This window comes from Streptomyces sp. NBC_01549, assembly GCF_026339955.1.
In the GTDB taxonomy this organism is placed as follows: Bacteria; Actinomycetota; Actinomycetes; order Streptomycetales; family Streptomycetaceae; genus Streptomyces.
This window is the reverse complement of sequence record NZ_JAPEPW010000003.1, coordinates 743,777-801,447: the sequence shown is the minus strand read 5'-3', so window position 1 is coordinate 801,447 and position 57,671 is coordinate 743,777. Positions and strand designations below refer to the sequence as shown.

Sequence of the window (57,671 nt, the reverse complement as noted above, 5' to 3'; positions counted from 1 at the left end):
GCCGGGACCAGCAAGGTCGTCCAGACCGATGGGTTGATGCTGCGGGCGGTGGAGCGACCGCCGCCGGGGCCCGGTGAGGTCGCCGATCCCGGGCTGTGCACGCTCGCGCTGCTGTCCGCCACCACCAACGACCCCGCCGGGGCCGACGGTTCGGAGAGCAGCGGGTCGCAGGGGCCTCGGCTGCTGCCCGACGAGCGGGCCGTGGCGGCGGCCACCGGGCGCGGGACCGTCGTCCTGGAGACGGTGTCGTACGCCGCGTCCGCGCCGTCCGCCGGGCGCAGCGTCGTGCCCTTCGGCTCGCTGCTGTCGCGGCGGCTGCGCTGGTCGTTCGCCGGACTGGTGGGGTGTGTGGTGGGGCTGGCGGTCGCGTCGATGCTCGTCACCGGGGAGCCCCCGCTGCAGGCGACCTATCTGACGTTGCTCGATCTCTTCGCCATCAACAACCCCGCCATCGGTCAGCCCATCGGGCGGCAGATTCTTCAGTGCGTTGTGGCAAAGGGAGTCCCTGTTCGATGAGCAGGGACTATTCCGTGTGCGGAGCATGATTGCGGAGGGATAGGGGCAGGCAGCGGACGGCTTGTTGTGGATCGAGGAGGGTGCGATGCCGTCGGTGCTGGGGTTGATGGAACAGCGTGAGGCGCGGGCGAGGCGGGATCTGGAGTCTTGGACGGAGGTTCTGGAGCAGGCTCAGGCGGAGGTGGATGCCGCGCGGGAGCGGGTCGAGCGGGCCCGGGTGGGGCGTGAGGAGCTCGTGTCGGTGCTGGCCGAGGAGAGCGACGTTGATACGCCGGTTTCCGTGTCGTCTGGCGGTGAGACGGCTGCCGGTGTGGGATCGAGCGGCCCCGGCGCGGGGCAGGGCGAGCGGCCGCCGGTGTGGCGGTCGGGCATGGGCGAGGAAGCGCTCAGGGGCTTGTACCGGGAGGTGTTCGCCGCGGTGGTGGCTGCGTCGGGGCCGGTGAACGGAGTGGAGCTGACGCGGGCGGTGGGCCGGGAGGCGGAGATCAAGAACGAGGTGGAGAAGATCCGTCACCGTGCCTATGTGCTGGAGAAGCGGGGCTGGCTGGTGCGGGCGGGGGACGGACGGTTCATGCCCGCGCCCGCAGCAGTCGGCCGGGGCGCCTCTCCGGCCAGCGCGGAGCGTCCCCGGCCAGGCGCCTCGACAGCCTGATCACAGCGGCCCACCACACCATCTGGGTGTGGTGGTCGGGGCGGCGTTCGTGGTCGCGGTTGAGGCGGCGTGAGCGGGAGAGCCAGCTCAGCGTGCGCTCCACCACCCACCTGCGGGCCAGTACGACAAATCCGCGCCTGCCGTCGGAGCGGCGCACGACCTCGATCCGCACTCCGTGGCGGGCAAACGCCTTCGCCAGTGCCGGACCCTGGTAGGCGCTGTCGACCCACACCAACTTCAGCAGCCGGCCCGGCTGGTCCATGAACGTCTCCAGCAGCGCGGGGGCGGCCTTGGAGTCGTGCACGTCGGCCGTGGTCACGGTGACCTCCAGGAGCAGGCCCTCGGTATCGGTCAGGATGTGACGCTTGCGCCCGTCACGTGACTTCCCGCCGTCGTATCCGCGGCTGTCCTCGCCGACGGTCTCGGAGGCGTCCACCGACTGACTGTCGATGATTCCCGCGCTGGGCTCGGTGTTGCGGCCTGCGCGTTCCCTCGCCACGCAGCGCAGGCGTTCGTGCAGCTCACGCACGTAGTCGCAGGCCCGCCAGCGGCGGAAGAAGTCGTAAACCGCCCGCCAGTACGGGAAGTCGACCGGCAGGGCCATCCACTTCACGCCGTTGTCGACCAGGTAGCGCACAGCGTCGAGCATCTCGCGGTGGCAATACGCCTCCGGACGCCCGCCCTGCTTGAGGAGCCAGGCCGGTACCGGCATCGCCGCGCGGACCTCGGCCCACTCCGCGTCCGTCATGTCACTGGGATAGCAGCCTGCCCGCCGTCCCGGAGCGATCGAACCGAACCTGTGCGCGTAGCAGTCGCACTCCGGGGTGACCGCGGTGGACGCGGGTACAGCAGAGATGGTCAACTGGTCGGACAACGGGTCTCCTTGCTCGTGACCGGCCTCAACAACCACGTCACTACCAAGGGGCCCGTTTCTTCATGCCCGCGACCACACCGGCAACTCTGTCCGAACGATCACCCGCGCCGCAGGCTTCGAACGAGATCCGGTTTGCCACAACGCACTAAGAGTTGATATCCACCACACGATCAGTGCAGCGCGTCGCCGAGAGCCAAGGACCGGAGCGGCCCTTCCGGTGCTTCCGACAGTTGTGCCAGCACCTCGTAGTCGGCGACCGAGTCCGCTGCGTGCCCCGCAGTTGCCGTTCGATGTACTGGACAAGCTGACCTCATCGTCATCAGGCTGCGCCAGGCTCGCTGCTCTTGGTCGTGGAGCCATCGGGGGCACTCATGTGAAGCACCATTTCCGCGTGGTTGACGAGCGAAACATCCTCCATCTAGGGTATGGGTAACAAGTTAACTATCAGAGGTTGTGCCGTGAGAGGGCGGTACGTGAGGTGATGTCCGTTTCTCCCTTTCGGGAGGGGCAAGCGGGGTTGCCGGGCGGCTACGGCCGCGGCTGGGTGAACAAGCCCTGCTCGGTCTCGGCCAGGATTCCGTGCTCGGTCAGCCGTTTGAGTTTGAGGCGGGTGTTGTTGATGTTGTTGGGTGCGATCTTCAGGTCCATCGCCTCGCACACCTGCCGCGCCCGTAGCGGCGCGTCGGACGCGGCGAACACCGCCATGATCTGCTGGTAGGCCGGATGGTCGGGCAGTTTCGGTGCCGGCGGCGCGGGCGGCTGCGGATCGGGCAGTTCCAGCAGCGTCTTGCGGGTGATCCGGACCTCCTCGGCGGCTCTGTCGAGCTCGTCCAGCCGTGCGGTCAGCCGCGCGATCTGCTCTCCCGTCGTCTCGGCCTGCGCGGCGATCTCGCGTTCCCGCTCCTCCAGCCGGGCCAGCACCGCCCCGAGGGTCAGCTCCCCGCCGGTCATGCGATGCGCCAGGCCGCAGCGGTGGCCCCGGTCGGCCGGCGCAGTATCACCGCAGTCATCGCCCAGTACACCCTCGACTCCGAACTGCGCGGCAGGTGCTTGTAGTCACGCACCAGTCTGCGGTGCAGCATCAAGATCCCGTAGGCGCGCTCCACGATCCACCTCCTAATGATGTTGTCAAGCCGCAGCAGTGACGGGGAGGTTGCTTTGGTAGCACTGTCCGTCACGGATGAGAGCCCACAGGACGTTCACGCGTCGTCGGGCCAGGGCGAGGACGGCCTGGATGTGCCGCTTGCCTTCGGCGCGCTTGCGTTCGTAGAAACGACGCGACTGGTCGCAGCTGCGGATGCTGATCAGCGCGGAGGTGTAGAAGACGCGTTGCAGCCCGCGGTGATAGCGCCTGGGCCTGTGCAGGTTGCCACTGATGTTGCCCGAGTCCCGGGGGACCGGAGCGACTCCGGCAAGGCTGGCCAGGCGGTCAGCGGTGCCGTAGCGGCTCATGTCGCCGGCGGTGGCGGCGAGGAACTCCGCGCCCAGCAGTGGGCCGATGCCGGGCATGCTGGAGATTACTTCGGCGAGTTCGTGGTCGCGAAACCGGGCCGCAATGAGCTTGTCGATCTCGGTGATCTGCTCGTTGAGGCTCATCACCTCCTTGGCCAGGGTATGGATCACCTGCGCCGTGATCTTCTCCCCGGGGACGGCGGTGTGCTGGCGCTCAGCCGCTTCCAGGGCGACCTCGGCCAGGGCTTCGGGACTGCGGGTGTTACGGTTCCGCAGCCAGGTCTCCAGGCGCCTGCGGCCAGTTCGACGCAGAGCGGCCGGCGTCTGATAGCCGGTCAGCAGAATCAGCGGCCCGGCGTTGCCCAGGTCGAGGACTCGCTCCAAGGCCGGGAAGATGCTGGTGAGTTGGCCGCGCAGGCGGTTGATCCGGCGGGTGCGGTCGGCGTTCAGGTCGGCCCGACGGCTGGTGAGGATCCGCAGTTCGATGGCGTGCTCGTCGTCCGGCTTCAGGACGGTCAGGTCTCGGCGCATCCGGGCCTGGTCGGCGATGACGGTGGCGTCCTTCGCGTCGGTCTTGCCCATGCCCCGGTATCCGGCCGAAGCCCGGTTAACCGCCAGGCCGGGTATGTAGACGAGGTGCTGGCCGTGGTTGAGCAAGAGGCTGATCCACAGTGCGGCCATGCCGTCGGCAACGTCGACCGCCCAGACCACGTCCTCGTCGAGGGCCAGCACATCGGCGAGCAGGGCCAGCAGCTCCGGCTCGTCGTTCAAGACCCGTCGCGACAGCAACCGTACGCCCTCCGCGTTGAGGACCACGCAGTGGTGATGGGTCTTGCCGATGTCCGTACCCGCCCAGATCTGGGCCACCTGTTCCTCCGGTCGTTCGATGACGCTCTGTTCTCCCGGACGACCTCGCCGGCGTGGTCCTACTCAGCGATCCGCTCGAAGGCGTTCGCAGCTCCTAATCAGCGGCCGAGTCGTCGTGAGACACCGGGCGGCCAGGTGGATGGAACCATCGAGGGCAACCGCTTGGAAGCCATACCCGGTGTCTCTGGGTCTCTGGACCTTACGACGGCCCGTCCAACCCACGAACAAGGTAGGACGTCTCCTAATCCGTGGGTAGGACGGTCTGCCAGATCGGGAACACGGACGAGCCGTTCGAGAATGCCGGGACTGTGGCGTCTGGCTTCATTCAGGCTCCCGAAACCTTTCCGTGCATCGGTGGGGGCCCGGCTCTGATGGTGGTGGCGGTCGCTTGGGCGGCGGACGGACGCCTACACGTCTCCGGGCTTCGACGCCTAGCTGTAGACCGCGCGGCGTCCGGTGCCCTCGCGACCACCGCCACCGTCAACGCCGCCAGCTTGATCACTCGTTGGTGTTGGTGGTGCGAGCCCATCGCACGGTGACCTCTTGGTACCCCCGAGCCGATCTTGGAGCTCCCGCACAGACCGAGGCCCGTGGGGTGCGCTGGTGCCACGAACAGCTGCTGAGGTGGCGGACCGGCCCCGAGGGTCGAGTCCTGGGATTAGGTCGCTGCGTGGTTCCGCTCGAGCTCGTGACCCGTACAAACGCATAGGCACTACCGGGAGGGACCTTGATCTACTGCGGCATCGACTGGGCAGAGAAGACACACGACGTGGCGATGGTCGACCACACCGGAACGCTGGTCGCCAAACGGCATATCACCGACGACGCAGCGGGCTACAAGGTCCTTCTGGACCTGCTCGCCGAGCACGGCGACACCGAGGACAACCCCGTCCCGATCGCGATCGAGACCTCCCGCGGCCTGCTGGTCGCCGTCCTGCGCACCGGCCGGCGGAAGGTTTACGCGATCAACCCTATGGCCGCCGCCCGCTACCGCGATCGCCACTCTGTCTCGCGCAAAAAGTCCGACCCCGGTGACGCCCTCGTGCTGGCGAACATCCTGCGCACGGACATGCATGCCCACCGGCCTCTGCCCGACGACACCGATCTCGCCCGCGCCATCGCCGTCCTGGCCCGGGCACAGCAGGACGCCACCTGTAACCGTCAGACCATCGCCAACCAGCTCCGCTCGCTGCTGCGTGAGTACTACCCCGCCGCCCTGGCCGCGGTCGAGCCGTGGAAGAACGGCCTGTGCCGTCCCGAGGCCCACGCCCTGCTCAAGGGCCGCCCCCACCCCCAACCGCGCGGCTCGCCTGACCCGCACACAGCTCCAAGCCACCCTCAAGCGCGCCGGACGCCAGCGTGGCATCGAGGCGGAGGCCGACCGGTTGCACCTGGGGCCGGAGCGGCCGCACCCCGCAGGTGACGGCATGTGCGGTTACCGGAGTCCGATCGACTACGAACACGACCACCGAGCCAGCTCCGCCTTGGAGCTGGCCGCTTAGAAGATCTCCACAGTCCGAGGGGATTGACAGAATTTCTTGCGCACCGCGCCGCAGGACACCACGGACATGACATGACTCACCGCGGGGTCCATTCACTATACGTGACGGGATGGAAACCGTGGCATGCCCATGCGCTCAGGTGCGCGGCACAGGTTGCGCTGGGGTGACGGATGACCTCGGCGACCGGTTGGTTCGTACAATAGGGATATTCACGCAAGAATCAATATATGATGCGATTTACGCAATCTTGGGTTCCCCGAAGATTCAAGGGTGGGCCTACCTGGAGTTGGCATGAGCGTTCGTGGCAGCGCGAGTGGCACCGCAGGGCCTGGCTACGGTCGGCATGCCGGCGTTTGCGTTCGGTGCTGGTCCCGCGCAGTCTGGCTGGCCAGATGTTCATGCTGGTGGTGGCGGTTGTGATGCTGCTCGTCGCAGCTGGGGCAGCGGTGCTTGTACTGCAGGAGAGGAACGACAGTGAGGACAAGATCCGCGCCCAGGCGCTTTCCATTAAGTGGTGTGCATCGTGAAGTAGCAGGTCACGGGCCTGGTGTGCGTCGGCTCCGGGGTACTCATGCTGGTGACGGGCGGGTGACTTGGGTGGAGATCGTCGGTCAGCGGGCGACTTCCCCGTTTGTGAGGACGAGCAGGCGTGTGCGCCTTCCCTCATCGTCGCCCACTGCCGCGGCGCCGCCTAAATCCGCTGGCGGCCAACGCCTCGTCCTGTGACAGTGCGGGAATGGAGTGGAGAGCCGTTTCCGTGGCGGACGTCGACGCCCTCGCCGAACTGCTCGGCCGGGACGAGGAGGCGACTGTCGGTCGCCGCGAGTCCGGCCCCGCCGAGGCGCGCAGCATGCTGGCCGCCCCCGGCCTGGACCTGCCCTCCCGCACGTGGACCGCGTCGGGGCTCGACGGCGGCCTGCTCGGCTTCGCCGCCCTCCATCCCGCGCCTCAGCCGTGCGAGCTGCGTGCGCAGTTGGTCGTCGCGCCGTCCCCGGCTGCATCTGCCGTCACCGCGTCGCTCCTGGACCGCCTCGACGTCTGGGCCGCCCACGACCTGCCGACCCCTGACACGCCGGTGACGCTGTATCAGCTTCCTGGCTGCTTCCCCCACGACCAACTCCTCAGCCGCGGCTGGACGGTCGTGGACAGCAGCAGCCGCCTCACCGTCGACCTGGACGCCATCCGCCTCCCCGAGCACCCCGCGCCCGCGGTGCGTGCGGCCCGGAACGAGACCGACCTCCGCACCGTCCACTCCGTGCTGAACGAGGCCTTCACCGACGACCGGGAGCACCCCCACCCGGACTTCGACGCCTTCCACCACGCCCAGCGCCGACGCGAGGGCTACAACCCCGACTTGTGGCTCCTCGCCGAACTTGACAGCGTCCCCGCCGGCGCCCTTATCGCCCGCGACCCCGTCGACCGCGCCTGGATCGCCTGGTTCGGCGTTCACCCCGCCCACCGCCGCCACGGCCTCGGCGCCCAACTCCTCACCACCGCATTCAGCCTCCTCCGCGCCCGCGGCCACCGCACGGTCGGCGTCGACGTGGACACCCACAACACCGGTGCCATGCAGGCCTACACCTCCGCCGGCATGACCCTTCTCGGCGCGGCCGACCAGTGGCGCAGGACCTACGTCTGAACCCGGCGCCCGCCCTGCGTCGGGCAGGGCGCCGCCGCCGGTGGTAGGCCCAGGCGAGAGCCAGAACGATCGGTGGAGATCACCGGTCAGCGGGCGACTTCCCGGTTCGTCAGGACGAGCAGAGCCCGCACCAGCGCGGTCGCCCACCTCGGGTCGGTGCGGACCTTGCCGAGCACGCGCCAGTTCTTCAGATGCGCGAAGCCGTGCTCGACCGGGGCCCGGACCGCGGCCAGCGCCTTGTTGGACAGCTTCTGCCCCCTGGTCAGGGGCCGGTTGCGGGCCGCCTTGTAGCCGGTGATCACCGCCGGGTCCGCGTCCGGGCCGCCGTCGTCGAGACCGACGAAGCCCAGGTCCGCGATCGCGCCGAGGCCGGCCGCGCGCAGGTGGGCGGTGAGTTTGTCGTGGCGGCAGGCGGTGATCTCCGAGGCGCGTCCGGGCCGGACCGCGCTCACCCAGACCAGTCGGCCCTTGTCGTCGGTGAGCGCGATCACGAGCAGGCCGTGGCACTTGTGCTTGCCGGAGTAGTTCTTCCGGTTCTCGGTCCCGGTGCGGCGGTGGGTGCGGATCAGGGAGCCGTCCAGCAGGACCACCCCGCCACCCGATCGGGCGATCTTCTTCAGCGCGCGGTCCAGGCGCGGGGCGCGGGCGGCCAGCAGCCCGACGACTTCCCGCACCCACCGGGACACCGTGGTGCGGTGCACCCCGTTCCCGCCGGCCAGATCGCCGGGCCGCTGGTCACAGCGCAGCACAGCCAGCACGATCCCGGCGATCCTCCCCGCGGACAGGGCCCGCCACCGCGATCCGATCTTCCTCAGGTGGCCGCGTATCAGGCAGCTGAGCCCGTTCAAGGTGGCGCTCGACAGCGGCAGGCGAGCGGTGTAGACAAGACCGTCGGGACTCTCGGCGAGGCTGTTGTTTTTCTTCACACCAAACTCAACTGCCGCCGAGGGCCCTCCAGTTACGCCACTGCGGCTGCCGGGCAGGCACGGCTACAGGCGCGCGGTGAACTTCCCGTCGCCGCGCTTGTGCAGCCAGCCGCGGTCCGCGAGCTTGACCAGCTTTGCCCGCAGCGGCTCCAGCTTCCCGCGCACCTCGACCTGAAGGCCCAGCTCTTCGCCCACCGCCCGCACCTGCACCGGACCGCCGGCGGCCCGCACGATCGCCAGGATCCGGCGGTAGTCGCCGGGAAGCGCGGCCTCGTCAACACTGTCGCCGCGGTGCGGGACCAGCAGCACCGCCCGCCCGCCGACCTGCGCCCACGCTGGTGCGACGGCAGCCCGTTCCCCGGCGATCTGCTCGCTCATCCGCGCCAGAACCCGCTCAGCGACTGCGAGTTCGTCCCGCTCGGCCCGCACCTGGTCCAGTTGCTTGACCAGCGCTTCCTCCAGACTGTCCAGTTCCGCGCTGCGCGCTGCGATCCGTTCCAGTACCTCGGGGTCCACCATGCCCGGGAGCGTAGGAGCCCCCTGGCTGGAACGGACCAGAACCCGCGAAGTCCTCCCTGCCCGACGATCTACACGGCAGACTGCCGCGCGCGACCAGCACGAGCACCGGGGCACTGAATCACACCAGGCCCGTGACCTGCCACTTCACGATGCACACCACTCAGTGTCAGCAGGGCACGTTCATCGGTGCTCAAGGCCATGCGCTCAGGCTAGAGGTGGTCGCCGGGCAGATCAGCCCACCTGCGATGCCTCGCCGGTGGCGTGTCTTCCACTGCGCTGGACCATCCGTGTTGTGTGACCGCAACCAGCGATGTTCACTGGCGTTATCTCGGGTTTGTGTGGCGTCGTTGCAGCTCAGAGCTTCGCTGCTGTGTGAGGGACGTTAGCCACGGTCCCGCTTCAAATAGGGTGACGGGGTGTCTCAGAGTCCTGATCAGCCGCTTCTGCCGTCTCGTCATCAAGTTGGCAGCCTTCGTGACTTCCTCCATGGAAGGACGTACTCGGCTGCCTCAGTCACCATCCGGCTCGACGGTGCACCGTCTCATGCTGCGGGCTCGCCTCTGGATGACGTGAGCAAGGTCTCCGATGCCCTGTATGAGGTTGTCGACGGTCTCGCTAGGCAGGTGCTGGACGCGGTTTTCTCCGGGCAGCCGAACGCTGAGGCGCGTGGCGCTGGGTCGCGCTCTTGCTGATCGCCCAGAACTGGCGGGACTCACCTGATCTGCCGGCAGAGTTGAAGACCTTGGTTAATGAGGCCCTTCCACTCTGATGGGCGGCAACGCTGGATCGTCACCAGTCGAGCTCCGTCAGGTCATCGCTCCTGGTCTCCAGCTGCGCGGAGTCTGGCAGCGGCTTCAGCGGGTGTGTCGTAGTAGCCGGGGCGAGCCAGGAGGACCGAGCTGAAGTAGTAGCCCTGTTCTTCGTCGGGTTTGTCGTCCGCTTCGAAGGGGCGCCAAAAGCTGAGAAGAAGGTCTGGTGCGATGAAGGAGGCCGGGTCGTCCTCGGCCTCGGTGATCGTGGCGAGCCCTCGCAGCTGGGTGACCACCTCGGCAGCGGGCAGACCGAAGACATCGATGCCGCGGAACCGGACGATGTCTTGGCCGCTGGCGGGTCGGCCCAGCTCGATTGCTTCCAGCTTGCCGCGCGAGCAGTGAATGCTGACCATCAGGCCGCTTGGCCGGAAGACGAACCTGCCCAATTGGTCTGATTCCGAGATCGCTGAGGAATCGCGGAACGAGGCGAGCGCTTGGTCTGCCGCCTCGCGGGGCATGCCGATGACCAGGGCGCCGAGACCGGTGGGCGGCGTGAGTTCGAATTCCATGAGCGAATGATTCCAGAACCGATGATCGGCGGGATTCAGCGCTCTGGTGGCAACCGATTCTCGTTGCGGATCATGCGGCGGAGGCTTGTGCGGGCAGCTGCCAGGTCGTCCTCGAGCTCGGTGACTCGTTGCCGGAGCTGTGTGTTCTCTGTGGTCGCCTGCCGTTCCGCCGTGGAGAGTCGTAGGTTCTCCTCGGTGAGCTCGCTGATGCGGTTGACCAGGTCGTGGTTGCCTAGCTGTTCGACCTGTTGGCCCAGATGAATGCGGGCTTGTTGCCGTAGCTGTCCGTTCTCGGTTCGGAGCTGTTTGATCTCCTGTCGGGCGAGAAGCAGGTCGGTCTGCTCGCTGGCGGTGGAGACCTTCCGCCCGCTCCGCTGGTCCTGGTGGCCTTGGGCAGCCTGTCGGGCTCGTGCCTGATCGATGCGTTCGCGCAGGCCAGGAGCATAGACGAGCCAGCTGGAGACGCCGGCTTCGCGGGCGACCGCGGCGAAGGTGATCCGGCGGTTGTCGCGGAGCATGTCCTGGACGGCCTTGAGGACGCGTCCCCGTTTGTCGGCACTGTCCCGTTGACGTGCGGCCTTGAGGATGTCTGCGGGTGTCCTGGAGGGCTTCTCGGATGTCTCAGCAGGCATCCGGGGCGTCCTTGCGGATCACGGTCAGCGGCAGCAGCTTGTGGTCCCGGGTCGCGCGAACCTTCCGCAGGACCGCGCTGGCCTCCTCGATCTCCTCGCGCTCGTCCTGGGGGAGCTTGCTGAGCCGGTCACGCATGGTGTCGGCGACGGTCGTGAAGGCGGTGATCTGGTCGGCGAGGTTGCGGACGACGAAGTCGTCGGCGTCCATGGCCTTGGCAGTCTCGCGGTCGGCCCGCAGGTCGTTGACGTGCTCTTCGATCGCGGGCAGGTAGGACGGGTCGGGGCGATAGAAGCCGCAGCCGGCGCACTGAAAGCGAATCGCGCAGGCTTTGCCGCCCGCCTTGACGTTGCTGGGCTCGCGACAGTTGCCGAACGGGACGGCGACCGATTGCGCCTCGTAGTCGGCGGTGCTGGTGAACGGTGCCGGCCGTCCGGAACGGTCGATGGTGTGCTGCCGCATGGTCGTGATCGCTTCGCGTTTCCGCTTCAGGGACACCTGGTAGTACGACATCGTGGTGACGATCGACCGGTGGTCCATGAGCTCTTTGAGCACGTCAACGGGGACGCCGGCGTCGGCGTAACGCTGGGCATAGGCGTGCCGGAACGCGTAGAGGAAGATCAGCGAGCGGTCGAACGGCAGCCTGTTGCCGTGCTCGTCCAGTTCGTCGCTCAGCAGCACCGGGATGGCCGCGACCCAGTCCCGCATCGCGTTGGCCAGGTTGGACCCCATGTGCGCGATCCCGCTGCGGCCAGTGATCGACGGGAACAGGTACTTCCGGCTGCGGGAGGGAACCTCCAGCTGACGTCGACGGGACTGCCAGGTCCTGATCACCGCGGCGGTCTCGCGGGTGATCGGCAGCTTGCGGCCGTAGCGGCGCTTCTTGACGTTGTCCCAGATCAGGGTGTCTTCGACTCCGTGGGTCTCCACGCACTCGAGCCGCAGGCTGGCGATCTCGACGGGACGGCGGCCGGTATCACGTAGGACCAAGTAGGCCGTCTGCATCATCAGCTCGACGTCGGCCGGCTCCATCTCGCCGTAGCGGAAGCCGGCTCCCATCAGGGCAAGGTGGGCATCGAGCTGGGCGATGACGGGCTCAGGGACGGCCCGGCCGGCGGCGTCCTCGCTCGTCTCCTCGGGCGGCAGGACCAGTGTTTTGTCCCGGTCGAAGCTGCCGGGCATGCCGGTCAGCATGTCCGTCTTGCGGCCGAAGTCGACGATTTCCATGAAGTAGCCGAACGACTGCTGGCGATGGTTTCGGCTGGCGAGTTCGTCATCGGTGGTGCGTCGGATGCGGCTCATCGCGGTGAAGACCGCCTGCATGTCGGCGAACCGCAGCTTCGTGTAGTCCTGGCCCCCGCCGGGCCGTGCATGCAGTGCATCGGAAGCGACGACGCAAGCAGCGAACACCTGCTTGAACTTGCCACTGTCCAAGCTGACCGTGGTGGCCCATGTCTTGATCACCTCTCGGAGCCACGGCTGGCGGATGGCGGAAGCGTCGACCTGCCCCGGGCGGCTGCGGCGCCCGCCCAGCGCCGGGGACCGCAGATTCATCCAGCCCAGGTCCCACGTGTCGGCATCGGTGGGCGTCAGGCCGCGGAACGACAGAGAGGCTCGGCGCAGGCCTCGAACGGTCTCCCGGATCAAGGCCGCGAGGTTGTGGTGCTGGTAGATCCCCTCGATGAAGGCCGCGACGTCCACCGTCAGCAGGCTCGGGACGCCCTCCAGCCGGCGGGTCAGATGGCGGGTGGCCATCGGCTCGATGATGCCGCCGCGGGCATCCCGTTGCTGCAGTGCGTAGAGAAGCTCCCAGCGGACAGGGTCCTCCAGGTCCCGCAGGGTGAACTGGTGGGTGAGCAGACGTGTGGCCACTTGCCGGGCCCATTGCTCGGGGTCGCGGGTCGCGCCCGCCCTCTTGTCACGGTCCCACCGCTGGACGTGCGTGCCGCAGAGTCCCGCGACCACTCGCTGGTTGAAGCAGCCCCGGACGATGCAGGTCGGCCTTGCTTCCAGCGGCTCCGCAGTGGTGACAGCCAGCCATTCCTCGACTGTGGTTTCCGGATTCCGGCGCCGGCGCCAACGCGAGTAGTGGGTGCGGCAGATCTTGCCGCTGTAGGCCGGCCGTTCGCATCTGCCGGAGAGACCTTCCAGAGCGCATGGCTCGCGTTCGGACCCCCATTTCGTGCGGATCCGTCGGGGCCGCTGGTAGGTGGCGACGAACTCTTCCCGGCTCAGCGTGCTGATCCTGTGAGCATCCAGGCAGTGCCGGCAGAGCAGGTTGCGGGAGGGCATCACGGTCCAGCACGAGGTGGTGGCGCACTTCGAGGCCGAGGTGCGCGGGTTGTCCACGTCGCCGTCGAAGAACCATGCCTGCTGGGACCACTCGCCCGGCCGCCAGAGAGGATCGACCTGGTCCTGCAGCCAGCTCGTCCAGGCCGTCAGGTCGAGGGGAACGACGTCGGAGTGCGGCTCCGCTGTGATCGGGGCGGGACTGGTCACGAGCGCCTCCCTGCTGCCACCAGCTCGACTGCCGCCCGCTTGTCCGCGTCACTGGCGTGCAAGTAGGGAGTCAGCGAGGACCGGGAGACGTGCCCCATCAGGTCCTGGACCACGTCCTCGTCGACGCCGGCGCGGACCCAGGCCGTGGCCGCCCCGTGCCGCAGCATGTGCGGACGTGCGGTGAGCTGGGTCTTCTTCGCCAGCCGGTCGAAGAGCTCCTTCGCCGTGCCGTAGCGCATCGGTCGCCCGAGCGGGACGTGGAAGAGGTTCACGAAGACCATGTCGCAATCGGCCGCCTCGGGGACCTCGTCCCGTTCGAGCTGGTAGTCCGCATAGAGCCCGGCGAGGTCCTCGGTCACCGGGATAACCCGGGCGAAGCGGGACTTGGCCAGGGCTCCGTTGGCGTTGTTCGCCCGCCGCCGGACGTGAATGTGCGGGCCCTCGACCCGGCATCCGAGCATCCGTGAGTCGCTGAGCAGGTGCATGTCCTGACGGCGTAGTCCCAGTGCCTCGCTGATCCGCTCTCCAGTGCAGCCGAGCAGGGCGATCAGGAACCGGTCGCGGGCCCGCGTGGCGACCTGGAACAGCTGGTCAGCCTCCTCCGGAGGCAGATACTCCACGGCCTCTTCGGACGGCTCCGGCAGCTTGAGGATCTTCGTCCTCACGGTGCGGAACTGGCCGTCCTCGCCCGCATCCTTGCCCGGGGGAAGCCAGCTCAGGTACTTCGGTTCCGACAGCCGGCCCACAAGCTCCGCGTCCACCCACTCATTGCGCGAGCAGAACCGCAAGAACTCGCAGACCCCGGTCATCACCGCGTTCGCGGACTTCTCCATCCGGAAGCGCGGCGGGGACGACAACCGCGGGCTGCGTGGAGGTAGCGGCTCGTCCACCAGCCAACGCAGGAACCGGGCCAGGTCGAGCAGCGTGATCGACTTCCAATCGAGGCCACGTTCGGAGCACCAGGTCAGCAGCAGAGCGGAACGGATGCCGTACGCCTTCTCGGTGTTGAACGACCGACCCATGTCCCGCAACGAAGCCAGGAACAGGCAGGACTCATGGTGAAGCCGGTACGACTCATCGACCACGACCCACAGCGGGCCCCCGTCGACCGGGGACTCGGCGCATGCAGCACGGAACTTCATGACACCGATGACTGACCGTCAAGACGTGCCTCACAACCAACAGATATCTCACAGTCACACGGACTGATGAGCCCATGTGCCTCACACAACAAGGGCAAGATCAGGACCGCAGATAACAGGAAGTTACGCAGGACATGGCACGTAAACGACACGACCCCGCGCAACGGCGGGCCCGGGAGGCAGCCCGCCGAATTGCGGCCGCCGAGCGGATCGGTCCGCGTCCCAAGCGCACCCTGCGCCCGCGCAAGTCGGCGACGCTGTACGACCTCAACCCGCCCGGTACCTTCTACCGCGACTGGGCCCGGCCGACCGTGCCCCAGGGCATGAACGGCGCCGGCCCGCTCGACGTCGTTGTGGCCCACTTCGGTCCCGACTCCGGCGAGGCCGACACGATGAAGACTCTCCTCGCGTACGCAGAGATCTACGGCCAGCAGATCCCCGTGGATGCGGCCCGGCATCTGGAGACACTGGCGCGTCTGTCGGGCATGGCCGCCGAGGCGGCCGCTGCCCAGAACATCAGCGAGGACGAAGCCGTTGAATCGCTGCACTCCCTGCACGCCCAAGGCCTTTTGCTCGTTGACGATGACGGCTCGGTGTGGCTGACGGTGCCACCCGGCACGCCGTACTCAGCGCCCGACGGCGGGTGGGCTTTCGTGGAGAAGCGCATGAATGCGCCGAAGGAGCCGGTCGCCGCCCTGGACTCCCCCTGACGCTGACGTCACCGATTCGGTGCCCGGCTCGAACCCGTGCTGACCTCGTCACGACTGGGACGTGGCGGGCACCGCAACAGGTGGTCCCGGCATCGGGGCTCCCTCCCAGGAGGCTTTGGCCGCGTTCCACTCCATGAGGAAACGGGCGGGCAGCTCCCGCCGTTCAATGACGCAGGCCGCCAAGGAGTTGACGCGCACGCCCCTGTCACCGACCCGTTCGACGAAGCCCCGGGCGGCCAGCCGGTCGACAGCCTCCAGCACTTCAGCAGGCGCCAGGTAGTCGAGCGGCATGAGGAAGAACACCACCTGGAAGTTCTTGACGTCCAGCACGGTTGCCAGTTCCTGTCCGGCCAGTTCGAGCACGAGCCACAGCAGCGCCGCGGCCTCGTAATGAGAGCGGGCCAGCTCCGCGACCACGTCCTTGTGCAGCGACACCACCAGAGTGTCGGCGCAGTCGGGGTCCAGCGGCATGAAGTGACGGTCGGCGTCCGGCGGCAGGATGCGGTACACGGGCACCTGCATAGCCTCTTCGGCGTCCCGGATCCGGCCCCGGTGCAACTGGGAGCGCCCGGCCCGATCAGGCGCGCACTTCTCGCCCGGTGCTGCACGGCAGTCCGGACACGTACGGCTGCGGGCCTTCTCCCGGACGGCCGGCGCTACAGCTCTCGTCACGCCTGACTCACCTCCACGGCGGTTCCGTCGATGGTCCAGAACCCGTCAACGGCCCGGGCAAGAGATTCACCGCGTGCGGGAACTAGCCACCGCGGCTGGGGTCGGGTCCGTCGGGGCGGCCTTCCCCGGGCGCAGCGTCCACGGCACGGGCGCGGTGTTGGTCAGCCACTCGTTGGTGATCAGCCGCTGGACGATGAAACTGCGCAGTTCGCGCGACTCGATCTGCCAGCCCATGCCCTTGCACAGCTGCTTGAGGGACGGGCCGTGCTGGTGCTGGGCCCGGAACGCGGCGGCGAACTGCAGGGAACGCGGGCCCCGGTCAGGATGGGAGTCCTTCCACGCACCGTAGGCATTGCGGACGCGTAGCGGGATCTGCATCGGCACGGCCGGCCGCAGGAAGGCCGACGCCACCTGCTCCAGAGGCAGCGTGCACAGCGGGCAGTGCTCGACATTTTCGGCGTGTCGGCGCAGCGCCGGGCTCACGCCGTCCTTCCACACCTGCCACCGCAACCGCACGAGCGCCGTGCTGTCATGCGAGCGCGGGTGCATGCCAGAAAAGCGCCGCGCGTCCCCGTCCAGCAGGTACCGGCCGTCGGCCAGCTCCACGAGGAATCCTCTGTCCAGCAGCTCGGGCAGCACAGCGCAGCAGTGCTCGGGCATCTCTTGGGGGACCACGCCGTAGCGGTCGTTGGAGCTGTGGGCAGCCAGAAACAGCGCCGCCAGCCGCGCCGACGGCGAGGCCTTCTTGACCGTCTTGGAGGCGAGCGTACGGGTGGTCCATCCCGACACGCGGGAGCGTGCCGTCCTGCTGATCGGCAGCGCGCAAGCGAGCCCGGGCACGGTCACGGCCACCGGAGTCTCGCGGTCGCCGCCCAGCAGGTCACCGGCAAACTGCCAGCCCAACGATGCGAGCTCGGCAACAGCTGTCGACGCATCCCCCAGACGCAGGAAGTCCAGCTCCTGGCCGGTGATGTTCCCCGACCCGGCCCGGGCCGCACGGATAGCGATCACCGTCGCGAGCAGCTGCGCATCGGCGCCGGCGAGCCGCAAGGACGCCACATGGCTCAGGAGGCGGCGCGCGGCTTCTCCCTGCTGGATCGTCAGCAGCGGAGGCAGGACCGTGCTACTCACTGCTGGTGGAGGCGGTGCGGGCGATGCGCTGGAGGACTTCGGCACGGGCTCTACAACGCGACCGGCCAGCAGAGGTCACCACCCGTACCGCCGACAGGGTCTCAGCCAGGCGAGCCGCCCTTATGCCGTCGCCGCGGCCTGACGGCGCTTGGCTCGCTCGACCTGGCGCAGCAGCAAGTCGGCGAACTGAATGATCTCGGCCGCTTCGACTGGGTCGTCGAAGTCGACGGTGCGGTGACTGGCGGGATTCTTGTACGCGCCCATGGCGCCGGCGAACAGCGCGGAAGCGGCCTCCTGCTCACCTCCCTCGGCTCCGGCATCGGCGAGCGGCCCGCCGACTTTGCCGTTCTGATGCGGCTGGAACGCCGCACGCATCAGCTTCACGCCGACCAGGGAGTTGTCGAGTCCGGAGGCGTCCCGGACCGAGACCTCGACCGCCTTCATCGCGGCGAAGCACGCCGTCTCGTAGTCCCCCAAATCGAAATTGGTGCGCACCGTGTCTTCCAGGACCGGATGGAGCGGGCCCGACAGCCGCTCGCGGGCTTCGAACCGCGTGATGCCCTGCGGGTCCTTCGCCAAGTCCATGCCGTCGCGGGAGATCCGGCGAAAGGCGTCGGACTGACTGGGTTCCCGGGACAGCAGCGCGTGCGACTCCAGCCAGCACCAGGCATCGGACAGACAGTTCACGAGCGTGTCCGCGTCCGGCTCCTCCTGGAACGCCTGCCGAGCCGAACTCATCGTGCTCGCGTACTGCAGATATCCGGTGCCGCTGGCCAGGTGCCGCAGAAGAAGGAGCGCGACATCCCGCGTGGCCAGCTGCCGGATCTGCTCTGCCGGGACCGGCGGTATGTACTGGAAGTTCATAGGGCCACACGCTACGGCGCGGCACCGACACTGCCGCCTCCTTCCCAGGCGGACACCTCACGTCGTGAAGCCGCCGCACGCTCCTGGACCTCGCGGGTCCGGCCCGCTGGGCGCATCCGTGGCGACCAGAACCGTCGCATACGCGCTACCACGGGGTAGCGGGGAATCGTGTCCCTACCCGCGCACGTCACCGAACGCGGCAGAATGCCTGGACACGGACCTGAAGCAGGGAGGGATGTTGACGACTGCGCGTCACGGCTGGCCCACCGATGAACGCACCGACCGTACCGTCACGAGCGTGGACGTGGTCCCACCGTCGACGCTCAGCACACTCGACGCCAACGCATGGTCCGAGCACCTCAAGTCCGCGTGTGTGCACGGCCGGTTGTCGAAATCCGTACGGGCCGAAGTCGTGCGGCGTTCGACGGCGGGGCAGATGTCGCTGCGTGACCTGCGGATGGTCCTGCTCGTCGCCGACGACTACGAATCGTGGTCGCCGGTGCGGGAGATGGTGATGACGGCGGTGGCGGCGAACCCGGAGACGGTACGCCAGGTCCTTCAGCTGCACGTCCAGCTCGAGATGTGGCCGCCGCTCGCCTTCACCGACACCTCGGGCGCCGCGCAGGCCCGGGTCGGCCTGCCCGGTCATGAGGTCACCGGCCCCGAACGCCGGGGGCAGACCAAGCAGCAGGCCCGTGACGCGGCGATGACCAGCCTGCTGGCCTACTTGGCCGGCGCCACCGACCCGTTCGACGCCTCCTCGGTGCCGGCGCCGCGCCCGACGCGGTTGGGCCGCGGCGGCCTGGGCGTGGACACCTTCGAGGTCCTGCTCGCCGAAGACATCACCGCGCCCGCGCCCCGGCCCGTCCTCCTGGATGACCTCCTCGGGCGCGCTGAGCACGGGCAGTACCAGCACCGCCACATGTACGCCCTGCTCTTCACCGCGGCCGGCCCGGGCTGGCAGCAGGCCCGCCGCGCGATGCTCGACGTCGTCGCCCAGCGCTCCGGGTACGCGGCCGCGCTCCTGGCCATGCGCGCCAAGGACCTTCAGCTCGAGCTGTTCTCCTACGACGAGGCGCTCGACGAGGACGCCGAGCACCGGCATGTGATCACTGCGCTGTGCGATGGCGGCACCGGGGAAGTGCGCGGCGACGTGAAGCGGGCCCGGGGCCGCAGGGCCGGCAGGCACCGCGCGGCGGTCAGCCTGCTGGCAGCGTTGACCGGACTGCCCGAGCCGGAGGTCCGTCTTCCCGACGAGCCCGAGGCGGACAAGCCGTCCGCGCAGCCCGCCGGCGGCAAGGCAGCGGCCGACAAACGGCGTACGAACGCGCTGATGGACCTGAACCAGCTCAAGCTCGACGATGTGATCACCAAGCCCGAGTGGACGTACGAGTCCATCGGCACCCCGAAGAAGAGCCGCTTCCGTTGTACGGGGTCGTGCGAGGTCCGCGGCACGGCGGTCCAGGCCGAGGGCCGGGGCGGGAACAAGGCCGACGCCCGGATGGACGCGGCCGACGCCCTGCTCGCCCTGATCCGCCAGAGCCCCGCCGACCCCGCCGTGGCCCCGGCACCGGCCCCCACCGAGGCGGAAACCGCAACCGGCCCGGAGGCGGCGGGGGAGCGGGGACAGGCCCCCGCCCCGCCGGCGACGCCGGCAAAGCCCATCCAGCGCACCGGGGAGCCTTCGTACCTGAGTGCGGAGTCGGCGGTGGCCGAGGCCTTGGCGGCCGGCTGCGCGCTGACCCTGATCCGGCCCGCACTCGGCCGCGCGACCTGTTTTCTCCTCTACCGGGACGACGGTGCGCCGATGCCGCCCGCCGTCCTGGCGGCGCCGATGGCGCAAGCCGTACACGAACTCGCGCTCGCCTGCGGGGCCGAGGCCCGGCGAGCCCAGGTGGTCGGCTGGGCGCTGCCCGTCCCGCTTGCCGTCGACACGCTGCTCGCCACGAACCCTCCCGCCGTCGGCGTGCACGCGTCGGCGGCGGCGTGGGCGGGGGTGCTCCGCTTCGGCCTTCAGCTCCTCGCCGACGGCCTGGTCCACCCTGCAGTCGGCAACGACGGCACCGGCGTGTGGCGCCTGGGGCCAGTCGCCGGCAGGCACCGAACCGAGCTGGAGTGCCTCGTCGAGAGCCTGCCGCCCCACGCGCACTGCGAGGTCCTGGCCGCCGACGACCCGACGACGCTGCGCATCCCGTATGCGGACGACGCCGTGGACACGGTCCTGACCACCTTGGCCGACACGTTCGTGGCCACGCCGGGCGCGCATGCGCTTTTCGGCACGCACCCCTTCACCACGCCCGCCCAGCAGCTCCACCCGGAACTGCAGCAGTGGGCGGACGACCTGGAGGAGAACGCCGAGCCTGGCCCGGCGCCGCGCCTGCTCCTCGCCATCGAGGCGCCGAACGAGGCCGACGCCGACGCCCAGCAGCTGCGTGCCACGCTCCTGGTGCACCGCGACGACACCGGTACGCCGGTGCCGGCCGGCACGCTCTGGTCCGAGCCGGCCGCCGGGACGGTGGTACTGTGCCGCCGTGTCCAGCGCGCCCTGCGCCGGTGCGCCACCGTGTGGCCGGCCGCCGAACGCCTTGCCGCGCAGCCGGAACCCGCCGGGATGCGGCTGCACCTGGCCGAGGTGGCCCAGCTCGCCGAGCTCGGTGCCGACGGCATGCCCGGACTTCAGGTGCGCTGGCCGGCCGGGCTGATCGACGCCCTCACCACCCGCACGGTCGTCGGCGACCGCTCGGCGACCGGCGCCACCCGCCTCGGCCTGGCTCAACTGCTCGATTTCTCGTGGCAGATCGCCCTGAACGGGCAGCCGCTGACCGAGGCCGAGATGGACGCCCTGGCCGAGGCCGCCCGCCCGCTGCTGCGGCTGCGCGACACCTGGGTGCTGCTCGATCCGGGCACCGCCCGGCGCGCCGCCCACCGCCAACTCGACTCTCTCACCGGGATCGACGCCCTCGGTGCTGCGCTGTCCGGCACCATCACCGTCGACGGCCAGGCCTACGCGTGTGAGGCGGCCGGCGGCCTCGCCGACCTCATCACCGCGTTGCGCACCAGCACCTCCGACGCTCCTCTCGTCCCCGTCCCGAACGGCCTGCGCGCGCAGTTGCGCGGCTACCAGCACCGTGGCCTGACCTGGCTCGCTCGCCTGACAGACCTCGGTTTCGGCGCCGTCCTCGCCGACGACATGGGCCTGGGCAAGACCCTCAGTGCGATTTCCCTCATCCTCCACCGCCAGCAGACCGGGGCGCGCAAGCCCACCCTGGTCATCGCCCGCGCCAGCCTGGTCACCAACTGGATGCGCGAACTGGCCAAGTTCGCCCCCGAGTTGAAGACGGTTGCCTACCACGGGACGGGCCGCACGCTCGCCGAGGTCACCGACACCACGGTGGTGGTGACCACCTACGGCGTCCTGCAACGCGATGCCGAGCTCCTCGCGGCGACGCAGTGGGACATGGTCGTCGCCGACGAGGCGCAGAGCGTGAAGAACCCCGACAGCCTCGCCGCCCAGGCGCTGCGCACCCTGACCTGCGCCGTGCCGCTGGCCATGACCGGCACCCCGGTGGAGAACCGGCTCGAGGAACTCTGGGCGATCATGGACTGGGCCAACCCCGGCCTGCTCGGCACCCGCACCACGTTCCGTATCCGCTACGGCCGCGACGCCGAACGGGATACGACCGGCGGGAAGGCCCGACTGCTCGGCCGGCTCATCAGCCCCTTCCTGCTGCGCCGCCGCAAGAGCGATCCCGGCATCGCGCCGGAACTCCCCGACAAGATCCACGCCCAGCGGATCGTCCAGCTCACCCGCGAGCAGGCCGCCTTGTACGAGGCGGCGGTCCGCGAAACCCTCGACGCCGTCCGCCACTCCACGGGGATTGCCCGCCACGGCCTGGTGGTGAAGCTGATCACCGCGCTGCGTCAGGTCTGCAACCACCCGGCCCACTACTTGAAAGAGGCCTTCGACCCGGACGCGGGCCCGGACGCGTTCGCGGCCCGCTCGGCGAAACTCGCAGCCCTGGACGAACTCCTCGACCAGATCAGCACCGTCGGCGAGTCCGCTCTAATCTTCACCAGCTACGTAGAGATGGGCCGGCTCCTCCAGGCCCATCTGTCCGCGCGTGGGCGGCGACCGGAGTTTGTGCACGGCGGCACGCCCGTCCGTACGCGCCAGCGTCTCGTCGACGCGTTCCAGGCCGGCGACACCCCGGTGCTGATCCTGTCCGTCAAGGCCGCCGGCGTCGGGCTCAACCTCACCCGCGCCACCCACGTGATCCACTTCGACCAGCAGTGGAACCCGGCCGTCGAGGACCAGGCCACCGACCGCGCCCACCGGATCGGACAACACCGGCAAGTCCATGTGCATCAGCTCCTCAACGACGCCACGCTCGAGGACCGGATCGCCGCCCTGCTCGTCCACAAGCGCGGGCTGAGCGACGCCGTCCTGGCCGGCGGCGAGAAGGCGCTCGCCGACCTCGACGACCAGGAACTGGCCCAGCTCGTTTCCCTCGGGAGCCGCCCGTGACCACCGCTGACCAGGCCCCGGCCTCCGCCACCCACGGCTGGGTGGATGCCTGGCTCACCGTCTTCGAGGCAGCGGCCTCCGACCCGGTGATGCTCCTGACCGGCGAACGCCTGCTGACCAGAGCGGACATCGGCCAGGTCCACATCAACCATGGCACCGCCAAAACGACCCTGACCATGCCGAACGCCGCACGCCCCCACCACCCCTGCCTGACCGTCAGCCCGCTCCAGAGCCACGAGTGGGAGCGCATCTATCAGGCGATCGCCGCCTCGGACGAGCACGCCGACGTCATCGCCGCCGGCCGGCTGCCCGACACCATCACCGACAACGCCGACGTCACCCGCATCGCTCCCGCGCCCGGCGACATCACCTTCACCTGTAGCTGCCGCCCCGACCCCGGCATCTGCCCGCACAGCGCCGCCGTCGGCTACCGCGTCGCCCAGCACGTGCGCGCCAACCCCGGAGTCCTTCTCACCCTGCGAGGCGGCTCCACGAAGGAGCTGCGCGCCATGGTCCAGACACGCAAGCCCACGGATCCCGCTCCGCCCCCCGGACCGGAGCAGGCACGGACCGGGACCGACGCACACCACGCCTTCGGCCGGTTCAACGCCCGCCGCACCACCCGCCCAGCCCGTGCCCGCACCACCCAGACGGAGCCGACTCCGCTGCTGGACAGTCTGCGGTCCGACCCTCCGGCCCCGGGACCCACCGCCCAGGCCCTGCGCCTGCTGACCCGGGACGCTGCCGCACGGGCCTCGGCGCTCCTGGCCCGCCGCCCCCCGCTCCCGGCTGGCGACGACCCTGTCCAGGACGCCGCCCGTCTGCTGGCCGACCCCGCCCACCGGCGCTACCTCGAACACGCCGCCGAGCAGCTGGGCCTGTCCACCCTCCAGATGCGCGACCTCGCCCTCGCCCACGAGTACGGCGGAGCGGCAGGCGTCGAAGTCGCACTGTGGCCCCTGGCCGCGGACGCGGAGGTTCTCGCGCACGCCGAGGCCGCGATCCAGCCGCACCGGCCCGCACGGCTGGCCACCCTCGTCAGCCAGGACAACCAGCTCACCGATGAGGCCGCCCGCATCCAACTCCGCCTCGGCTCAGACGGCCTGTGGTACCCCTTCACCGACTGGCACGGCACCTGGCGGCCCGCCCCCGGCCCCTCGGACAACCCGGCCACCGCCTACAAGGCAGCCCGCCGCGCCCTGCGCGACCGGTAGCCGAACACCCGGGACGGAGCTGTAGGCGCCGCCGGTCAACTGCTCTGGAACTCGGTGCTCTTCACGCCGAAGGAAGAACGAGGGCTTCGCCTGCCGGACCTCGCGGCAACTTCTGCCCCCTCCTTGTCTCGGAAAGATCAGCCAACCAATCGGCGGCCGTACCCCGCAAGACCGCCTCGGTCAGGGGCCGTTGAGGATGTGAAGGGTGTTACGTCGTCTCCGGTGGTCGGTATGCGCCGCGTCCCTCGGTACGTCAGGGATAAATGTCCAAAGCCTTCTCAGGTTGCGCTCGAACCTGAGCTCGGGGAGCGCGCGGAGTAGGCGCCGTCTTGCTCTGCACTCCGTGCGCGACCCATCCTGATGCCGAAACCATTGGGTGAGCGGCCGGGGGCACGGTGAGCAGGTACACCAGCGGGTGGCGGGCACCTTCGATCACATTGGTGTTAGGGGGTGCCCTGGCGCTGGCCACATTGGGTCTTGTCGCCGCCACGCCATTCGTGCTCTCCAAGATGGCACCAGCGGGCTACGACTGGGGCAAACTCAGCAACATCAGCCAGGTCTACGGGTCGGTGTCGATCCTGATCTCCACTGTGGCACTGGTGGGGGTGGTCCTGTCGCTGGTCTTCCAGCTCCGCCAGACGCGGACCAGTGACGAGCAATCGGTGAGAGACAACCATCTTCAGCTCACCTCGCTGGTGCTCGGCAATCCGGAGCTCCTGCGGGCCTGGTCACCCCCTGTTACTCCGGTCCCTTTCGTTCGCCACCAGCAGCACATTGTCGCCTCGCTGGCTCTCGGCGAGTTGCTGCACCGCTTTCGCATCGGTCACCTCTCTGCCGACAAGCTGACGGTGAAGCTCAACGGGCACTTCCGGCATGAGATCGCACGCGAGCAATGGCAGCGAGAGGGAGCGGGGTGGCTTCGGACGATGAACGCGGGAGACAGACGGGACCGGATCTTCGTCCGCCTGGCCCAAGACCGCTACGAGGCGTCGGTAGCCGCTGGACCACCTGTCGCCGCTGCGGACGCCTTTCGCCCCTCGGCGTCCGCGGGGAGCCCGTCTCCGGTGAGGCCCAGGACACGGCCTTTCCCACCATCGCACCCCCGGAGGGCTCGGCTTGAACGGCGGCGGACACGGCTCCTGGCTCGCCGGGCAAACCCCATCCCATGACCGCTGTATAAAGCGACCTCCGGCCGCACCCGGCCATCGGGAGCACCACGGCCGCCGAGGGCGTCCGACGTGCTGAGCAGCAGCACGTCGCCCTGCGAAGGGGGATCACCGTGACCGTACGACTGGTGCCTCACCCGGCGTCGTTCCCCACCGATCCGCCACCCGACCCCGACAGCCCCTGGAGCATCGCGGCCCACGACTGGCACGCGTTCGACCAAGTCACCACCATGATCGACCACTGGGACCGGCCGAACTGGGATCCTGAGATGCGCGCGATCTACTGGCTGCTCACCTTCTCCTCTCCGCTTCTCGTCGACCACGCTCAGCAGTGCCAGTCCGTCATCCGGCACCTCGGCCTCGACGAGATCGGCAGGGAGAGCCTGCACCTGACACTCGGCCGCATCGGCCTCGCCGATGCCCTGCCCCGATCCCAGCTCAGGAGGCTCGCCGCCGCCGTCCGCCGGCAACGCCTCCCGCATGGCTTCCCGCTGAGCGCGATCCCGATGACCGCCTCGCGAGGAGCGGTGCGCTACAGCGTGGCCCCGTGGACGCCCGTGCTCGCCCTTCACGCCCAACTGGCCCGGGCGAGCAGCACCGTAGGGCTGCCGCCCATGAGCTCCAGCGGGTACCTGCGACCTCACCTCGGAATCGCCTACTGCAACCGTTCGCTGCCCGCCTCCGAAGTCCGCGCCGCGATCGAGCCCTTGCGTCTCCTTCCGCCGGTACCGCTGTTCGTGGACCGCGTACAGATGGTCGAGATGTTGCGGACAGACGCGGCATATCACTGGCAGATCGTGGAGGAGATCCCCCTACCGGCCGCCTGACGACGGCCGCGGACAACACGAGGAAGTGCGGCCCAGTGAGCTGGCCAGGACCGATCAGGCGGCAGCGGATGTCCTGCTCGTACTCGGTCGCCTCACAAAGTTGGCCTTCAGCGTGCCAACGCGGGAGCGGAGCTCGGACCACTCGTCGTTGGCGGCGAGATGCGGCTCCATCTCATCGAGCACCTTGTCGAGCGAGACCAGCGCCCGCCGGCCGCGACGCCGCTGAAGCGCCGTACGGGCCTCCCGTACAAGAGACTCCCGCCCCTCCCCGCCATCGGCTCGGCGGTGCAGCGCGGTGACCCTCGCGAGAACATGAAGATCGCCTATAATGCGCGCCAGTTGGCGGTCTGCCCACGCCCCGAGTACCGCGCGCTTGCCCGCCCAGACCGCGCCGCCGATACCGATGATCCACATCGGCAGCATCACCATGCCTACCGCCGGCGCCTCGGCCTGCGGGATCAGCCCGCTGGCGAGCAGCAGTCCGTACGGGCCCTGCGCCAGCCCGATGATCATGAACCAGTGCAAGAAGTTGGTCGGGTACCAGCGTAGGCGTCCGTTCGCCAGCGCCACCATCGAGCCGACCACCGCAAGCCCGGCCAGCAAGAGCCAGGCCGCCTCCGCACCAACCGCTGTCATGTCGCCCACGCATTGAAAGTAGTACCCGCCACCGACATTCACACCAATGTGCAGTTGCTCCGACGCCGCTTCCGAGACGCCGTGGCTCTGAAGCGTCAGGGCGTCAGCTGATGCGGATCGTCTGCGACAGGCCCGGGCGACAGGCGCGTGAAGTACTCGGTGGCGATGATCTTGCGGCGGGTGTCCTCGGGCAGGCGGGCAAGGATGCCGGGCAGGGGGCGCTCGCGCGTGACCTCGCCGCGGTGTGCGATGACCGCGCGCCATTTCTGGTCGACCCAGGGCGTTACATCGACGGTGGCGGTCACGTACGCGTCCGGGACGGACAGCACGGTCTTGCCGACGCCGGTCAGCAGCGGTCCCAGGTCACCGACCCCGGAGTCGGGGTGGGTGGCTGCGTAGAGGGCACCGGTCTGCCAGGGCTCACCGGCCTCCGGGTAGAGGTGCGCGAGCCCGGCGGCCTCCACCGCGAGCAGGGTCACCCGGTGGGTGTGGGTGTGGTCCGGGTGGCCGGTCAGCTGACCGACCGCGTCGTGGGTGACCACGACGTCGGGTCGGAACTCCCGCAGCTGGGCGACCAGTCGGGCGATGACCTCGTCAAGGGGCGCGTCGCAGAGGCGAGGGCTGCCCGGCGCCGACGAGTCGTTGCGGGCGTCGCCGTACCCGAGCATCCGAGGTCGGCCTGCACCGAGGACTTCCAGGGCCTCGGCAAGCTCGGGCGCCCGATGACTGTCCGGAGCCCAGGTGGTGGTGACGACTGCGGTGCGCGCGCCGTCGGCGGCATGTTGGGCGAGTACTCCTCCCGCGAGGAGACTTTCGTCGTCCGGGTGGGCGAACACGCCGAGCAGTGACGGGAGGGACGGGGAAGGGGATGTGGTCACGGGGTGGTGGACCTCTCTGATGATGGGCTGGGCGGTCAGCCGCCGGAGGTCGTCGGCATGATTCGAAGGCGCCGGACAGGGGAGTGCAGCAGCACGACGAATCCCCCCGCCGTGGCGACCGCCGCAACGGCCATCGACGGGACGAGACCGATCGCGGAGACGAGCACGCCCGCGCCGAGCGCGCTGAGGAACCTCGGCCCGAACGTCAGCCACGTCCCGATCGACTGCTGCCGTCCCTGGTACTGGGGCTCGCACACGCCCTGGCGTACGGAGCGCTGGGTCGAGCCGTGCGCGGTCGCGCCCGCGAACCGGACGGTTACGCAGCCCCCGATGACGATCTGCCACAGCAGTCCCGGGCCGGCGAAGAGCACCGGGAGCAGGATGAGCGGCTGCAGGGCCAGCGCGCTCAGCAGCAACGGACCAACGCCCCACCACCTACCGCGCGGGCGGGCGAGCCGTCGGCCGGCCAGCGCTCCCACGACACCGCCGACGCTCGCGCAGCCCATGACCACCGCGAGAGCGACCGGCGACCAGTGCAACTCCCGGACCACGTAGATGAGGTAGAGGACGTCCCAGGCGGTCATCGCCAGCGACAACGCGGTGTTGGACTTCACCAGCGGCCACAACACGGCGCCGGAGTCCTAGCTCAGACACCAGCCGCAAAGTAGCGCTCAGGGCCTCGTGGCCGCGGTCTTCTTGGGCTGGCGGGGGACGGTCTTCTCACGGTCGAGGTGCCCGTACACCGTCGAGCGGGGCACGCTGAACATGTCGGCGATCTGCTGGACGGTCTTTTCCCGCTCGTCGTAGAGCCGTTGGGCAAGCGCAGCCTGGTCCTCGGTGAGCTTCGGCCGACGCCCGCCGACACGGCCGCGGGCGCGCGCGGAGGCGAGCCCGTCGTTCGTATTCGCCACGATCAGCTCCCGCTGGAGCTCGGCCAGTACGGACAACATGCCGAACATTGCGCGGCCCTCCATGGTGGCAGTGTCGATGCCCTGCTCGATGACGTGCAGTCCGATTCCGCGTTCGCGCAGCTCGGCGCCGAGGGTGACCAGATGCAGGACGGAACGGGAAAGGCGGTCGAGCCGGGTCACCTTCAACGTGTCGCCCTCACGCATCAGCTGCATGACGAGATCGAGCTTCGGGCGGGACGCCTTCGCGCCGCTGGCGACGTCGACGTGGATGTTGTCGCGGTCGACGCCGTTGCGGAGAAGTGCGTCGATCTGATGATCAGGGTTCTGATCGGCCGTCGATGTGCGGCAGTAGCCAAGAAGCATTGTCGGAAACTACCCCAACCACCCTTCGCCGACGTTGATTTCCGACGCGGGTTGCCGACAGTGCCCACCTGCGGGTTCGTGATCACGGCGGCGAGTGTCGACAGACGGTCGTTTGCCGACACTCCGGGACGCGTCGGAGACGATGCCGTCGGGTCAGCGGGTGTAGTCCTGCGGTCGAGGATGACGGGCGGGACGCCTCGGCGGGACATCTTGGGGGCTCGGCGTATGGGGAGGCACGGCGGTCGGGGTGTCGGGGTGGATGAACTGTCCGGGGAAGCGGGTGGCGAGTTCGACGGCGTCGCTGTGGCGTATGAACACCGTTGCGTGTCCGGGGGAGGTGAGTTCGTAGGTGATGCCGCGGGAGTGGAGCACGTCGCGCACGGTGAGGCTGTAGGGGATGAAGCGGTCCCGGGTGCGGCGGTTGTCCTCGACGTGCTTGGAGGTGAGGGACGAGGGGGTGGTCGTGGTGTAGATGGCGAGGTGCGGCACCGCGATTTCGGCTTCGTTCGACGCGTTGCCCGCGAACGTGGGGTCGACCGACCCCTGTTGCGCTCTGACGTTGCCCGTGGACGTGATCGTCTCCGCGTTGAAGCCGTCCACGTTCAGCGCGGTCATGAGTTCCACGGAGTCGACGGGGAGCGGTCGTGCCGTGACGACGTCCGCGCCGTAGGAGATGCGGGTCCCGGGCTCGGTGAGGATGTCGTAGGTGTGGAGCAGGACGAGGGGGAGCTTGTTGCGGGCGACGCGCCGGGCCGTGGACTGTGCGATGGCGCGGCCCTTGTTGCCGGTGAGCGAGAAGGACGCCTCTTTGGTGGGGTACTTCTCCGTGTACTGCTTCGACGTGGTGAACGTCCGGCGGGCCCGGTCGGGGGTGTTGGACCCCGTTCCCGCGAAGCGGGCGTGCTGGGCGACGTTGGCCGTCTCGATGTTGACGGGGTGGACGACGGAGGCGAGGGCCTGGTTGAGCGTGCTGGGCGCCGGGGTGGCGACCCGGCGGGTGTAGCCGAACGTGGGCGCAGCCGGTTTCGGCACGGCGGGCGCTGTCACCGGCTGCGTCAGGGAACGGTCCATGGTCATGGGGACCAGGACTGATCCGGGCATGAGTTCGTCGAGGACGAAGGTGCGGTAGCCGTCCTCGTCGTCCAGTGTGAATCCGGACGTGCGCACGTCCAGCCGTGTCCGGTCGGGCCTGGGAGCCATCAGGTAGGAGAGGGCCGCGTGCGACTTCTTGGACGCGGCCGTGAGGGTGCGCAGCGGCTGTAGCGGGCGGTAGTCGACGCTGATCTGGAGGTCGAGGGCGATCCAGTCACTGTACAGGTCCGTCGTGGGGGAGTCGGTGTCGTCGGGATGGGTGCCCGTGATGCGGCGCAGGTCCTCCGTCTCGCCGACCTGTTCCTTGCCCACGTCCTGACCCCGGTCAAAGCGCAGCGCACCCTGCGGGACCGCCGCGGCTTCGGCGGCCTCGTCGAGAACGGCCTCGCCGGTCCCGACGAGCCCGATGCCCGTTGTCGTGATCTTGTCGTTGACCCTGCCTGCCGAGACGACGGCGGTGCCGCCGAAGGTCGTCGTGCCGGTCTTGGAGGAGCGGACGTACTGGGGTCCGCCGGTGAGGCTGGTTCCCTTCAGCAGGACGGTGAGCCGCCGGTCGCCGAGAAGGGGCCGGTCGAGGTGGACCGGGATGCCGGTGCTCATCAGTTCCGGCAGTTGTCCGGCGAGTGCGCTCTCGTCGTAGGCGGCCGTGATCTTCTGCTGGACCGGGTCGGTGCTGGCGGTCATGAAGCGGGCGTCGATCAGCCCCCGTTCGACCAGGGTCCTGGCGACCCAGCCAGCCACACCGCCGATGCTCGCGATCTCCGCGCCGGCGATGACGGTGTGGGCGTGCGCGGTGTCGTAGGCCAGGGGCGCGCTGAGCGGGCGGCGCACGGCGGCGCGTTCGGCCTCGGTGGCGTCGGGCCGCTGGAGCACCGGTGTCCACCTCTCCAGCGGGTCGGCGGAGAGGAGGTGGTCGTGCAGGGCGGTCGGCATCTCCAACTGGCTGGTGCCGTCGCCCAGGAACCAGCGGCCGGTCGAGGACACCGGCATATTCTTGCTGAACCGGGTGTTGAACGAGATCTCGACTACGGCGGACATGTGCCTCGTGTCGATGCCCTCCTTGAGCACCTCTTCCATGGTGAAGCCCTCGACGCTGTGCTCCTTGTACCTCTCGTTCGAGGCGACGACCGCGAAGCGCGCCTGCGGGCCGGGGGTTCCGAAGGAGTTTCCGGCGAAGTGCACTTCCGGGTTCATCTTGGTGCTGTGGAAGAACTGGCCGTATTTGCCGTGCCGTTGCTCAGTGACGGCCTCGTGGATGTTCCGGCTCATCGACGTGGCCTTCGACTTCGCCTCCCGTGCCTCCGCGTCCCACTTCGCGGACGGTGACGACGTGGGGACGAAGAACAGGGAGATGTTGAGCGAGGACTTGATGTTGCGGACCTTGCCGCGTTGCCAGTTGCGCGGGCGCGGGAACCAGTGGCGCAGGTAGGGGAGCATTCCGGGCATGCCGCGGTTGCCGACCAGCCGCGAGAGGTGGGAGCCGAAATAGGCGTTGTCCATGTAGTCGCGGACCTGGGTCTCCAGTGCCATGCGCTCGGCGAAGGTGCGATGGATGCCGTGCTTGTCGTCGTGGGACCGGATCATGGCCAGGACGGGGTCGACCAGGCGTTCGATGTTGGCCAGGTGCAGGGACACACCCGTGGTGCCCGTGATGTCGAACCGGTAGCGCCGGGCCTTCAACTGCGCGGCGGTGGCCTCGTCGATCGGCCAGAACTCGTCCAGCCCTTCGAGGTATTCGGGCAGCCCCTCGGTAGGCGGTTTGAACGCCATGGGCACCACGGGGGCGATTTCGTCGTCCACGGAGTGCGCCACCCGTCTGATGGCCTTGCCGTCCGAGTCGAACTCGGTGATCGCGATCCCGTACCTGGCGTCGTACCTGGGGAGCGCCGCCAGGCCGGACGCTGTGGTGGTGCGCCGGAACTCGGTTTCCGCGGTCGACAGTTCCCGGGATTTCTCTTTGCCGCCCTCGGCCTCGGTGTAGGAGTCGGTGAGGCTGAACTTGGTGAGGGGCACCACCTCGACCGTCACGGTCGCGTCGAAGCTGACGAATCCCACGGTCTCCTGGGCGGACTCGGTCGCGGATCCGAGTGTTCCCTCGGTCTGGAGGTCGACGGACACGTCCTGGCCGACGGCCGGGACGTTGCCGTCCAGGCGCCCGAGCAGGTTGCTGTTGACCTCGATCACGAAGTGCCGCGGCCGGTTCCAGAACTGCTGCCCCTTGACCGTGACGGTGACCCGCAGGTTCGAGCGCGCCAGGCGGTCGTACTGGACCCGCATCTTGGCGGAGCTCAGCTCGGTGCCGAGCTTCCTCATCATCTCGGTGCGGATGCGGGTCCCCTGCCGGTGGTCCGGCACGTCGTGCCTGGTGTCGAACAGCCCCTCGTCCACCGGGGTGCGCGAGTCCATCATGACGAGCAGCGCGTTCTCGACAGCCCGCAGCACCCTGCCGATGCCCGGAGCGGACGGGACCACGGCGGAACCCATGCCGCTGCGGGTGATCAACTGCCAGGTGGCGCCGCCCGGGTTCAGGGCGGAGACCAGCGTCCGCACGTCGTCGGCGTACGAGCCGGAGTGTGGGGAGGTGCGCGCGCCGCGCCGGACTCGGCCGTCGCGGTGCACGACGTACTCCCGGGCCTTGCGGTCGTGCGGGTTGTGCCGGCTGATCAGTACCCGGGAGTCGTCGGCCAGCGCGACCAGCGGGTGGGTGGCGAGCAGGGTCAGCAGGTGGTGCGAGGAGAGCCTGCGCAGTTCGCCGTCGGCCATCCGGAGCGCTGCGAGGGCGTTGTTCACCGCGGTGCGCCCCGCAGCCTCGTCATCCCAGATCCCGGCGACCTGTTCGCGCAGGAATTCGGCCAGTTCGGGGTCCTGGACGATGAGCTGGATACCGCCGCGCTCTCCGTCCGTGCCCTCCTGGGCCAGGGCCAGGAGCACCGGGACCGCCTCGACGAGGTCCAGCCGGCTGCGTATCGGCCGCAGGGCGGTGGGCAGGAGTCCTCGCAGGTACCGGTCCGGAGTGCCGGGGGCGAGGAGCGCCCGCATCGCGCCGGGCCGGGCGTCCTGGAGCGGATTGTCGGCCGACCGCATCACCGCTCCGTCGCCGGCGCCTCCCTCTGGGGACCGGCCGAGCGGCTCCGCGTGGGCGTACAAGGTCTCCAGGTGGTCGGCGAACCGCTCCGTCCTGGAACGCCGGGTCGAGATGTCCCGTTCGAAGTCGGCGGCCGAGGACAGCGGCACGACGATCTCGGCATTGATGTCGTCCACCGTGATGGGGCCCTCGACACGCTTGCGGGGGTAGAACGGCTTGCGCGGGTCGGTCGTCCAGTTGCCGCGGCGGCTGTCGATGGTGACCACCGCCTGGACGGCCGCCTCGTAACGGGCCTGCCCGCCGCCGAACCGCGCGGCGAACTTCGCCCCGTGCGCTTCCACGACCGCGTTCGTGTACGTGTCCGTCAGCTCGAATCCGAAACCTCCGGCGACGACCCGCATGGCGGGCCCCGGGAGCCGGAGGACCGCGGCCACCTCACCGGGCACGTCGTAGCCGTGGGATCGCTCGTGGCTGGTCTCGACCGCGTATCCCACGTCCATCCGCAGGGGCGGCGCGTCGTCGCCGGTGATGTCCGGTGCCCGGCGCACGGACACCAGTTCAAGGGCGATCCGGACGTTGCCGAGAAAGTGGTGGCCCTCGATGAGGCCGGACCGGTAGGTGGAGTCGAACAGGGAGTGGTTGACCAGTTGCGCCTGCTCGCTGTTGAAGACCTCCTCGGCGACCTCGTGCACGACGTGTGCGGCGTCGTTCCCGGTATAGCCGGCCGACAGCAGCGCACCGCCGATGGCGCGCAGTACTGGCTCGGGGTCGATCTTTGTCACACCGAAGGGGTGGTCCAGCAACCTTTCGGGGGCGGCGATGCGGCGGATCTCGGTGCTTCCGGCCTCCGCGGGCTTCGTGAGGGACGACACGACGCTGTACTCGACCTCGTGCTCGGGAACGTGCACGACGCCGGTCACCTGGCTGCCGTCCGCCCGCTGGACGACTACCGTGACGTCGGTACCGGTGCGGTACGTCCCACGAGGGCTGTCCATCAGGCGGCTGCCGTCGAGGTGGCGGACCTCCCGCTCGTGGGACACCTCCAACTGCTTGCGGGGGATGAAGTGCACGCCGAGCCCGACCCCCACGTGCTTCGTCGATTCGTAGACGAAGGTCTCCAGCACCACGCCGGCGCCGATGTTGATCAGATCCGACCGCTCCTCGGAGTTGCTCACCTCCACGTACTTCGACGTGCCGTCGGTGACGGCCGGATCGCGGGCGGCGAACGGCTCTAGTTCGTCCACCGCCGGGGCCTTGGACGGCGCGAAGGCGATGTGCACCAGCGCGTCGTCACGTCCGATCCGCAGCCCGCGCAGCAGTGCCTCGGCCCACTCCTGCTCCTGTTCCCGCGGCCCGTGCCCCCCGTGGTCGCCGTGGCTCGCGGCACCGGCCGTGTCGACGTGGGTCTGCACCGGGTGCACGGCCGCGCCGAGCAGCTTCCCGATCTCCTTCGCCACAACGCGCCGGGACTGCTCGTCCACTCCCTTCAGCGCCGTGTCCACCCGGGTGCGCAGCTCCGCGGCCGGAACGGCGTGGGCATGCGCCAGGCTGTGGACCCGGACCTCGCCGAGCAACACCGGCCGCGGTCCCGGCTCCTCGCCGCCGTGCGGCGCTCGGCCCGCCGGATCTCCGGCCAGCCGGTCCCGGTCGGCGGCGGACGACTCCGGCACGGGCGGCGTCCCGGTTCCCGGGACCGCGTCCTGGGACCGCTCCGCCGTGACGGGCGCGTCGTGGAACCCCACGGGGGCGGCGTCCAGCGACGCCGGCGGCAGGGACGCACGCGCCCTCACGGTCCCGGGCAGCCGAGCGCCGAGGGCGGAAGGCATGACGAAGCGGGGCAGTTCCGGGCCGCCCAGCACATGCGAGCCGCCGTGCGCGTCGGTGGAGGTCCACACCGGGTCCGAGCGGCCTTCGCCCCAAGGCAGCAAGGCGATGCACGTCCCGTCCCGGCCCGTGGCGGGCTCCCCGCGTACGGACAGCACACCGGGCCGGTCCGCGGTGATCACGCCGCGACCGCCGAAGCCGCGGGCCACCGCCCTCGCCACCTGAGCGGAGACCGGGGCGAAGTCGGTCAGCAGCAGCACCTCACCGCAGTGCTCCGGAGCCAACGCGGCACGGTCCCGGGCCAGCCGTCGCCCGAACTCCACCGGCTCCTCGCGATAACTGGTCCCGGTCTGCTGGTCGTACACCAGGAAACGGCCGTGCGCGAAGTACACCGGCACCACCAGCACCCGCGCCACGTCGAACGGCAGGAGTCCGTGCTCGCGCACATGCCACGGCTGCGACTCCCGGCCCTCGCCCCTCTGGCGCGCGCTGCCCGGCCGGTAGTCCTCGTTCGCCGTCCACGAGACGTACGCCGCGCCCAGGTGGTCCGAGGCCAGCGTGCGAGCCCGGGAAGCACGGTCACGCCGGTCGAAATACGACCAGCCGAGGAGCCGTTCTCCCCTCAACCGCGTCGGACGCACCACCGCCGGGGCGCCGACGCCTTCGGGAGCGAGCTGTTCGACCAGCCAACCGCACTCTCCCGGCCCCGGGAAACGCCGCCTGGTGGCGAAGCGCGCAAGGTCCCCTGCCGCACCCTGCGGCCACGCCGACACGAACCCCCCCTTGGCTCCGTCACTGCCGGGGCGTATGGCGAGACGCACCTTCTCTCCCGCTGAGGGCTCGTCCAGATCGATCGGCTCGGCGCCCACCTGCACCACACCCGACGTGGCCCACACCAGCCGACCCGCCGCGTCAGCGACCTCCTGCACGGCTCGCGCCGCATAGCACGCCAGCAGCACCAGCGGGTCCGCCAGGGACCGCCCCTGGGCCAGGTCGCGCGCCACCGCTCCCACTACTCCGTCGACCACCCTTCTGGTCGACCCGCCCACCACCAGCGCCAGCGCCTCGGCGCTGCCGTGCAGCATCAAACCCAACGGAACCATGCCGGCGGGCCACGGCCACGGCCGCCAGTCAGCCGCCGAGGACGGCAGGAACCGCGCCGCATCCCGCCGCCAACTCACCTTTCGCAGACCGGTTTTACCGTCAACGTCCGGGCCGCCGACGTAGGCCGGGTTGATCGCACCCCCCACGTAGTATCCGGAGAAATCCACGACCCGGGCCCGTGGCCCCAGAAGCGTTCCCAGATCCACTCCCCCCGCCGCCCCGTCCCGCTTCAGCCAGTCGCCCGCCAGCGACGCGTGCACCCCCAGGTCGCCCATTCGCACCGGAACCAGATCCACCACATCGCCTGGCACGTCCGTGAGGGCAGTCGAATCGGAACCGGTATACACAGTGGCCAACCCCAAGCTGTAGCGATCAACACGTTCGTTAACGGCACCCCCAGTTGCGTCAGGTCGACCGCGAGGACCTGGGACCAGTTCCCGTCCTGCGGCCGCGCGGAGACGCGTCAGCCGGGGGATGGCGCGGAAGTCGGGTTGTTGCGCTACCCCTCGCTCGCGGGCGGTGCTTCGACAGCGGCCATGGTTCGATGGTGCGCTGACCCATGGCCCTCGGCCGACCGCCAGAACGCGATCTTGATGCCGAAGGGCTTTCTTTTGTCTCACCGTTGACGTTGCTACCCGGAGCGTGCCAGCAGCGCCCTGCCACAGGCCGTCGCGCGCACCGCTGCTGGCACTCGTAGTCCTGATCGTTGCCGACAGGCCCCAGACCTTGGCCCGGACCCGACAAGGTCGACCGTGTCCTGGCTCTTGCCGTCTGATTCACTCATGAGGCCTCGGCTCGCCTTGCTGCCCACCGTTCATCAGGACAACGTCGTGCTTCGTAGGGGCCTGGCGTTCCGTCCGGGGCCTGGGAATCGCGTTGGTCACCCCGAGGTCCAGGCGCTTGTCCATGTCCAGGCGGAAGGTGCCGTACGGGTTGACGTTCGACCAGAACAAGGCGGTCAGCCCGCGCCGGTCCTCGTCGCCGAGCCGGTCCGCCCATCCGGGCTCGGCGAGGACCTGCTGCAGCAGCAGGGTGTTGACGTGCACCAGCGCGGATTGGAGCAGGTGCAGGGCCAGCATGCTCGTCTCGGCGTGTTCTTTGTCCGGGCCGGTCAGGGCGCCGACCTTGCCGTAGTGCAGCACGGTGTTCGCCGAGTTCCAGTTCTCCACGACCTGGAGCCCACCGTGGATCTCACGGCGCAGGCCGGGGCTGGCGAGGTAGTCGCAGGTTCTGTGGAATCAGATTTGTCAACTAGTTTCCGCGTTTGGCCTGGTTGGCCCGCCACTAGGTCGAGGGCATTGGCGATTCCAGCACCAGGAAGAGGTAGTCGCCGCGGAGCAGAGCTTCCACCTCTGTCAGGGAGTTGACGTAGCGTCGGCCACTGACTCATGATTGGCGAGCAATAGGTTCCCTGCGCACACCGAGGAGGCTGGCGAGCCAAAGCACTGAGCGAGAACCAACCCAGGGAGAAGTGCGTCCTAGCGGCAAGCACTTCATGACACCACCAGTGTGTCCTCTTCCTCTTTCGAGGTGGGGGGCTTTTTTTTTGCCCAAATTCAGGAAATTTCTCCTAGTTTGGGCGGGAAGAGACAGCAATGACCATACACATCGCCCCCGAGGCGGTGCTGATCCTCATCGTGGGATGCGTCGTGGGAGTCACCGTCTTCAAGTACACGGCGCGCACCCATACCGGCGTCCCGACTCGCGGAGATCTGGCCGGCGCCATCACTGCCGCAGTGGGCGTCATCGCCGCTCTCGGTCTCCTGCTCGGCCTGGGCAGCGACGGCAGCTCGGGCGCCACCTCCGACCCGACCCCACAGCCCACCAGCAGTGCCACCAGGTCGTGCCCAGGCGGCGCATCACAATGTTGATGCAGGCGCGAGTGACGCTAGTGCTCTGACCGCGAAGGTTCACCGGGTTGCCGTTCGCGGTGCGGGACTTGCGCGCGGTTGGATGTGTACCGACATCCAATCTGGTGCGTGGAGGCGCGGTGGCAGAGCCAGTCAAGGTCCGCAGACTGACCGACCAGGAAGGGCAGAGGCTTCAGCAGATCGTGCGCCGGGGCAGCACCAGTACGGTGCGCTACCGGCGCGCGATGATGATCCTGGCCTCGGCCGGAGGTAACCGGGTTCCGGTGATCGCCCAGCTGGTCCAAGCCGACGAGGACACGGTGCGCGATGTGATCCACCGGTTCAACGAGATCGGCCTGGCCTGCTTGGACCCTCAGTGGGCGGGAGGCCGTCCCCGCCTGCTCAGCCCTGACGACGAGGACTTCGTCATCCAGACGGCCACCACCCGCCCCCGCAAACTCGACCAGCCCTTCACCCGCTGGTCCATCCGCAAACTCGCCGCCTATCTGCGCAAAGTCCACGGCAGGGTGATCCGCATCGGCCGTGAGGCTCTGCGAATGCTACTGGCCCGCCGCGGGGTCACCTTCCAGCGCACCAAGACGTGGAAGGAGTCAACCGACCCCGCCCGCGACGCCAAGCTCGACCGGATCGAGCACGTCCTGGAGCACTTCCCGGACCGCACGTTCGCCTTCGATGAGTTCGGCCCGCTGGGCATCCGGCCCACCGCAGGATCCTGCTGGGCCCAACGCGGCCGGCCCGACCGGCTGCCGGCGACCTACCACCGCACCCACGGCATCACCTATTTCCACGGCTGCTACTCCGTCGGTGACGACACCCTGTGGGGCGTCAACCGCCGCCGCAAAGGCACGGCCAACACCCTCACGGCCCTGAAGTCGATCCGGGCCGCCCGCCCCGACGGCGCCCCGATCTACATCATCCTGGACAACCTCTCCGCCCACACGGGCAACAAGATCCGCCGCTGGGCGAAGAAGAACAAGGTCGAACTGTGCTTCACCCCGACCAACGCCTCCTGGGCCAACCCGATCGAAGCGCACTTCGGACCGCTGCGGCAGTTCACCCTGGCCAACTCGAACCACCCCAACCACACCGTCCAGACCCGCGAGCTGCACCGTTACCTGCGCTGGCGCAACACCCATGCCCGCCACCCCGACGTGCTGGCCGCCCAACGCCGCGAACGCTCCCGGATCCGCAGCGAGAAGGGCATCCGCTGGGGAGGACGGCCCCTGGCCCCAGCGGCCTGATCATCACGGCGCCCCGGTCATAGCGGCAGACAGCCGCGCTGTCGATCACCTGACACGTGCGGCGATGGCCCGTGCGCACTCCATCGACTCGGCATGCGTGGTGTCCACCTCCAGGTCATAGACCACGCCCCGGTGGACCACATCCGCCTGAGACACGGCCATCCCGATGACCCGATCGCCTCGTGCGACCTCACGGCCTGCGGCAACCGCACCGTCACACCGGACGCCGACCCACAGCACCCGCAGGTCACGCAAAGTCTTCTACCACCGCTGCTGCGAGTCCGCTCCGCCGAGGAAGACCTCATCGACGATGACCCGGGCGCCCGCACGGGCCATCGCGGCGACTCCCTCGATCCATGCCGCTTCCAGCGTCCGGAACTCCGGCCCGACGACCACCTCTCCGTCCGGAGCGAACTCGATCCCCGCATCCGACGCCTGCATGGACGCGGGCATCGCGTCAACCAGCGTGTCGGTCCCGAGAGCCAGCCACGGATCCGGCAGCACCGCCTGCAGACACCGGGCGATCCCGGACTTCCCGGAGCTGGAACCACCGTTGAGAACGATCACCTCAGTCATCACCGCGCCACAGTAGAGGCACCGCAGCAACCCCCGAAACGGATTTCCGCGAACGCTGCCGCCTCCTACAACCCGGTGAACCTTCCCGGTCAGAGCACTAGCGGCCCGCGCCTCAGCCCGGGAAGTCGCCTGGATGCAGGCCGCCGAGACCGGCCAGGGCATACCCGCCGTCCAGGCCGGCGGACGAGAACTTTCCGGCCTGGTCCTGGACCTCGACGCCACGCTGATCACCTCCCACTCGGAAAAGGAACAGGCCGCGCCCACTTACAAAGGCGGCTTCGGCTTTCATCCGCTGCTGTGTTTCCTCGCGAACACCGGCGAGGCCATGTCTGGCCGACTGCGGCCGGGCAACTCCGGAGCCAACACCGCCGCCGATCACATCGCGGTGCTGGACGACGCCCTCGCGCAGATCCCCGACGCTCACCGGTATGGCACCCAGATCCTGGTCCGCGCCGACAGCGCCGGATCCGCGAAAGCCTTCCTCACCCACATCCGGACCTTGCGCGAGCACGGATTGAACCTGCGGTTCTCGGTCGGATACGCGGTCACCGAGCCAGTCCGTCGTGCAATCCGCTCACTGCCCGAAGCTCTCTGGCATCCCGCCCTGGACCAGAACGGGACACTGCGAGACGGCGCCGAGGTCGCCGAACTGACCGGCATGGTCGACCTCGCCGGTTACTGTAACCACTCCGGCCAAAGGGCAGGGCTTCCCTCCAGAGGAGCTACACCCATTCGAGGTTCAGGAACCTGGGAGCGTTGATCGCTGGTTGTCTCGCTGTCCGTGATCGTGGCTGTCGACCTGCTCCGTGGGACAAGGGCCGCCGAAGCGGGGCATCGGGGCAGTCCTCGAGTCATCGCCCGGGAGTGGCCCGTTGCGTCCGCGAGGGGGCGGAGGCGTCGGTGAGGTCGGCGCCGGTGTCGGCGTCCCGTCGGGAGTGGCCGACGCCGTGCCAGTCCAGGCACATGACGGTCGCGTCGTCCTGCAGGTGACCGTGGTTGGCGTCAAGGACCGCCGTGATGAGGGTGCGGGCGGCCTCACGGGGATGCAGCGCGCGGGTGCGGACGATCAGGTCCGACAGATCAAGACTGTGGGCGTTGCGCTCCAGCATGCCGTCGGTCAGCATCACCAGCCGGTCACCTGGCCGCAGGTCCAGGGACTGGACCCGGTAGCCGTGAGGGGCATGGAAGCCGAACGGCGCGTCGATCTTCGGAGTGATCTCCCGCACCTGTCCGTCGCGCATCAGCAGCGGCCAGGGGTGCCCGGCGTTGATGAACTCGGTTGTGCCGTCGATCAGGCTGATACGCAGGACCTGGCCGGTGACGAAGCCGTGGCGGCCGTGCTCGCGCACGGCCTGGTCGGCCTGGCGGCCTTGTTCGGCGAGGTCGGCACCGGCCCGCCGTGCCCGGCGCAGAGCGCCCACCAGGAGCGTGGCGAGCAGCGCGGCGTCGACATCGTGCCCCATGGCGTCGGTGACGGAGAGCTGGACCGTGTCCCGGTCGACCACGTAATCGAAGGTGTCGCCCCCGACGTGGTCGGCCGGCTCCAGCGCCCCGGCCACCGCGAACTGCGCCGCCTCACACGCCAGCGACACCGGGAGCAGCCGGTGCTGGATCTCCGCGGCCAGGCTCAGCGGGACGGTACGGCGGCCCCACTGGTACACGTCGGTGAAGGACCGGTTCGCGATGACAATGTAGGCCAGGGCGTGCGCGGTCTCGCCGACCTCCCGCATCACCTCCGCGTCCGGCGCTACGGGCAGGAACAGTTCCAGGAGCCCGATGGCGTCCCCGCGGTTGGTCACCGGGGCGACGATCCGCACCAGCGCGCCCTCCCCTTTGTCCTCCACGCTCGGCCGCTGGGTGCGGATCACGTCGTCGTACAGGGTGCCCCGCAGCATGATGCGCCGGGCGGGTTCATCGGTCTCGACGCTGCCCGCCGCACCCATCCGTACGACTGAGCTGCCGGTGAAGTCGGTGATCAGGAACGACACCGACGCGGCCCCGAGGTGTTCCTTGAGCATGCGCGCGACCACGTCGAGCGACTCCACGGGCGCCGCGGCCTCCGCCGCCGCCAGCGTCCCCGCCAAGGTCATCGCCCTGCGCCCGCCACTCCCGTTCTCGGGAGGACGATTGGTCGGCCCACCCTCCCCATCAGGCCCGCATACGGTCACGGTGTCTCCTCGCTCCTCGCTCCTCGCTGGCGCTCAGGGCTCCGTCCCGGGTGGGTGAGGAGTCGGCGCCAAGCCCGGGGCCAAACAGTGCCATTGCACCACAGAGCCCCTGAACGGTCGCCTGGGCTCGCCCCGAACCCGGCGGTCCGTACGCCCTCCGCCGTTACGGCACCCCACCACGTCACCCACAGCCCGCAGCAAGGTCCTCATCGACCAGCAGATGAACGGGTGGGTGTGGCGTTGACGCTCATTGTGTGGTCACCCTGGCCTTTGGATCGCCATGCTCGCTCCTCTGGCCGCCGCACAGGCCCCGGCTGCCACCCGTCAACCCTCGCAGTGACAGGCGCTGGCCTCCGTCCACGTTCGAGGCCGATTACCTCACCGTCGAACACGCGGAAATCTATGTTGGCCGGAGTAGACATTGGGAGATCGCGTGGTTATGGTTTTTCTCGTAGCCGAGATCGAGCAGGGCCCGGCAGACACGAACTGCCGGGCAGCAGTATGCAGTTGCAGTGCGCAGGACGGTGCGGTGGTGGAGTTCCGGAGCCAGGGTTGTTGCAGGACGGCGACGGGGCTGACGACCGGACCGGGTGGCCCGCAGTGATCAGGGGCCGCCGTGAGCAGGACCGCAGTTAACGCAAGTGCAGTACCGGTAAGTGCAGGTCGCAGTACCAGCAGTGCGGTTGTCAGTGGTTCCTCGGTAAAGGCGTCGGCTGCGGGCGCGCGTGCCGGGAAGTTCGGCAGTGGGGTTCCAAGCCAGAGCAGACGCAGGACGGGCGACGGGGCTGGCTGCCGAAGAGTGGCGCTCACTCAGGTCACCAGCAGTTCGCATCACCAGTAGTACAGAGCAGTACGCAGGACCAGCAGTACGCAGTCCCCCTTCGGTAAGTGTTGATCAAGAGGGAAGAACGGAGGAGCCCCGCGCCATCAGGATCGCCCGGGCAGAAATGCTGAGCCCGGGTACCGCAGGACATCGTTAGTGAGGTGGTCTCCGGTCAGGCAACCGCGATCCCTGCACCCGCCCCTACCCCCCGTGGGCTGGTGCGGAAACAGAAGGCCGGCGCAGTATCAGGGCCGGCAGATGGTGTAGCAGTTCCTTCGGGGCCCTGGTGCCATATGGCACCAGGGCCCCTCCAGGCGTTCCACAGAGAGGTGCAATGACAGCAGACGACTCGTTCAACCGGCTCGATGACGACGACTACCCCGCCTACACCATGGGCCGGGCCGCCGACATGCTCGGCACCACCCAGGGCTTCCTCCGAGCCCTCGGCGAAGCCCGCCTCATCACCCCGCTCCGCTCCGAGGGCGGACACCGCCGCTACTCCCGCTACCAACTGCGCATCGCCGCCCGCGCCCGGGAACTCGTCGACCAGGGCACCCCCATCGAGGCCGCCTGCCGCATCGTCATCCTCGAAGACCAGCTCGAAGAAGCCCAACGCATCAACGCCGAATACCGCCGCGCCGCCGAATCGGCGAACCCAACGGCCTGAGCTTCCCCCGAGATGCGGAGTGTGTTGACAGGGGGTCAGATGGGACTCATGAGTGGAACATCGACCATGGCTGCCCCCAGAAAGTACTCGCTGGAGTTGCGTGAGCGTGCGGTGCGGATGTATCGCACCTCCGACCCGAAGCCGCAGATCAAGAAGCTCGCCGTCGACCTCGGTGTGCATCCGGAGGCCCTGCGGCGGCTGGATCCGCCAGGCCGAGGCGGACGCCGGCGAGCGCGATGACCGGCTCACCACCGATGAACGCGCCGAACTCGCCGCTCTACGCAAGGAGAATGCCCAGCTCAAGCGTGCAAACGAGGTGCTGCGGACGGCCTCGGCGTTTTTCGCGGCGCAGCTCGACCCGACCCGGCCCAGGTGACGGCGCTCGTTGACGAGCACCCCAGCCTGGGGGTCGAGTGCGTACTTCGGGAACTGCACATCGCCTCCTCCACGTACTACCGCTGGCGCCGCGCCGAGCGAGAGCCGTGCGAACACCGGCGCCGGGATTCGGAGCTGACCGAGCAGATCAAGGAGATCCACGCCGACTCCGGCGGGATCTACGGCTCGCCGCGCGTGCACGCCGTGCTCAAGCGCGAGGGCGTGCACGTGGGCCGCAAACGGGTCGAGCGCCTGATGCGCGAGGCCGATATCGCAGGTGTCAGCCCGCGCCGCACGGGCTTCACGCGCCGGGATCCCAAGGCCACGCTCGCCCCGGACCTGGTCCAGCGCGACTTCACCGCGTCCGCGCCGAACCGGCTGTGGGTCACCGACCTCACCATGATCGCGACCGGTGAGGGACCCCTGTGGCTGTCCGCGATCCGGGACGCCCCTTCTTCTGCCGGGACGTCAGATCAGTGCTGCGCTTCGGTGAATGACCGCGGCCAGGGCGCCGATCTGGTGGAAGAGGAGCTGTTGCTGCTCAGGCGGGTGTGCGATGCCGTGCAGGGGCCGGCCTGGCACCGCGGTGATGACGACGGCCCGCAACGCGCTGTCGGCGGTCACGAGGGTGGGAGTGGCTGTTCCGAGGCTGGGGACCCAGCTGCAGTACGCGTCCACCTCGCGCTGGTGGAACCGCGTGTTCTGGTGGATCTTGACGTACCAGACCCCCTCTTGTACTCCGTCGGCCCGCCATACCCGGCTGCTGGCGCGGCCCCAGGAGGCGTCCGTCCAGGTGGCGATGCGCCCCACCGCCTGCTTGGCGAGCTGCCGTACTTCCTCGGGCAGGAGGTCCGGGTGCGTGGACGCGGCCGTGCTCATGCCCATCCCGTTTCGGAGTAGAGGCGGCCGGCGCGGATGCCCTCGATGGCCACCCGGGTGTAGGGGACGAGATCGTCGGGGAGCGCGGCCGGGTCCCAGAACTTCCACTGGGTGCACTTGTCCGGCTCGCGCAGTTCCGGCTCGCCGCTCCAGGTGCGGGCGTGGAAGAACAGGCCCATGCGGGGCCGGTCCCCGGCGCGGTCGATGTGGTGGACGACGTGGACGAGTTCGACGTCCGGTCGCTCGATGTGCAGGTCGGCTTCCTCCCGTGCCTCCCTGATCAGGCAGGTGATGGCGCTCTCCTGCTCGCAGTGGCCGGCCAGGACGTGCCAGGTGGACGGCGCGAACGCGGAGTCGGGGTGGCGCAGCCCGAGCAGCACCGTCCCGTCGGGCCGCTCCAGGTAGAGGTGGACGCCGATGACGTTGAGGACCGTGCCGTGCGGGGAGGTAGACCGGCACTCCTCGTGATGAGAGCCCGCTCTGTGGCGCGGTGCCGGCGGGGCGGCTGGCGGCGTGGCGCCGTACGAGGTCGCTGGTGGTGTCTGCGATACGGAGGCGGTGGAGGTCGTCGGGGACGAACCAGGCCAGCATCACCCCTTCCGTCAGGTGGAGTTCGCGGGGATCGCCGTTCCAGCGGCCCGCGTAGATGGCGATGGGCACGGTCGCGCCGGCGTCGTCGGAGGCGTACTCGGTGCCGAACGGGGTGAGATCGGCGATGTCGAGGCCGGCTTCCTCGGCCAGTTCGCGCCGCACGGTGTGTTCCAGGGTGGCGTCCTGGGGCTCTCGGCCGCCGCCCAGGAGGGACCACATGCCCGGCTCCCAGATCCGGCCGGGGAAGTAGTCGCGCAGGTGGAGCAGGTACTCGCCGCGGTCGTTGTAGATCAGGGCGGAGGCGTTGGCCGTATCCGGTTCGGTCTTCGGCGGGAGCTTGAGCAGCTTCTCGCGCAGGGACGGGGAGGTCACCTTGTCCACGGGCCGCCACTCGATGCCGCCGACCTCTTCTTCCTGCAGCACCACCGGCACATCTGTCGCAGTGTGCAGGCGGAAGAGGAACCGGAGGTCGAAGTGCTGGTGTCCGGGTTCGCCTTTGCCCGGGTGGGCGTCGATGTCGTGGATGTCGATGTCGAACGGCACGGCCTCGTAGCCGGGCCACGGCGTGACGGCCTGGGGCGGGATCCCGGTCTCCTCGTGCAGCTCCCGCAGCGCCGCTGCTGCCAGGGACTCGTCGGCGGGTTCGGTGTGTCCGCCGGGGGCGAGGACCTTGCCGCTCGCCAGGTGCAGCACGTGCAGGACGCGGCCGAGCGGGTCGACGACGATTGCGCCGCATGTGACGTGTCCGGTGAAGGTGGAGCGGCTGGCGATGTCGGTGGGACGGTCGAGGGCGTCCAGGAGGCCGCCGAGCTGCTCGCGCTCGTGAGGGTGGCGGGCGAGGTAGGTCTCGACGGTGGTGCGGATGTGGTCGTGCGACAACGGCATGGGGCTACCTCAGAGGGACGTGGAGCGGGACGAGTGGAGGCGGGGCGGTCGTTCGGGTCAGCTCAGCCGCATCCCCTCCGCCGGGATCTCCTCGATGGAGGCGGCGCGGGCCGTGGGCAGGCCCCACCGATCCCGTGCTGTTTCCCCTGCGAGCTGGGCTTGCCGCGCGCCGGGCGGGCCCCAGCCCAGCAGGGCGGCTGCCTGGGTGGGGGTGGTGAGCAGGCGTGCGAAGGGGTGGCCGGTGGCGGGGTCGACGGCCGCCGGCCCGATGTCGGTGACACGGGCGGCCAGGCGGAGCCGGGCGTTGGGCCCCACTCCGCCGTAGACCTCGCCGGTCTCGTCCAGCACCCAGCCCAGTCGCACCGGATCGGCCAGGGTGAGCTGGGCTTCCTCGGCGGCTTCGCGGTGCAGGGTGTCCTCGGGCGTCGCGTCGGTGCTCTCCACGGTGCCGCCGGGCAGCATCGGCAGCGCGCCCCGCGGGCCGGGGTCGGCCACGAGGACGACCCGGCCGTCGGGGACGAAGCACCACGCCCAGGCTTGCTGCACGGGCAGCTGCCCGGGGACGGGGCCGCGGTGGAGAGGGCTGTCCCGCAAGGGCCGGTAGCGGACGTGCACGTCGTGGCGGTCCAGCGCCGGGACGTCGAGGATGTGCCGGCCGTCGGCGAGGTGAGCGGTGGCGGTGTTCCCGAGCCGGGCACGGTAGGCGGCGAGCATGATCTGCCCGTCCACGGGGCGCAGCCGCTGCACCGCGTCCCGGCTCTCCAGGAAGGCGTACTCGGACAGCTCCTCGTGCGGCAGGCGGATCGCCTCCACCTGGTCGGGGGTGAGGGTTCCCCCGTCGAAGACGAACCGGACCTCTCCGGGGCAGGGCGTGCCGGGTTGGAGGTCGGGGTGGTGCGGGGAGAAGGAGTGGACGGCGAGCACGGCCGACAGGGGCAGATCCAGGCCCAGTTCCTCGGTGATCTCGCGCCGGCAGGTGATGTGCGGGTGTTCGCCGGGTTCGACGACGCCTCCGGGCAGCAGCCACGAGTCGTCCTTGCGGTAGGTGGGGTGCACCAGCAGGACCCGGCCGACCTCGTCGGTGATGATCGCGGCGGCGCCGAGCCACGCCGCATGCCGGGATGCGGCGTACTGCGCTGCGGGCAGAGCCGTACGCGGTGTGACGTGATCCGAAGGGGAGACGGGAGAGGTCACGTGGCTCTGCCTTTCGCGACGGTGGACGGGCGAGTGCGCAGCGCGGACCGGCGAGCGGTGATCAGGAGGCAACGCCGCTCATCCGGCGCTGCAGCTCCCACAGGGTCCGGAACAGACCGGGCTCCTGGGTGAGTTGGGAGTAGGTGCCCTCCTGGACGATTCGCCCTCCATCCAGGACCACGATCCGGTCGGCGACAGCCACGTTGGTGAGCCGGTGCGTGATCAGCAGGATGGCGCGGTCCTTGGCCAGTTCGCGCAGGCCGGCGAAGATCCGGTGCTCTGCGCGGGCGTCGAGGGCGGCCGTGGGTTCATCCATCACCAGCAGCGCCGCCTGCCGGTGGAACGCGCGAGTGAGGACCAGGCGCTGCCACTGCCCGCCGGAGAGCTGTTGTCCGCCGAACCACTCACTGGTCAGGAGGGTATTCAGGCCGGAGCGGAGGCCCGGCAGCATCTCCGCGGCGCCGGACGCCTCGCATGCGGCGAGCAGAGCCGCGTCACTGGTGTCGCCCTGCCCGAACGTGATGTTGTCGCGCATCGTCAGCGGCAGGTACGTGAATTTCTGCGGCACCAGCGCGACGTGCTCCCACGACCCCCACGGGTCCAGGTCCGCGGTGGAGGCGTGGTCCCAGGCCACGTCGCCCTCGGTGGGCAGCAGCAGCCCGCACAGCAGGCGCGAGAGGGTTGTCTTGCCGGAGCCGTTCTCCCCGACCAGCGCCACGATCTCCCCGCGCCGCACGTGCAGGGAGACGTTGCTCAGGCTGTCCTTCGGGGCGCCGTCGTAGCGGTAGGTGACGTCGCGGACCTCGAAACGCTCCGGGGGCACGGCCACGGGCGCGGTGCCGCGGGAGTCGGTCATGGCCTGGCCGTGGGCGTTGTCGAGGAAGTTCTGCCAGTCCTGCACGTACCAGCCGGTGCGCACCAGGCGGGCCCCGCCGTTGATGATGCCGCGCACCGAGCCGGTGGCGGTCTGGAGAGCGAAGACGGCGCCGCCGCCGGCCGCCAGGCTCATCCGCCCGGAGGCCAGGAGCCACAGCAGCGCCGCCCACACCGCGGTCGAGGCGATCCCGCCAGCCACGGCTCCGGCCAGTCCCATCCAGGCACCGGTGTTCACGGCTTTTCGTTCGGCCGCGTTGACCGAGGCGGCCAGCCGCCGGTACCGGCCGATCAGGAAGGGGCCGGCCAGGCAGGCGCGCATCTCCTCACTGGACTCCTGATAGGCCATGTGCCAGCGCAACTTGCCCAGCATCCGGCGCCGCCCGGAGGTCTCCAACCCGGCGAGGTAGATCACGCGGGCGGAACGGACGTAGGCGGCGGCCTGCGGCAGGCACGCGAGGAAGAGGAGGGGAAGGAGCAGCGGGTGCAGGACGGTCAGAACGGCTGCGCCGGCCGTGAGCGTCGCGGTCGCCGCGAGCACATCCTGTGCCTCTTCCACCAGGTCGGGGGTGACCTGGGCGCCGCGGTCCGCGATGTCGTAGGCGTCGTTGTAGCCGGGCTTGTTGTTGGCGGCCAATTCCGCGCCGAGCGCGGCCTCGATCATCGTCAGCTCCGCTGCCCGGCCGAGCACCGGGCGCAGACGGCCGGTCAGCCAGACGACGGTGATGCCCAGCAGGGCGCGCAGGCCGGCGGCGGCGGCGATCACGGCCAGCTGCGGGGCGGCGTCCCACAGCCGCTCGGTGATGTCGCCCGAGGAGATCAGCGCGGTGATCGTGCCCGTGACGGCCAGGAGGCCGAGGGCCGCGAGGACGCCGGTCCCGATCTGGCACACCAGCAGGCCGATGGTCGCGCCGCGGTCCACGCGCCAGGCCATCTGCACCGAGCGCCGCACGAGTGAGGGAAGGCGCCGCGCCATGGTGCGGGAGGTCAGCAGGGAGCCGGCCTGGAGCCGTGACTCGTCGCGGTAGAGGTATTCCTCTTCTCGAACACCGGCCTCCTGCGGTTCGTTGTCCGGCGCGGTCCCCTTGGGCGGTTGTGGCGGCTGGTCCTGTGTAATGGCCGAGGTCATCGTTCCCCCTAGGACGGTCGCTGCGGCAGAGTCGTGAGGTCTAACGACACGGCTGCGATATCGAACACACGTCATTCGGTCGTGCTGGGGAGCCCGCTATTTCCTGCGTCAGGGAACCCCGCGGGCGCGGGATCCCTGGTCTGGCTTGGAGCGGCTGCGGGCAGGAAATGGCCGAAACGCCGACACCGCCAAACAGCGTGGGCAGTACGGCGGGGCATCCCGGGTCGTCCCCTCTTAGCTGGGATCTGGTTCGGCCTGCAGCAGCCTTTCCAGTTCTGTCTCGGCGTGACCGACCGCGCCCGTCAGAGCCTCCTGGTGGTGGGCGGACAGGACGCCGGATCCCAGTCCGGCCGTGGCGATCACCGCGTTGAGCGCGTCTGTCGCCCGGTCGTCGAGGGCGGACGCGGCGACGGGGTGGTGCAGTGCGTCTCGTGCGGCGTAGGCGTCGAGTCGGGCGACGCTGACGAGGGAGTCGAGTACGCGGGCGGCATGGCGTCCGGTGCGGTCCAGTTCCAGGGCTGACAGGCCCGTCCGGGTTTGGAAGGCGGCGGTCGGCGGATCGGGGTGGGCAAGGAGTTGGACGGCTGTATCAAGGGTGCGGTCAAGGTCGGGTTCAAGGACGGGGGCGTCTGCGGGTCGGCAGTGGGCGTGCAGGAGGAGGGCGATGGCTCTCTCCCAAGGCTCGGCGGGCCGGGTGGTGTCGATCAGGTCGCGGGCCTGCTGGTCCAGGCCCTGCTCCATCAGGGCCATGATCTCGATCTGGCGGCCGTCGAGGAGCCGGTTGCCGATGCCGCGGTGCTGGGCCATGGCGTCGGCGGCCTCGGTCCACCGCCCGATCTGGGCGAGGGCGCGGGCGCCGTCCACGAGCAGGGTGACGTACAGCTCCTGGCACACCGTGCGGTGGTCCTCGTCCGTGCCGGTCAGAGCAGACAGGTCGACGGTGCGGCCGTCGATGTCAGTCTTGTTCCGGTGTCGGGCAGCGTCGTTGAGGCAGTACAACAAGCCGTAGGCGAGTTCGCCGTGGCCGGCGCGAGTCTGCAACCGGGAGAGGTTGACGAGCGGCATCAGCGACATGACGGCGACCCGTCCGCTGAGCCCGGATCCACCGGCTTGATTGTGGTGTGATCGGTTCGGGGTCGTGCAGGGCGTGTCGGGGCTGAGTTGCGGATTCGGGCGTGGGGTGGCCGCTGGTCTGCCCAGCCTTTCCACTTTTCCGCAGTTCTCGGGCCCTTTCGGGCAGGTCGGTCGGGGAGTGTCAGGGGGCTGGTGGCGCGTGCACGATGCTGAAGAGCTGGGTGAAGTCCGTGCTCCAGGGCCAGCGTTCGGGCAGGTGCAGGGTGAGGCGGCGGGCGGAGCGGGCCAGGCGGGCGGGCACGTTGATCAGGTGGTCACGGATGGTGGCGGTGGTCGCTCTGGCATGGAACGTGCCGGCCAGTGCGCCGGCGGCGCGGGTCAGGTTGTGCGCCAGGGCGGCCAGGGCGAGCCACGCGGCATTGGCCTGGAAATGCCCGGAGGGTGCGTGGGCGAAGGCGCTGTTCTTGACATCCGCGATCACCTGCTCGACGACAGCGTGCCGTCGGTGATCACGCTCGGCATCGTTCAAGGAGAGCGGGGAGTCGGTGAACGCGGCGTGGTAGCGCCAGGTGTCAAACAGCGTGCCCTGTCCGGCGGGGACGGTGCCAGTGTTCAGGCGTTTGACGCGGCGCACGATCAGACGGGCGGTGACCTGCTGCTTCTTCGGCTTGGAAGTGAAGGCGGTGTAGCCGGTCTCGGCTATCTCGGCGTCGGAGATCCAGCACTGGCCCTCCTCGTCCCAGACCGCCTTGGGGTACTTGATCGGCATCCAGGCGTCCTCATCGATGCGGGCGATGGCGGCCTTGACGGAAGCGTTCATCCGCACGGTGATGGAGAACCGCGCGCCCAGCGCCCGGCAGGAGTTGACGACATCGGCGCCGTAGAACGCCGAGTCCGCGCGCATCACCAGCAGGCCATTCGCGCCGCAGGCGCGGGCGGTGCGGATGGTCTCGGCGACGAACGCTGCCGCCCCGCGCGCGGAGTTCGATGGTCCCTTGCGCAGCCTCGTGGCGGCGATCACCGGGGCGGCCAGGGGTGTGGAGACGATGCCGAGCAGCGCGTTCAGGCCCTTGACCTTGCTGTATCCGTAACCGGTGCCCTGCTTGGCGTAGCCGTAGGTGCGGCGGATGGTGTCATCGATGTCCACGTAGGCGACCTGGTCCGCGCCGGGCAGCAGCGGGGCGTGACGGGCCAGTTCGGGAAGGAACCGGCGGGCCACGGCGTGCAATTGCTTCACATGCCCGTGCGTGAAGGAACGCAGAAACGACCCCAGCGTGGACGGGGCCCGCACACCGGAGAACAGGCGGCCCATCGCGCCGTGCCGTAGCCGGTGCATGTCATCGATGCTGTCGGCGCCCGCGACCATGCCGCCCACCAGCGACATCACTTTCGCTGTGGGGAAGGCACCGGTGCCGTCCTTCGAGGCCGGCAGACGGATGTACTCCCCGACCAGTGCGGGCAGACCGCACCGCTCGGCCAACCGCACCACCGGCTCCAGGCCGCCGTACGCGATTAGGTTCGGGTCGTCGAACGCGGATGAGACCGCCGCTGCGGCATGGGAAGATTGCATCTCGGAAGTGCCTTGCTGATCGTGCCTGATGTGGTCCTAGAGAAACCCCATCATCGCAGGTCACAAGGCACTTCTTCGTTCCCCGAGAAACTGTCCACAGACATCAAGCCGGTGGATCCAGGCTCAGGTATCCCAGGCGAGGGTCGTAATCGGCGAGGACGACCCTCCGGTCCGCCTCCGGCGAGTTCGCGCAGTGCTCCGAGAGTGCGACCCACTTGCCCGGCCGCAGCAGGGCGGCCACCGGCTCCCCGGATCCGGCCGGGCAACGCAGGCTCCGTGCGACACGAGGTCGCACAGTTTGAGTGGTTGCACCGATTGGAGGTTCGACTGATGTCGAAGGTGTAGACCCGGGCCAGTGTCCAAGGCCCGTCCCCGCTTCGACGTGCGTCACTGGCAACGGTGGGGTGCGGAGCTCGAAGGAGACGCCCAAGGGTTCCCGATCCGTCCGGGGGCCACAGGCAAGGGGAAGGCCGGACGGGTGAACGCGAGTGAACCCCTGATGATGCCTCGTCACGTTTGGGCTTCGCCAGACGGAAGTCTTCAGCGGAGTGCAGGGACTGGCCGCTGAGAAGCGGCGGGTGCCGGTCGGACAGCGAACCGCCGACCGGGAGGACACCACCGTCCCCGGGGTATAGGGGGCGCCCACCCCGGTCGTATCTCAACTGTGTGGAACGTGGAAACCCCGACGGGGTCCGCTCAGGCGACTGAGCGGTGAGCCGACTGCGAGGAAGGCCCAGCCCCCGGGCGGGAACAGGATGACCCAAGAAGCGAACGCCGGCAGCTGAAAGGCAGCGGGAAGACGGGGCAACGCATTCGGCCCTCCGCCGATCGCCCTGCATAACCGGCCGGATACGGGCACGTGCCCGAACTCGAAAGGGTGCCGACGTGGGTCAGGTGAGTCTGTGGAGACCAGATGCTCGAACACCCCGAACCGAGGGACAAGTTGGACGCCCCAGCCGAGGCTGCGGTGAACGGACCTGAGGACGAGATCACCGACTGGCTGGCCGTCGACTGGCAGCAGGTCGAAGACGACGTACGGCGACTTCGGCAACGCATCTTCACGGCATCGCAGGCAGGGGACCTGAAAAGGGTCCGCAATCTGCAGAAGCTGATGCTCCGATCCCGCGCCAACATGCTGCTCAGCGTGCGCCGGGTCACGGAGATCAACGCTGGCCGCACGACCGCCGGGATCGACGGGAAGGTGGTGCTGCTACCCCAGGGCAAGGCCGAACTGGCCGACTGGATGCAGCGATCCGCCGACACGTGGAGGGCCCGGCCGGTCAGGCGGGTGTATATCCCCAAGGCAGGAGGGAAGAAACAGCGCCCGCTCGGCATCCCGACGGACACGGCATAGCGCCGTAGCGTCCAGGCAGTCTTTGGGTTCTTTGACGGTGACCCACCCGTTCCACGCGCTGGCGGGCCAGCAGTTGGACATTCTGTTCGTCAAGCGGCGCAGTGGCGCGCTGGTCTTCGTCTGCGCGTACGGCGTAAGCCGGAGTGTGACGTTGCCGCAGGAGTGGACGGATCGCGGCGGGGAGCCGGGCGGGGACCGGCTCGCGGTCGAGGGGCTGAGTGCTCTTCGTGCGCTGGTGGATGCCCTGGTGAGCCGTGGTGCTGGCGCGAGCGGAGGCGGATCCTGATGCGACGAGAGTTGTGTCGCGCATCAGCCCCGGGGCGGGCGGAAGCGAGGGGCCGTGCCGTCATCACCGCAGTGCCGCGTGGAGATGGTGATGGTGCTGGCCAACATGGTCGAGTCCGCGTTGGGAGGCAGCCGTGATCGTGAACGGGACCTCGAAGATCACAGCGTCCCACCGCTTGAGGACAGCGGCGGTCTATCTGCGGCAGAGCACGTTGATCCAGGTCCGCGACAACACCGAGTCCACGTTGCGGCAGTACGCGCTGGGCGACGAGGCGGTCCGGCTGGGCTGGGACCGCGAGGATGTGCTGGTCATCGACGCGGACCTGGGCCTGTCGGGGAAGTTCGGGCAGGTCCGGGAGGGTTTTCGCGATCTGGTCGCCAAGGTCTGTCTGGGCGAGGTCGGAGCGATCTTCGGCCTGGAGGTCTCGCGTCTCGCGCGGTCCTCGGCCGACTTCGCCCGGCTGCTGGAACTCGCGCGGCTGACGGACGTACTGCTGATCGACGACGACGGGGTCTACGACCTGACCAACTTCAACGACCGACTCCTGCTCGGCCTCAAAGGATCGATGAGCGAGGCCGAGCTGCACATCCTGTCGAGCCGGCTGCAGGGCGCGAAGCGGGCCGCCGCCGAGCGCGGCGACCTGCGGTCCCCGCTGCCGGTGGGCTACGTCTACGACGACGAGGGCAACTGCGTGATCGACCCGGATATGGAGGTGCAGGCCGCGATCCGCGACGTCTTCGCCGCGTTCGCGGCCGGCGGCTCGGCCTACCAGGTCGTCGCAGCATTCGTCGACCGACGCTTCCCGCTCCGCGCCTACGGCGGCGCGTGGGCAGGCCAGTTACGGTGGGGCAAGCTCACCCACGCCCGGGCACTGGGGGTACTGAGCAACCCTTGTTACGCGGGCACGTATGTCTATGGCCGCAACACCACCCGGCGCCGGGTCCAGCCGGACGGCAGCGTGCGCACCAGCCTGACGCGGGTACCCCGCGAGCAGTGGCCGGTGGTCCTGCATGACCACCACGAGGGCTACTGGACCTGGGCGGACTACGTGGCGGCCGAGGCGAAGCTCAAGGCCAACTGCACCCGCGACGGCGCCAGGCCGGCGCGTGAGGGACTGGCCCTGTGTCAGGGGATCATGTTCTGCGGATCGTGCGGACGCCCGATGACCACCCGCTACCACTCGAGCGGCCGGGCTGCCTACGAATGCTCGCTGTCCCGGGCCGACCACGAGGCCACCGCGACCTGCCGCTCGATCCGCGCCGACATCGTGGACGACGCCGTGGTGGCGGCACTGCTGGAAACCCTCAGCCCTGAGCACATCGAGCTGGCCCTGGCCGCCGCCGACGAGGTCGCCGGCCGGCACACCCGCTCGCACCGCGCCGCCGAGCTGGCGGTGGAGCGAGCCCAGTACGACGCGGACCGCGCCGAGCGGACGTTCACCGCCGTCGATCCGGAGAACCGCATGGTCGCCCGCACCCTGGAAGCCCGCTGGGAAGCCAGACTCGCCGCACTCGACCAGGCCCAGGCGGCCCTGAACAGCGCCCGCGAAGCCAAGCCGGCCCTGCCGGACCGCTCCGCACTGCAGGCCCTGGCCGCTGACCTGCCCGGACTGTGGCACGCCCCCGACACCAGGGACCGCGACCGCAAACGCCTGCTGCGGACACTGATCTCGGATGTGACCCTGCTGCCCGAGACCGACCGGGCCCGCGCCCGGGTCGGGGTGCGCTGGCACACCGGCGCCACCGACGAACTCGCCCTGACCCGCCCCCGGCTCTCGGCCGACATCCGGCGGACCCCGGCGGCGGCGCGGGAGTTGATCGCGACCCTGCGTCCGGACCACAGCGACGAGCAGGTCGTCGCCGCGCTCGCCGCCGCCCAGCTGACCACCGGGACCGGGCGCCCCTATGACGTGGCGGCCGTCAAGTGGGTCAGCTACACCTACAAGATCCCGGCACCGGTCCCGTTCCGGGACGGGGAGATCTGCGTGAATCAGGCAGCCCAGATCCTGGGCATCACTGCGGACGCCGTCTACTACTGGCTCACCCACGGGCGCCTGGACGCCCGCAAGGATTCCGGCGGCCGCTGGTGTATCCCGTGGAATGACCAGGTCGAAGCCAACTGCCGCCGCCAGATCGACACCTCCGGCCACCTCACCCCCCGCCCCACGACACCGCCGCAGACCTTGCCCGGCGAGGTCAGCGTCCAGCAGGGCGCCGCCCACCTGGGCGTGGTCGAGCACGCCCTCTACTACTGGATCCGCTGCGGACGGCTGACCGCGCGCAAGGACGTCGGGGGCCGCTGGTGCATCCCTTGGGACGACCAGGTCGAAGCCGACTGCCGGGACTGGATCACCCACCCCGAGCAGTTCATGCCCACCGGGCGCCGCCCACTGCCCGCCGAGGCCGCCCGAGCCGACGAGATCAGCATTCCCGAAGCAGCAGCCCGCCTCGGAGTCCTCGACGCGGCCGTGCGCTACCAAGTACGTATCGGACGCCTGCCCGCACATCGCACTCCCAGCGGCCGCATCGCCATCCCCTGGAACGACCAGGTCGAGGCCGCGTTGCGGGCCGACCTGGACCGGCCCAAACACTCCGGCCCCACCGGCCCCGGCAGTCACCCACTGCCCGACACCACCACCGCACGCGGCGAACTGAGCGTCCAGCAGGTCGCCGACCGGCTCGGCGTCCGCGCCGGCGCGGTCTACTACTGGATCGCCCGCCACCGCCTGGACGCCCACCGCGCCGCCGACGGCCGCCTGAGCATCCCCTGGACCAGCGACAACGAGGCCGCCGGTCTCCAACTCGCCGCCCAGACCATGAAATCCGACCTCACAACCCGAACACCCACAGCAGGAGGGGCAGTATGAAGCCACCATGCCGGTGATCGTTGACCGCGCTCTCCAGGCACGGGCCCTCAACGCGCTGGAGCCCGAGTGGGAGGCACGGTTCGAGCCGAAGTCGTACGGCTTCAGGCCCGGCCGTGGCTGCCATGACGCCATCGAGGCAATCTTCAACGCGGTCGGGGGAAAGAACCCGCACCGCCGGTGGATTCTCGACGCGGACCTGGCAGCGGCGTTCGACCGCATCGACCACGACCATCTTCTCCGCCAGCTCGGCACGTTCCCCGCGCGGGAACAGATCAGGCAGTGGCTGAAGGCGGGCGTGGTCGAGCGTGAACAACTCACCCCGACCGAGGAGGGAACTCCACAAGGCGGGGTGATCAGCCCCACGCTACTGAATGTCGCCCTGCACGGGCTGGAACAAGCCGCCGGGGTCCGGTACTTCCCTGACGGGATGAGGCACGCGGGCAAGTCGGAGCCGGGCACCCCCGTGGTGATCCGCTATGCCGACGATCTCGTGGCCCTGTGCGTCAGCGAGGAACAGACCCGGCAGGTCAAGCAGCAGCTCGCGGTGTGGCTGAAGCCGAGGGGACTGGCCTTCAACGAGGACAAGACGCACGTCGTCCGCCTTGAAGAGGGCTTCGACTTCCTCGGGTTCAACGTACGCCGCTATCGCAACGGCAAGCTGCTGACCAAGCCCAGCAAGGCAGCGGTGCGGCGCATTCGCAGCAGGCTCGCCGCCGAGGTCAAGGCTCTACACGGGGCCAACGCCCAAGCGGTGATCAACAAGCTCAACCCCGTGATCCGGGGCTGGGCGGCCTACTACCGCACCGGAGTGTCCAAGGAGATCTTCTCCTCCTTGGACCACTACGTGTGGCGGCTCACCTACCGGTGGGGACTGCGGGCGCACCCGAACAAGTCGAAACGCTGGGTCGTGGCCCGGTACTTCGGCGCGTTCCACCCGACCAGGCGGGACCGCTGGGTGTTCGGCGACCGGGACACCGGCCGCTACCTGGTGAAGTTCTCCTGGACGAAGATTGTCCGGCATCGGCTGGTCAAAGGTAGGGCGTCTCCGGACGACCCGGCTCTGACCGGTTACTGGGCTGATCGGCGACGGCGGCGAAAGCCTCCGCTGGGGCCGTTCGTGCTGCGGCTGCTACACGCGCAGCACGGCCGCTGTCCCGGCTGCGGCACTCTGCTGCTGCACGCCGATCAAGAGCCGCAAAGTCCCACCGAGTGGGAGCAGTGGCTCACCGCCGTCCGCAAGGCGATCCGCCGCACGGCGCTCACCACCGAGGACGGCCACCCGCCGGACGACACCGCACGCTGCCTCATGCACGCCCACTGCGCGCGATGGCGCATCGCCGCCCACGCACCGGGACCAGCAGTTCTGCCTGCCCGCGAGCCCTTGGGGCTTGCTTGAGCCGTGTGCCTGGAAAGCGGGCACGCACGGTTCTGAGGGGGCCCCGGCGCAGTAATGCGCTGGGGCTACCCGACAACACCGCCACCGACCACATCGAAACAGCCCAACTCGCCCTGGCCCAACTCCCCAAGACCCTGCGGCGGGGACGGCAGACACTGATCCGTACCGACTCCGCCGGCGGTACCCACGCCTTCCTCGAGTGGCTCTCCAGGCCGGGCCGGTGGCTGTCGTACTCCGTCGGCATGACCATCACCGACGCCATCCACCAAGCCGTACTGAAGATCCCGAAGAAGGCGTGGACGCCGGCCTACG

Annotated in this window: 42 protein-coding genes and 6 pseudogenes (2 of these 48 running past the window's edge); 21 read left to right on the top strand and 27 right to left on the bottom strand. The window is 69.3% G+C overall.

The features are described from left to right. Together OG819_RS50080 and OG819_RS50075 are read left to right on the top strand one after the other, a co-directional pair. Nucleotides 1-483: pseudogene (locus tag OG819_RS50080) on the top strand (NAD-binding protein) (its annotated part extends 579 nt beyond the left edge of the window); the annotation flags it as partial. A 118-nt stretch (nucleotides 484-601) separates the two neighbouring features. After that, nucleotides 602-1,168: a hypothetical protein gene (locus tag OG819_RS50075; protein ID WP_266647764.1), complete on the top strand. Its 567-nt coding sequence runs from the start codon at nucleotides 602-604 to the stop codon at nucleotides 1,166-1,168. Here OG819_RS50075 and OG819_RS50070 read toward each other — a convergent pair. The 4 genes and pseudogenes from OG819_RS50070 to OG819_RS50055 all read right to left on the bottom strand — a co-directional run bounded on the left by OG819_RS50070 (nucleotide 1,086) and on the right by OG819_RS50055 (nucleotide 4,361). After that, nucleotides 1,086-2,042, bottom strand: coding sequence for an IS5 family transposase (locus tag OG819_RS50070; protein WP_266647766.1), 957 nt, complete (start codon nucleotides 2,040-2,042; stop codon nucleotides 1,086-1,088). The genes OG819_RS50075 and OG819_RS50070 overlap by 83 nt on opposite strands. A gap of 528 nt (nucleotides 2,043-2,570) precedes the next feature. Further along, a complete protein-coding gene (locus OG819_RS50065; RefSeq protein ID WP_266656358.1) occupies nucleotides 2,571-2,993 on the bottom strand; it encodes a hypothetical protein in 423 nt (140 codons plus the stop codon). Continuing rightward, nucleotides 2,990-3,160 (bottom strand): annotated as a pseudogene (locus OG819_RS50060) (IS5/IS1182 family transposase); the annotation flags it as partial. The gene OG819_RS50065 and the pseudogene OG819_RS50060, both read right to left, overlap by 4 nt. Nucleotides 3,161-3,170: 10 nt before the next feature. Then, nucleotides 3,171-4,361 carry an IS110 family transposase gene (locus OG819_RS50055; protein ID WP_266653268.1) on the bottom strand — a complete coding sequence of 397 codons (1,191 nt, stop codon included), beginning with the start codon at nucleotides 4,359-4,361 and terminating at the stop codon, nucleotides 3,171-3,173. Nucleotides 4,362-5,136: 775 nt separating this feature from the next. Here OG819_RS50055 and OG819_RS50050 point away from each other — a divergent pair. The 3 genes and pseudogenes from OG819_RS50050 to OG819_RS50040 all read left to right on the top strand — a co-directional run. Beyond that, a pseudogene (locus OG819_RS50050) lies at nucleotides 5,137-5,722 on the top strand (transposase); the annotation flags it as partial. A 533-nt stretch (nucleotides 5,723-6,255) separates the two neighbouring features. Continuing rightward, nucleotides 6,256-6,390: a hypothetical protein gene (locus tag OG819_RS50045; RefSeq protein ID WP_266656356.1), complete on the top strand. Its 135-nt coding sequence runs from the start codon at nucleotides 6,256-6,258 to the stop codon at nucleotides 6,388-6,390. 209 nt (nucleotides 6,391-6,599) lie between these two features. Continuing rightward, complete coding sequence (locus tag OG819_RS50040; RefSeq protein ID WP_266656354.1) at nucleotides 6,600-7,502, top strand: N-acetyltransferase; 903 nt, start codon at nucleotides 6,600-6,602, stop codon at nucleotides 7,500-7,502. Nucleotides 7,503-7,588: 86 nt separating this feature from the next. On the opposite strand, the gene OG819_RS50035 is transcribed toward OG819_RS50040, so the two are convergent. The 6 genes from OG819_RS50035 to OG819_RS50010 all read right to left on the bottom strand — a co-directional run bounded on the left by OG819_RS50035 (nucleotide 7,589) and on the right by OG819_RS50010 (nucleotide 14,539). Further along, entirely contained in the window at nucleotides 7,589-8,428 is an 840-nt protein-coding gene (locus OG819_RS50035) for a transposase family protein (RefSeq protein WP_266656352.1), read from the bottom strand. 63 nt (nucleotides 8,429-8,491) lie between these two features. Beyond that, the gene (locus OG819_RS50030; protein WP_266656341.1) at nucleotides 8,492-8,947 is read right to left on the bottom strand and encodes a hypothetical protein; all 456 of its coding nucleotides are present in this window, start codon (nucleotides 8,945-8,947) and stop codon (nucleotides 8,492-8,494) included. Nucleotides 8,948-9,758: 811 nt separating this feature from the next. Then, nucleotides 9,759-10,268, bottom strand: a complete 510-nt coding sequence (locus OG819_RS50025) for a hypothetical protein (protein ID WP_266653364.1) — start codon at nucleotides 10,266-10,268, stop codon at nucleotides 9,759-9,761. A gap of 35 nt (nucleotides 10,269-10,303) precedes the next feature. Then, nucleotides 10,304-10,900 carry a DUF6262 family protein gene (locus OG819_RS50020; RefSeq protein ID WP_266653362.1) on the bottom strand — a complete coding sequence of 199 codons (597 nt, stop codon included), beginning with the start codon at nucleotides 10,898-10,900 and terminating at the stop codon, nucleotides 10,304-10,306. Next, nucleotides 10,890-13,397: a tyrosine-type recombinase/integrase gene (locus OG819_RS50015; protein WP_266653360.1), complete on the bottom strand. Its 2,508-nt coding sequence runs from the start codon at nucleotides 13,395-13,397 to the stop codon at nucleotides 10,890-10,892. The genes OG819_RS50020 and OG819_RS50015 overlap by 11 nt, the downstream gene beginning before the upstream one ends. Next, the gene (locus OG819_RS50010) at nucleotides 13,394-14,539 is read right to left on the bottom strand and encodes a tyrosine-type recombinase/integrase (RefSeq protein ID WP_266653358.1); all 1,146 of its coding nucleotides are present in this window, start codon (nucleotides 14,537-14,539) and stop codon (nucleotides 13,394-13,396) included. Before OG819_RS50010 ends, OG819_RS50015 begins: the two co-directional genes overlap by 4 nt. A 134-nt stretch (nucleotides 14,540-14,673) precedes the next feature. On the opposite strand from OG819_RS50010, the gene OG819_RS50005 reads away from it, so the two are divergent. Continuing rightward, on the top strand, nucleotides 14,674-15,249 hold the full coding sequence (locus tag OG819_RS50005; RefSeq protein WP_266656339.1) for a hypothetical protein: 576 nt from the start codon (nucleotides 14,674-14,676) through the stop codon (nucleotides 15,247-15,249). A gap of 48 nt (nucleotides 15,250-15,297) precedes the next feature. Here OG819_RS50005 and OG819_RS50000 read toward each other — a convergent pair whose 3' ends face one another. The 3 genes from OG819_RS50000 to OG819_RS49990 form a co-directional block, all read right to left on the bottom strand. After that, nucleotides 15,298-15,771, bottom strand: coding sequence for a hypothetical protein (locus OG819_RS50000; RefSeq protein ID WP_266656337.1), 474 nt, complete (start codon nucleotides 15,769-15,771; stop codon nucleotides 15,298-15,300). A 216-nt stretch (nucleotides 15,772-15,987) separates the two neighbouring features. Beyond that, nucleotides 15,988-17,052: a hypothetical protein gene (locus tag OG819_RS49995; protein ID WP_266656335.1), complete on the bottom strand. Its 1,065-nt coding sequence runs from the start codon at nucleotides 17,050-17,052 to the stop codon at nucleotides 15,988-15,990. Nucleotides 17,053-17,172: 120 nt separating this feature from the next. Continuing rightward, complete coding sequence (locus OG819_RS49990) at nucleotides 17,173-17,916, bottom strand: TIGR02391 family protein (RefSeq protein ID WP_266656333.1); 744 nt, start codon at nucleotides 17,914-17,916, stop codon at nucleotides 17,173-17,175. 298 nt (nucleotides 17,917-18,214) lie between these two features. Between OG819_RS49990 and OG819_RS49985 the strand changes: the two genes are divergently transcribed. From OG819_RS49985 to OG819_RS49970, 4 genes are all read left to right on the top strand, one after another. Next, nucleotides 18,215-22,441, top strand: coding sequence for a DEAD/DEAH box helicase (locus OG819_RS49985; RefSeq protein WP_266656331.1), 4,227 nt, complete (start codon nucleotides 18,215-18,217; stop codon nucleotides 22,439-22,441). Next, nucleotides 22,438-23,655: a hypothetical protein gene (locus tag OG819_RS49980; protein ID WP_266656329.1), complete on the top strand. Its 1,218-nt coding sequence runs from the start codon at nucleotides 22,438-22,440 to the stop codon at nucleotides 23,653-23,655. Before OG819_RS49985 ends, OG819_RS49980 begins: the two co-directional genes overlap by 4 nt. A 395-nt stretch (nucleotides 23,656-24,050) precedes the next feature. Beyond that, nucleotides 24,051-24,824 (top strand): DUF6082 family protein, encoded by a 774-nt coding sequence (locus OG819_RS49975; protein WP_266656327.1) that lies wholly within the window; start codon nucleotides 24,051-24,053, stop codon nucleotides 24,822-24,824. Nucleotides 24,825-24,934: 110 nt separating this feature from the next. After that, the gene (locus OG819_RS49970) at nucleotides 24,935-25,648 is read left to right on the top strand and encodes a 2'-5' RNA ligase family protein (RefSeq protein ID WP_266656325.1); all 714 of its coding nucleotides are present in this window, start codon (nucleotides 24,935-24,937) and stop codon (nucleotides 25,646-25,648) included. A 54-nt stretch (nucleotides 25,649-25,702) separates the two neighbouring features. Here the strand turns inward: OG819_RS49970 and OG819_RS49965 are convergent, their stop codons facing one another. The 6 genes from OG819_RS49965 to OG819_RS49940 all read right to left on the bottom strand — a co-directional run bounded on the left by OG819_RS49965 (nucleotide 25,703) and on the right by OG819_RS49940 (nucleotide 36,710). Then, on the bottom strand, nucleotides 25,703-26,293 hold the full coding sequence (locus OG819_RS49965; protein WP_266656323.1) for a hypothetical protein: 591 nt from the start codon (nucleotides 26,291-26,293) through the stop codon (nucleotides 25,703-25,705). A gap of 86 nt (nucleotides 26,294-26,379) precedes the next feature. After that, nucleotides 26,380-27,162, bottom strand: coding sequence for a PIG-L family deacetylase (locus tag OG819_RS49960; RefSeq protein ID WP_266656321.1), 783 nt, complete (start codon nucleotides 27,160-27,162; stop codon nucleotides 26,380-26,382). 35 nt (nucleotides 27,163-27,197) lie between these two features. Further along, nucleotides 27,198-27,791: a hypothetical protein gene (locus OG819_RS49955; protein WP_266656319.1), complete on the bottom strand. Its 594-nt coding sequence runs from the start codon at nucleotides 27,789-27,791 to the stop codon at nucleotides 27,198-27,200. Between the two features lie 42 nt (nucleotides 27,792-27,833). Continuing rightward, complete coding sequence (locus OG819_RS49950) at nucleotides 27,834-28,436, bottom strand: recombinase family protein (protein ID WP_266656317.1); 603 nt, start codon at nucleotides 28,434-28,436, stop codon at nucleotides 27,834-27,836. A 153-nt stretch (nucleotides 28,437-28,589) separates the two neighbouring features. Then, the gene (locus OG819_RS49945) at nucleotides 28,590-35,522 is read right to left on the bottom strand and encodes a hypothetical protein (protein ID WP_266656315.1); all 6,933 of its coding nucleotides are present in this window, start codon (nucleotides 35,520-35,522) and stop codon (nucleotides 28,590-28,592) included. 795 nt (nucleotides 35,523-36,317) lie between these two features. Further along, complete coding sequence (locus tag OG819_RS49940; RefSeq protein ID WP_266656313.1) at nucleotides 36,318-36,710, bottom strand: Tn3 family transposase; 393 nt, start codon at nucleotides 36,708-36,710, stop codon at nucleotides 36,318-36,320. A 426-nt stretch (nucleotides 36,711-37,136) separates the two neighbouring features. On the opposite strand from OG819_RS49940, the gene OG819_RS49935 reads away from it, so the two are divergent. Next, nucleotides 37,137-37,412, top strand: coding sequence for a hypothetical protein (locus OG819_RS49935; RefSeq protein ID WP_266656311.1), 276 nt, complete (start codon nucleotides 37,137-37,139; stop codon nucleotides 37,410-37,412). Between the two features lie 119 nt (nucleotides 37,413-37,531). After that, nucleotides 37,532-38,653 carry an IS630 family transposase gene (locus OG819_RS49930; RefSeq protein ID WP_266638386.1) on the top strand — a complete coding sequence of 374 codons (1,122 nt, stop codon included), beginning with the start codon at nucleotides 37,532-37,534 and terminating at the stop codon, nucleotides 38,651-38,653. A gap of 45 nt (nucleotides 38,654-38,698) precedes the next feature. On the opposite strand, the pseudogene cpt reads toward OG819_RS49930, so the two are convergent. Next, nucleotides 38,699-39,229 (bottom strand): annotated as a pseudogene (cpt, locus tag OG819_RS49925) (chloramphenicol phosphotransferase CPT). 133 nt (nucleotides 39,230-39,362) lie between these two features. Here cpt and OG819_RS49920 point away from each other — a divergent pair. Further along, entirely contained in the window at nucleotides 39,363-39,989 is a 627-nt protein-coding gene (locus tag OG819_RS49920) for a transposase (protein ID WP_266656309.1), read from the top strand. Nucleotides 39,990-40,080: 91 nt separating this feature from the next. Here the strand turns inward: OG819_RS49920 and OG819_RS49915 are convergent, their stop codons facing one another. Further along, the gene (locus OG819_RS49915; protein WP_266637022.1) at nucleotides 40,081-41,319 is read right to left on the bottom strand and encodes a PP2C family protein-serine/threonine phosphatase; all 1,239 of its coding nucleotides are present in this window, start codon (nucleotides 41,317-41,319) and stop codon (nucleotides 40,081-40,083) included. A gap of 1,235 nt (nucleotides 41,320-42,554) precedes the next feature. Here OG819_RS49915 and OG819_RS49910 point away from each other — a divergent pair. The 3 genes from OG819_RS49910 to OG819_RS59340 all read left to right on the top strand — a co-directional run bounded on the left by OG819_RS49910 (nucleotide 42,555) and on the right by OG819_RS59340 (nucleotide 44,162). Then, the gene (locus tag OG819_RS49910; protein ID WP_266656307.1) at nucleotides 42,555-42,887 is read left to right on the top strand and encodes a MerR family transcriptional regulator; all 333 of its coding nucleotides are present in this window, start codon (nucleotides 42,555-42,557) and stop codon (nucleotides 42,885-42,887) included. A 66-nt stretch (nucleotides 42,888-42,953) separates the two neighbouring features. After that, complete coding sequence (locus OG819_RS49905; protein WP_266637026.1) at nucleotides 42,954-43,127, top strand: transposase; 174 nt, start codon at nucleotides 42,954-42,956, stop codon at nucleotides 43,125-43,127. A gap of 132 nt (nucleotides 43,128-43,259) precedes the next feature. Further along, on the top strand, nucleotides 43,260-44,162 hold the full coding sequence (locus OG819_RS59340) for an IS3 family transposase (RefSeq protein WP_331759530.1): 903 nt from the start codon (nucleotides 43,260-43,262) through the stop codon (nucleotides 44,160-44,162). Here the strand turns inward: OG819_RS59340 and OG819_RS49900 are convergent. The 6 genes and pseudogenes from OG819_RS49900 to OG819_RS49875 form a co-directional block, all read right to left on the bottom strand. Further along, nucleotides 44,138-44,521 carry an NUDIX domain-containing protein gene (locus OG819_RS49900; protein WP_266656553.1) on the bottom strand — a complete coding sequence of 128 codons (384 nt, stop codon included), beginning with the start codon at nucleotides 44,519-44,521 and terminating at the stop codon, nucleotides 44,138-44,140. The genes OG819_RS59340 and OG819_RS49900 overlap by 25 nt on opposite strands. Nucleotides 44,522-44,738: 217 nt before the next feature. Then, nucleotides 44,739-45,617, bottom strand: a pseudogene (locus OG819_RS49895) (NUDIX domain-containing protein); the annotation flags it as partial. A gap of 57 nt (nucleotides 45,618-45,674) precedes the next feature. Beyond that, entirely contained in the window at nucleotides 45,675-46,811 is a 1,137-nt protein-coding gene (locus OG819_RS49890) for an NUDIX hydrolase (RefSeq protein ID WP_266656305.1), read from the bottom strand. Nucleotides 46,812-46,872: 61 nt separating this feature from the next. Beyond that, nucleotides 46,873-48,813: an ABC transporter ATP-binding protein gene (locus OG819_RS49885; protein ID WP_266656303.1), complete on the bottom strand. Its 1,941-nt coding sequence runs from the start codon at nucleotides 48,811-48,813 to the stop codon at nucleotides 46,873-46,875. 234 nt (nucleotides 48,814-49,047) lie between these two features. Then, nucleotides 49,048-49,887: a hypothetical protein gene (locus OG819_RS49880; RefSeq protein WP_266656301.1), complete on the bottom strand. Its 840-nt coding sequence runs from the start codon at nucleotides 49,885-49,887 to the stop codon at nucleotides 49,048-49,050. 181 nt (nucleotides 49,888-50,068) lie between these two features. Then, nucleotides 50,069-51,457, bottom strand: coding sequence for an IS1380 family transposase (locus OG819_RS49875; RefSeq protein WP_266622617.1), 1,389 nt, complete (start codon nucleotides 51,455-51,457; stop codon nucleotides 50,069-50,071). A 913-nt stretch (nucleotides 51,458-52,370) separates the two neighbouring features. Between OG819_RS49875 and OG819_RS49870 the strand changes: the two genes are divergently transcribed. The 5 genes and pseudogenes from OG819_RS49870 to OG819_RS49850 form a co-directional block, all read left to right on the top strand. Further along, nucleotides 52,371-52,811, top strand: a complete 441-nt coding sequence (locus OG819_RS49870) for a reverse transcriptase N-terminal domain-containing protein (protein WP_323139325.1) — start codon at nucleotides 52,371-52,373, stop codon at nucleotides 52,809-52,811. 37 nt (nucleotides 52,812-52,848) lie between these two features. After that, the gene (locus OG819_RS49865) at nucleotides 52,849-53,097 is read left to right on the top strand and encodes a DUF5372 family protein (protein ID WP_266648312.1); all 249 of its coding nucleotides are present in this window, start codon (nucleotides 52,849-52,851) and stop codon (nucleotides 53,095-53,097) included. Nucleotides 53,098-53,230: 133 nt separating this feature from the next. Further along, nucleotides 53,231-55,963, top strand: coding sequence for a recombinase family protein (locus tag OG819_RS49860; RefSeq protein WP_266648310.1), 2,733 nt, complete (start codon nucleotides 53,231-53,233; stop codon nucleotides 55,961-55,963). Nucleotides 55,964-55,970: 7 nt separating this feature from the next. Then, nucleotides 55,971-57,359, top strand: coding sequence for a reverse transcriptase domain-containing protein (locus OG819_RS49855; protein ID WP_266648309.1), 1,389 nt, complete (start codon nucleotides 55,971-55,973; stop codon nucleotides 57,357-57,359). A gap of 74 nt (nucleotides 57,360-57,433) precedes the next feature. Then, a pseudogene (locus tag OG819_RS49850) lies at nucleotides 57,434-57,671 on the top strand (IS1380 family transposase); its annotated part runs 545 nt beyond the window's last position; the annotation flags it as partial.

Coding starts and splice junctions, on each gene's coding strand:
- OG819_RS49855 (WP_266648309.1), top strand. CDS start 55,971: ATGCCGGTGATCGTTGACCGCGCTCTCCAGGCACGGGCCCTCAACGCG.
- OG819_RS50065 (WP_266656358.1), bottom strand. CDS start 2,993: ATGACCGGCGGGGAGCTGACCCTCGGGGCGGTGCTGGCCCGGCTGGAG.
- OG819_RS49990 (WP_266656333.1), bottom strand. CDS start 17,916: ATGAACTTCCAGTACATACCGCCGGTCCCGGCAGAGCAGATCCGGCAG.
- OG819_RS49935 (WP_266656311.1), top strand. CDS start 37,137: ATGACCATACACATCGCCCCCGAGGCGGTGCTGATCCTCATCGTGGGA.
- OG819_RS49945 (WP_266656315.1), bottom strand. CDS start 35,522: ATGCTGCACGGCAGCGCCGAGGCGCTGGCGCTGGTGGTGGGCGGGTCG.
- OG819_RS49870 (WP_323139325.1), top strand. CDS start 52,371: ATGCTCGAACACCCCGAACCGAGGGACAAGTTGGACGCCCCAGCCGAG.
- OG819_RS49950 (WP_266656317.1), bottom strand. CDS start 28,436: ATGCTTCTTGGCTACTGCCGCACATCGACGGCCGATCAGAACCCTGAT.
- OG819_RS50030 (WP_266656341.1), bottom strand. CDS start 8,947: ATGGTGGACCCCGAGGTACTGGAACGGATCGCAGCGCGCAGCGCGGAA.
- OG819_RS49880 (WP_266656301.1), bottom strand. CDS start 49,887: ATGTCGCTGATGCCGCTCGTCAACCTCTCCCGGTTGCAGACTCGCGCC.
- OG819_RS50075 (WP_266647764.1), top strand. CDS start 602: ATGCCGTCGGTGCTGGGGTTGATGGAACAGCGTGAGGCGCGGGCGAGG.
- OG819_RS49910 (WP_266656307.1), top strand. CDS start 42,555: ATGACAGCAGACGACTCGTTCAACCGGCTCGATGACGACGACTACCCC.
- OG819_RS49875 (WP_266622617.1), bottom strand. CDS start 51,457: ATGCAATCTTCCCATGCCGCAGCGGCGGTCTCATCCGCGTTCGACGAC.
- OG819_RS50040 (WP_266656354.1), top strand. CDS start 6,600: ATGGAGTGGAGAGCCGTTTCCGTGGCGGACGTCGACGCCCTCGCCGAA.
- OG819_RS49905 (WP_266637026.1), top strand. CDS start 42,954: ATGGCTGCCCCCAGAAAGTACTCGCTGGAGTTGCGTGAGCGTGCGGTG.
- OG819_RS50000 (WP_266656337.1), bottom strand. CDS start 15,771: ATGCAGGTGCCCGTGTACCGCATCCTGCCGCCGGACGCCGACCGTCAC.
- OG819_RS49920 (WP_266656309.1), top strand. CDS start 39,363: ATGCAGGCCGCCGAGACCGGCCAGGGCATACCCGCCGTCCAGGCCGGC.
- OG819_RS50045 (WP_266656356.1), top strand. CDS start 6,256: ATGTTCATGCTGGTGGTGGCGGTTGTGATGCTGCTCGTCGCAGCTGGG.
- OG819_RS50005 (WP_266656339.1), top strand. CDS start 14,674: ATGGCACGTAAACGACACGACCCCGCGCAACGGCGGGCCCGGGAGGCA.
- OG819_RS49885 (WP_266656303.1), bottom strand. CDS start 48,813: ATGACCTCGGCCATTACACAGGACCAGCCGCCACAACCGCCCAAGGGG.
- OG819_RS50010 (WP_266653358.1), bottom strand. CDS start 14,539: ATGAAGTTCCGTGCTGCATGCGCCGAGTCCCCGGTCGACGGGGGCCCG.
- OG819_RS49915 (WP_266637022.1), bottom strand. CDS start 41,319: ATGACCTTGGCGGGGACGCTGGCGGCGGCGGAGGCCGCGGCGCCCGTG.
- OG819_RS50020 (WP_266653362.1), bottom strand. CDS start 10,900: ATGCCTGCTGAGACATCCGAGAAGCCCTCCAGGACACCCGCAGACATC.
- OG819_RS50025 (WP_266653364.1), bottom strand. CDS start 10,268: ATGGAATTCGAACTCACGCCGCCCACCGGTCTCGGCGCCCTGGTCATC.